This window comes from Teichococcus vastitatis, assembly GCF_003604215.1.
Lineage (GTDB): Bacteria > Pseudomonadota > Alphaproteobacteria > Acetobacterales > Acetobacteraceae > Pseudoroseomonas > Pseudoroseomonas vastitatis.
This window is the reverse complement of the sequence record NZ_QXGS01000005.1, coordinates 166,941-223,397: the sequence shown is the minus strand read 5'-3', so window position 1 is coordinate 223,397 and position 56,457 is coordinate 166,941. Positions and strand designations below refer to the sequence as shown.

General features: G+C 70.0%; 51 protein-coding genes (2 of these 51 running past the window's edge). 27 read left to right on the top strand and 24 right to left on the bottom strand.

From position 1 onward, the window contains the following. Window positions 1-2,776, top strand: the 3' portion of a protein-coding gene (gltB, locus tag D2K64_RS10615) for a glutamate synthase large subunit (protein WP_120008317.1). 1,760 nt of this gene lie to the left of the window's left edge; the window shows 2,776 of its 4,536 coding nt (coding positions 1,761-4,536); its start codon lies off the left edge, out of view; its stop codon occupies window positions 2,774-2,776. A 130-nt stretch (window positions 2,777-2,906) separates the two neighbouring features. Then, the gene (gene fzlA, locus D2K64_RS10610) at window positions 2,907-3,575 is read left to right on the top strand and encodes an FtsZ-binding protein FzlA (RefSeq protein WP_120008316.1); all 669 of its coding nucleotides are present in this window, start codon (window positions 2,907-2,909) and stop codon (window positions 3,573-3,575) included. A gap of 31 nt (window positions 3,576-3,606) precedes the next feature. Here the strand turns inward: fzlA and D2K64_RS10605 are convergent, their stop codons facing one another. Further along, window positions 3,607-4,506 (bottom strand): polysaccharide deacetylase family protein, encoded by a 900-nt coding sequence (locus D2K64_RS10605; protein WP_120008315.1) that lies wholly within the window; start codon window positions 4,504-4,506, stop codon window positions 3,607-3,609. A 114-nt stretch (window positions 4,507-4,620) separates the two neighbouring features. On the opposite strand from D2K64_RS10605, the gene cydD reads away from it, so the two are divergent. From cydD to D2K64_RS10590, 3 genes are all read left to right on the top strand, one after another. After that, window positions 4,621-6,300, top strand: a complete 1,680-nt coding sequence (gene cydD, locus D2K64_RS10600; protein ID WP_120008314.1) for a thiol reductant ABC exporter subunit CydD — start codon at window positions 4,621-4,623, stop codon at window positions 6,298-6,300. After that, the gene (cydC, locus tag D2K64_RS10595; protein ID WP_238384122.1) at window positions 6,297-7,961 is read left to right on the top strand and encodes a thiol reductant ABC exporter subunit CydC; all 1,665 of its coding nucleotides are present in this window, start codon (window positions 6,297-6,299) and stop codon (window positions 7,959-7,961) included. Before cydD ends, cydC begins: the two co-directional genes overlap by 4 nt. 83 nt (window positions 7,962-8,044) lie before the next feature. After that, window positions 8,045-8,884, top strand: coding sequence for a YidB family protein (locus D2K64_RS10590; protein WP_120008313.1), 840 nt, complete (start codon window positions 8,045-8,047; stop codon window positions 8,882-8,884). 18 nt (window positions 8,885-8,902) lie between these two features. Here D2K64_RS10590 and D2K64_RS10585 read toward each other — a convergent pair whose 3' ends face one another. The 3 genes from D2K64_RS10585 to D2K64_RS10575 are packed head-to-tail and all read right to left on the bottom strand — an operon-like array spanning window position 8,903 to window position 11,917. Beyond that, window positions 8,903-9,700: a tetratricopeptide repeat protein gene (locus tag D2K64_RS10585; RefSeq protein WP_120008312.1), complete on the bottom strand. Its 798-nt coding sequence runs from the start codon at window positions 9,698-9,700 to the stop codon at window positions 8,903-8,905. Window positions 9,701-9,755: 55 nt separating this feature from the next. Continuing rightward, window positions 9,756-10,697: a hydroxymethylglutaryl-CoA lyase gene (locus tag D2K64_RS10580; protein WP_120008311.1), complete on the bottom strand. Its 942-nt coding sequence runs from the start codon at window positions 10,695-10,697 to the stop codon at window positions 9,756-9,758. Beyond that, a complete protein-coding gene (locus tag D2K64_RS10575; protein WP_120008310.1) occupies window positions 10,694-11,917 on the bottom strand; it encodes a CaiB/BaiF CoA transferase family protein in 1,224 nt (407 codons plus the stop codon). Before D2K64_RS10575 ends, D2K64_RS10580 begins: the two co-directional genes overlap by 4 nt. A gap of 55 nt (window positions 11,918-11,972) precedes the next feature. Here D2K64_RS10575 and D2K64_RS10570 point away from each other — a divergent pair, with 55 nt between their 5' ends. The 3 genes from D2K64_RS10570 (at window position 11,973) to D2K64_RS10565 (ending at window position 14,031) form a co-directional block, all read left to right on the top strand. After that, on the top strand, window positions 11,973-12,638 hold the full coding sequence (locus tag D2K64_RS10570) for an IclR family transcriptional regulator (RefSeq protein WP_162306176.1): 666 nt from the start codon (window positions 11,973-11,975) through the stop codon (window positions 12,636-12,638). A gap of 294 nt (window positions 12,639-12,932) precedes the next feature. After that, the gene (locus tag D2K64_RS24355; RefSeq protein WP_157985803.1) at window positions 12,933-13,091 is read left to right on the top strand and encodes a hypothetical protein; all 159 of its coding nucleotides are present in this window, start codon (window positions 12,933-12,935) and stop codon (window positions 13,089-13,091) included. A gap of 61 nt (window positions 13,092-13,152) precedes the next feature. Next, complete coding sequence (locus D2K64_RS10565; protein ID WP_238384121.1) at window positions 13,153-14,031, top strand: isocitrate lyase/PEP mutase family protein; 879 nt, start codon at window positions 13,153-13,155, stop codon at window positions 14,029-14,031. A gap of 15 nt (window positions 14,032-14,046) precedes the next feature. On the opposite strand, the gene D2K64_RS10560 is transcribed toward D2K64_RS10565, so the two are convergent. The 4 genes from D2K64_RS10560 to D2K64_RS10545 all read right to left on the bottom strand — a co-directional run bounded on the left by D2K64_RS10560 (window position 14,047) and on the right by D2K64_RS10545 (window position 18,455). Then, window positions 14,047-14,874 carry an ABC transporter permease gene (locus D2K64_RS10560; RefSeq protein ID WP_120008308.1) on the bottom strand — a complete coding sequence of 276 codons (828 nt, stop codon included), beginning with the start codon at window positions 14,872-14,874 and terminating at the stop codon, window positions 14,047-14,049. Then, window positions 14,871-15,827, bottom strand: coding sequence for an ABC transporter permease (locus D2K64_RS10555; RefSeq protein WP_238384120.1), 957 nt, complete (start codon window positions 15,825-15,827; stop codon window positions 14,871-14,873). The genes D2K64_RS10560 and D2K64_RS10555 overlap by 4 nt, the downstream gene beginning before the upstream one ends. After that, on the bottom strand, window positions 15,800-17,458 hold the full coding sequence (locus tag D2K64_RS10550; protein WP_120008306.1) for a peptide ABC transporter substrate-binding protein: 1,659 nt from the start codon (window positions 17,456-17,458) through the stop codon (window positions 15,800-15,802). The genes D2K64_RS10555 and D2K64_RS10550 overlap by 28 nt, the downstream gene beginning before the upstream one ends. Before the next feature lie 67 nt (window positions 17,459-17,525). Further along, the gene (locus D2K64_RS10545) at window positions 17,526-18,455 is read right to left on the bottom strand and encodes an AraC family transcriptional regulator (protein ID WP_120008305.1); all 930 of its coding nucleotides are present in this window, start codon (window positions 18,453-18,455) and stop codon (window positions 17,526-17,528) included. A 153-nt stretch (window positions 18,456-18,608) separates the two neighbouring features. Here D2K64_RS10545 and D2K64_RS10540 point away from each other — a divergent pair, with 153 nt between their 5' ends. After that, window positions 18,609-19,664 carry an aldo/keto reductase gene (locus D2K64_RS10540; RefSeq protein WP_120008304.1) on the top strand — a complete coding sequence of 352 codons (1,056 nt, stop codon included), beginning with the start codon at window positions 18,609-18,611 and terminating at the stop codon, window positions 19,662-19,664. Window positions 19,665-19,688: 24 nt separating this feature from the next. Here D2K64_RS10540 and D2K64_RS10535 read toward each other — a convergent pair whose 3' ends face one another. The 4 genes from D2K64_RS10535 to D2K64_RS10520 form a co-directional block, all read right to left on the bottom strand. Next, entirely contained in the window at window positions 19,689-22,745 is a 3,057-nt protein-coding gene (locus D2K64_RS10535) for an acetoacetate--CoA ligase (RefSeq protein WP_162306175.1), read from the bottom strand. A gap of 119 nt (window positions 22,746-22,864) precedes the next feature. Next, window positions 22,865-23,563: a 4'-phosphopantetheinyl transferase family protein gene (locus tag D2K64_RS10530; RefSeq protein ID WP_157985801.1), complete on the bottom strand. Its 699-nt coding sequence runs from the start codon at window positions 23,561-23,563 to the stop codon at window positions 22,865-22,867. A gap of 68 nt (window positions 23,564-23,631) precedes the next feature. Then, window positions 23,632-25,011 carry an Nramp family divalent metal transporter gene (locus tag D2K64_RS10525; protein WP_370764703.1) on the bottom strand — a complete coding sequence of 460 codons (1,380 nt, stop codon included), beginning with the start codon at window positions 25,009-25,011 and terminating at the stop codon, window positions 23,632-23,634. Window positions 25,012-25,157: 146 nt separating this feature from the next. Continuing rightward, complete coding sequence (locus D2K64_RS10520; RefSeq protein WP_120008300.1) at window positions 25,158-25,898, bottom strand: orotate phosphoribosyltransferase; 741 nt, start codon at window positions 25,896-25,898, stop codon at window positions 25,158-25,160. A 51-nt stretch (window positions 25,899-25,949) separates the two neighbouring features. On the opposite strand from D2K64_RS10520, the gene D2K64_RS10515 reads away from it, so the two are divergent. From D2K64_RS10515 to D2K64_RS10495, 5 genes are all read left to right on the top strand, one after another. Further along, window positions 25,950-26,909 carry a mitochondrial fission ELM1 family protein gene (locus D2K64_RS10515; RefSeq protein ID WP_238384119.1) on the top strand — a complete coding sequence of 320 codons (960 nt, stop codon included), beginning with the start codon at window positions 25,950-25,952 and terminating at the stop codon, window positions 26,907-26,909. Between the two features lie 145 nt (window positions 26,910-27,054). After that, window positions 27,055-28,125 carry a tartrate dehydrogenase gene (locus D2K64_RS10510; RefSeq protein WP_120008299.1) on the top strand — a complete coding sequence of 357 codons (1,071 nt, stop codon included), beginning with the start codon at window positions 27,055-27,057 and terminating at the stop codon, window positions 28,123-28,125. Between the two features lie 121 nt (window positions 28,126-28,246). Then, on the top strand, window positions 28,247-28,486 hold the full coding sequence (locus D2K64_RS10505; protein ID WP_120008298.1) for a hypothetical protein: 240 nt from the start codon (window positions 28,247-28,249) through the stop codon (window positions 28,484-28,486). Between the two features lie 244 nt (window positions 28,487-28,730). Then, on the top strand, window positions 28,731-29,201 hold the full coding sequence (locus D2K64_RS10500) for a PepSY domain-containing protein (protein WP_202910620.1): 471 nt from the start codon (window positions 28,731-28,733) through the stop codon (window positions 29,199-29,201). A 48-nt stretch (window positions 29,202-29,249) separates the two neighbouring features. Next, entirely contained in the window at window positions 29,250-29,900 is a 651-nt protein-coding gene (locus D2K64_RS10495) for a general stress protein (protein WP_120008297.1), read from the top strand. Window positions 29,901-29,975: 75 nt separating this feature from the next. Here the strand turns inward: D2K64_RS10495 and ggt are convergent, their stop codons facing one another. Next, window positions 29,976-31,664: a gamma-glutamyltransferase gene (gene ggt, locus D2K64_RS10490; protein ID WP_367617022.1), complete on the bottom strand. Its 1,689-nt coding sequence runs from the start codon at window positions 31,662-31,664 to the stop codon at window positions 29,976-29,978. A 508-nt stretch (window positions 31,665-32,172) separates the two neighbouring features. Between ggt and D2K64_RS10480 the strand changes: the two genes are divergently transcribed. Then, the gene (locus D2K64_RS10480; RefSeq protein ID WP_120008295.1) at window positions 32,173-32,718 is read left to right on the top strand and encodes an ankyrin repeat domain-containing protein; all 546 of its coding nucleotides are present in this window, start codon (window positions 32,173-32,175) and stop codon (window positions 32,716-32,718) included. 42 nt (window positions 32,719-32,760) lie between these two features. Here the strand turns inward: D2K64_RS10480 and cuyB are convergent, their stop codons facing one another. Together cuyB and D2K64_RS10470 are read right to left on the bottom strand one after the other, a co-directional pair. Beyond that, the gene (cuyB, locus tag D2K64_RS10475) at window positions 32,761-33,471 is read right to left on the bottom strand and encodes a cysteate racemase (RefSeq protein ID WP_120008339.1); all 711 of its coding nucleotides are present in this window, start codon (window positions 33,469-33,471) and stop codon (window positions 32,761-32,763) included. Window positions 33,472-33,479: 8 nt separating this feature from the next. Then, window positions 33,480-34,265, bottom strand: a complete 786-nt coding sequence (locus tag D2K64_RS10470; RefSeq protein ID WP_120008294.1) for a sulfite exporter TauE/SafE family protein — start codon at window positions 34,263-34,265, stop codon at window positions 33,480-33,482. A gap of 74 nt (window positions 34,266-34,339) precedes the next feature. Here D2K64_RS10470 and D2K64_RS10465 point away from each other — a divergent pair, with 74 nt between their 5' ends. Further along, a complete protein-coding gene (locus tag D2K64_RS10465) occupies window positions 34,340-35,170 on the top strand; it encodes a sulfite exporter TauE/SafE family protein (RefSeq protein WP_120008293.1) in 831 nt (276 codons plus the stop codon). 133 nt (window positions 35,171-35,303) lie between these two features. Here the strand turns inward: D2K64_RS10465 and D2K64_RS10460 are convergent, their stop codons facing one another. The 5 genes from D2K64_RS10460 to D2K64_RS10440 all read right to left on the bottom strand — a co-directional run bounded on the left by D2K64_RS10460 (window position 35,304) and on the right by D2K64_RS10440 (window position 40,376). Next, window positions 35,304-37,829 (bottom strand): glycosyltransferase family 4 protein, encoded by a 2,526-nt coding sequence (locus D2K64_RS10460; RefSeq protein WP_157985800.1) that lies wholly within the window; start codon window positions 37,827-37,829, stop codon window positions 35,304-35,306. 53 nt (window positions 37,830-37,882) lie between these two features. Continuing rightward, window positions 37,883-39,322, bottom strand: coding sequence for an FkbM family methyltransferase (locus tag D2K64_RS10455; RefSeq protein WP_120008291.1), 1,440 nt, complete (start codon window positions 39,320-39,322; stop codon window positions 37,883-37,885). A gap of 215 nt (window positions 39,323-39,537) precedes the next feature. Beyond that, the gene (locus D2K64_RS10450; protein WP_120008290.1) at window positions 39,538-39,771 is read right to left on the bottom strand and encodes a hypothetical protein; all 234 of its coding nucleotides are present in this window, start codon (window positions 39,769-39,771) and stop codon (window positions 39,538-39,540) included. A 27-nt stretch (window positions 39,772-39,798) separates the two neighbouring features. Further along, window positions 39,799-39,990 carry a hypothetical protein gene (locus D2K64_RS10445; RefSeq protein WP_120008289.1) on the bottom strand — a complete coding sequence of 64 codons (192 nt, stop codon included), beginning with the start codon at window positions 39,988-39,990 and terminating at the stop codon, window positions 39,799-39,801. Beyond that, window positions 39,957-40,376: an ABC transporter substrate-binding protein gene (locus D2K64_RS10440; RefSeq protein WP_120008288.1), complete on the bottom strand. Its 420-nt coding sequence runs from the start codon at window positions 40,374-40,376 to the stop codon at window positions 39,957-39,959. The genes D2K64_RS10445 and D2K64_RS10440 overlap by 34 nt, the downstream gene beginning before the upstream one ends. 276 nt (window positions 40,377-40,652) lie before the next feature. On the opposite strand from D2K64_RS10440, the gene D2K64_RS10435 reads away from it, so the two are divergent. From D2K64_RS10435 to D2K64_RS10385, 11 genes are all read left to right on the top strand, one after another. Then, entirely contained in the window at window positions 40,653-41,594 is a 942-nt protein-coding gene (locus tag D2K64_RS10435; RefSeq protein WP_120008287.1) for a 2-hydroxyacid dehydrogenase, read from the top strand. Beyond that, window positions 41,595-42,365, top strand: a complete 771-nt coding sequence (locus D2K64_RS10430; RefSeq protein ID WP_120008286.1) for a class II aldolase/adducin family protein — start codon at window positions 41,595-41,597, stop codon at window positions 42,363-42,365. Between the two features lie 3 nt (window positions 42,366-42,368). Further along, a complete protein-coding gene (locus D2K64_RS10425; RefSeq protein WP_120008285.1) occupies window positions 42,369-43,454 on the top strand; it encodes an ABC transporter ATP-binding protein in 1,086 nt (361 codons plus the stop codon). Window positions 43,455-43,603: 149 nt separating this feature from the next. Then, a complete protein-coding gene (locus D2K64_RS10420; RefSeq protein ID WP_120008284.1) occupies window positions 43,604-44,380 on the top strand; it encodes a class II aldolase/adducin family protein in 777 nt (258 codons plus the stop codon). Then, window positions 44,377-46,038, top strand: a complete 1,662-nt coding sequence (locus D2K64_RS10415; RefSeq protein ID WP_120008283.1) for an amidohydrolase — start codon at window positions 44,377-44,379, stop codon at window positions 46,036-46,038. The genes D2K64_RS10420 and D2K64_RS10415 overlap by 4 nt, the downstream gene beginning before the upstream one ends. A 4-nt stretch (window positions 46,039-46,042) precedes the next feature. Continuing rightward, window positions 46,043-46,984, top strand: a complete 942-nt coding sequence (locus D2K64_RS10410; RefSeq protein WP_120008282.1) for an ABC transporter permease — start codon at window positions 46,043-46,045, stop codon at window positions 46,982-46,984. Window position 46,985: 1 nt separating this feature from the next. Further along, window positions 46,986-47,879 (top strand): ABC transporter permease, encoded by an 894-nt coding sequence (locus tag D2K64_RS10405; protein ID WP_120008281.1) that lies wholly within the window; start codon window positions 46,986-46,988, stop codon window positions 47,877-47,879. Between the two features lie 31 nt (window positions 47,880-47,910). Beyond that, window positions 47,911-49,512, top strand: coding sequence for an ABC transporter substrate-binding protein (locus D2K64_RS10400; protein ID WP_238384118.1), 1,602 nt, complete (start codon window positions 47,911-47,913; stop codon window positions 49,510-49,512). Window positions 49,513-49,529: 17 nt separating this feature from the next. Continuing rightward, entirely contained in the window at window positions 49,530-50,963 is a 1,434-nt protein-coding gene (locus tag D2K64_RS10395; protein WP_120008280.1) for an amidohydrolase family protein, read from the top strand. Continuing rightward, window positions 50,963-51,967 carry an ABC transporter ATP-binding protein gene (locus D2K64_RS10390; protein WP_120008337.1) on the top strand — a complete coding sequence of 335 codons (1,005 nt, stop codon included), beginning with the start codon at window positions 50,963-50,965 and terminating at the stop codon, window positions 51,965-51,967. The genes D2K64_RS10395 and D2K64_RS10390 overlap by 1 nt, the downstream gene beginning before the upstream one ends. After that, a complete protein-coding gene (locus tag D2K64_RS10385) occupies window positions 51,964-53,028 on the top strand; it encodes an ABC transporter ATP-binding protein (RefSeq protein ID WP_120008279.1) in 1,065 nt (354 codons plus the stop codon). The genes D2K64_RS10390 and D2K64_RS10385 overlap by 4 nt, the downstream gene beginning before the upstream one ends. 20 nt (window positions 53,029-53,048) lie before the next feature. Here the strand turns inward: D2K64_RS10385 and D2K64_RS10380 are convergent, their stop codons facing one another. The 4 genes from D2K64_RS10380 to D2K64_RS10365 all read right to left on the bottom strand — a co-directional run. Further along, window positions 53,049-53,426: a response regulator gene (locus tag D2K64_RS10380; protein WP_120008278.1), complete on the bottom strand. Its 378-nt coding sequence runs from the start codon at window positions 53,424-53,426 to the stop codon at window positions 53,049-53,051. 33 nt (window positions 53,427-53,459) lie between these two features. Then, a complete protein-coding gene (locus tag D2K64_RS10375) occupies window positions 53,460-54,902 on the bottom strand; it encodes an RAD55 family ATPase (RefSeq protein ID WP_202910619.1) in 1,443 nt (480 codons plus the stop codon). Between the two features lie 123 nt (window positions 54,903-55,025). Beyond that, window positions 55,026-56,210 (bottom strand): lipid-A-disaccharide synthase, encoded by a 1,185-nt coding sequence (gene lpxB, locus D2K64_RS10370; protein ID WP_120008277.1) that lies wholly within the window; start codon window positions 56,208-56,210, stop codon window positions 55,026-55,028. Beyond that, window positions 56,207-56,457, bottom strand: the end of a protein-coding gene (locus tag D2K64_RS10365; protein WP_120008276.1) for a carbon-nitrogen hydrolase family protein. Its footprint extends 637 nt past the window's final position; only the last 251 of its 888 coding nucleotides appear in the window; its start codon lies off the right edge, out of view; the stop codon is at window positions 56,207-56,209. The genes lpxB and D2K64_RS10365 overlap by 4 nt, the downstream gene beginning before the upstream one ends.

Genomic DNA, 56,457 nt, shown 5'->3' with positions numbered 1-56,457 from the left:
CGCGGCGATGCGCAGCTACATGGGCGACACCGCCTGCGTGGTGGACGCCACCTTTCCGGTCGCGGAAGGCGAGGCGGGCCTGCGCCGCGCCTTCGAACGGATCCGGCGCGAAGCGGAGGAGGGGGTCCGTTCCGGCTGCGCCCATGTGATCCTGACGGATGAGGCGATGGGACCCGAGCGCGCCGCCATTCCGATGATTCTGGCGACCGGCGCGGTGCACACCCACCTGGTCCGGCATTCGCTGCGCACCTTCACCAGCCTGAACCTGCGCGCCGCCGAATGCGTCGACGTGCACTACTTCGCCGTGCTGATCGGCGCCGGCGCCACCACGGTGAATGCCTACCTCGCGCAGGAAAGCATCGCCGACCGGCACCGCCGGGGGCTGTTCGCCGGAAAGTCGCTGAAGGATTGCGTGGCGTCCTACCGCAAGGCGGTGGACAAGGGCCTGCTGAAGATCATGGCGAAGATGGGCATCTCGGTGCTCTCCTCCTATCGCGGCGGCATGAACTTCGAGGCCATCGGGTTGAGCCGCGCCCTGGTGGCCGAGTTCTTCCCCGGCACGCCGTCGCGCATCTCGGGGATCGGCCTGTCCGGCATCGCGCGCCGGGTGTTGGCCATGCACAAGCAGGCCTGGGGCATTTCCGCCGCCGTGCTGCCGGTGGGCGGGCTGTACAAGCTGCGTCGCCGCGGCGAGGCGCACGCCTTCGACGGCAGCCTGATCCACTTGCTGCAGAACGCGGTGGAGAGCGACAGCTATCAGACCTTCAAGCGCTACTCGGAAGCCGTGCGCAAGCTGGCGCCGGTCGCTCTGCGCGACCTGCTCGACTTCCGCGTCGAGCGGGCCAGGCCGGTGCCGGTGGATGAGGTCGAGAGCATCACCGAGATCCGCAAGCGGCTGATCGCGCCCGGCATCTCCCTCGGCGCCCTCAGCCCCGAGGCGCACGAGACGCTGTCCATCGCCATGAACCGCATCGGCGCACGTTCCGATAGTGGCGAGGGCGGCGAGGACCCGGCGCGCGCCAGGCCAAGGGCCAATGGCGACAATGCCAATTCGTCGATCAAGCAGATCGCCTCGGGCCGCTTCGGCGTCACCGCCGAGTACCTGAACAACTGCAAGGAGATCGAGATCAAGGTGGCGCAGGGCGCCAAGCCGGGCGAGGGCGGCCAGCTGCCGGGCTTCAAGGTGTCCGGCATCATCGCCCGCCTGCGCCACGCGACGCCGGGCGTGACCCTGATCTCGCCGCCGCCGCACCATGACATCTACTCGATCGAGGATCTGGCGCAGCTCATCTACGACCTGAAGCAGATCAACCCCGAGGCCTCTGTCTGCGTGAAGCTGGTGTCGCGGTCCGGCATCGGCACCATCGCCGCCGGCGTGGCCAAGGCCAAGGCGGATGCGATCCTGGTGTCCGGCCATTCGGGCGGCACCGGTGCCTCGCCCGTGTCCTCGATCAAGTATGCCGGCCTGCCCTGGGAGATGGGGCTGTCCGAGACGCACCAGGTGCTGCTGCTGAACCGGCTGCGCCACCGCATCAAGCTGCGCACCGATGGCGGCCTCAAGACCGGGCGCGACGTGGTGATTGCCGCCATGCTGGGTGCCGAGGAGTTCGGCATCGGCACCGCCTCGCTCGTCGCGATGGGCTGCATCATGGTGCGGCAGTGCCACTCCAACACCTGCCCGGTCGGCGTCTGCACCCAGGACGAGGAACTGCGCAAGAAGTTCGAGGGCTCGCCGGAGAAGGTGATCGCGCTGTTCTCCTTCATCGCCGAAGAGATTCGCGAGATCCTGGCCTCGCTCGGCTTCCGAAAGCTGGAGGATGTGATCGGCCGCACCGACCTGCTGAAGCAGGTGTCGCGCGGCGCCGAGGACCTCGACGACCTCGACCTCAACCCGCTGCTGGTGCAGGCCGATGCCGGCCCCTATCCACGCCACTGCACGCTGGAAGGCCGCAACGAGGTACCTGAGACGCTGGACGCCGACATGATCCGAGACGCCGCGGCGCTGTTCGAGCGGGGCGAGAAGATGCAGCTCGCCTACAACATCCGCAACACGCACCGCGCCATCGGCACCAAGATCTCTTCCAAGATCGTGCGCAAATTCGGCATGGAGGGGCTGCAGCCCGGCCACCTGACGGTGCGGCTGCGCGGCTCCGCCGGGCAGTCGCTCGGCGCCTTCGCGGTGCGCGGGCTGAAGCTCGAAGTGCTGGGCGACGCCAATGACTATGTCGGCAAGGGGCTGTCGGGCGGCACCATCGTGCTGCGCCCGGCGCCGTCCTCCTCGCTGGTGTGGAACGAGAACGCCATCATTGGCAACACTGTGCTGTACGGCGCAACCTCCGGCGAGTTGTTCGCCGCCGGCCAGGCCGGGGAGCGCTTCGCTGTGCGCAACTCCGGCGCCACGGCGGTGGTGGAGGGCGTCGGCGCCAATGGCTGCGAATACATGACCGGCGGTACGGTGGTGATCCTCGGCGCCGTGGGCGACAATTTCGGCGCCGGCTTCACTGGTGGCCATGCGTTCATCTATGATGCCGATGGCACCTTCGAGCAGCGGCTCAACCCGGACACGCTGCTGTGGCGCCGCCTGTCCTCGGCCCACTGGGAAGAACACCTGCAGGAACTGGTGCGGAGGCATGCGGCCGAGACCGGATCGCGCCTCGCGGCCCGGTTGCTGAACGACTGGGCGGTGGAGCGCGGCAGCTTCTGGCATGTGGTGCCGAAGGAATATGCCCGTTACCTGCCGCAGCCGATGGAGGCGGTGGCCCTCGCCGCCGAATGAACGCGGGCGGGAGGCGGGGCCAACCGCTTCCCGCTGCGAAACATCTGGCAACCTTCCGTGATCACGGCTGGCCCTGGCCGGAGCCCCATGCCATAAGCGCGCTTCTGCTGTTTGGTCCGGCCTGTCCTGAATGCGAATTCTCTACCAACTGCCTTTGTCTCCCGCCTCGCGGAAGGTGCGTCTGGTGCTTGGCGAGAAGCGCATCCCCTTCGAGTTGCGCGCCGAACGGGTGTGGGAAAGGCGGGAAGAGTTCCTGGCCCTGAACCCGGCCGGAACCGTGCCCGTTCTGGCCGAGGAGAACGGGCTGGTGCTGGCGGATAGCTACGCCATCTGCGAATACCTTGACGAGGCGTACCCGGAGGTCCAGTTGCTCGGCCGCACGCTGGGTGAACGCGCCGAGGTGCGCCGGCTGGTGGCCTGGTTTGACGGCAAGTTTGCCCGTGAAGTGACCGAGAACCTGCTGTACGAGAAGCAGATGAAGCGGTTGCTGGGGCGCGGCAATCCGGATGCCGGGGCGATCCGCGCTGGCTACGCCAACCTCAAGCCGCATCTCGACTATCTCGGCTGGCTGGCCGAGACGCGCATCTGGCTCGCCGGCAACACCTTGTCGCTGGCCGATCTGGCGGCGGCGGCCCATCTCTCGGCGCTGGATTACATTGGCGACATTGATTGGGCCCTGAATGACGCGGCCAAGGACTGGTACGCGCGCGTCAAGTCGCGCCCGGCTTTTCGCCCTCTGCTGGCTGACCGCGTCAGCGGCAGCAATCCGCCGCCGCACTACGCCGACCTCGATTTCTGAGCCGCGCCCCGGCATCGCCGGGGTGGCTGGTTCAGGGCAGCATGCCCGGCAGCCGCGCGACGTGGCTCGCGATCTGGCCGGCCGTGGTGAGCCAGACCAGCCCCTGGCGCGCGGTGATGTGTTCCAGCGCACCGCGCAGCGCCCGCAGCCGGTAGGGCTGGCCGATCAGGTGCGGATGCAGGGCGATCCCCATGACCTGCGGCTTGCCGTCACGGATCTGCAGCAGCCTTTCCTCGAAATCCGCCACGATCATGGCGGCGAATTGTTCGGCCGAATCCTTGCGCGCCACGATGGAGGGCATGTCGTTGACCTCCTGCGGGTAGGGCACCGCCAGCAGCGGCCCGGTGCGGGTGGCCAGATGGATGGGCTGGTCGTCGGCGCACCAGTTCAGCGTGTAGCTGTAGCCGGCTTCCGCCAGCAGGTCCGGCGTCACGCGGCTTTCCGCGATCCAGGGCGACAGCCAGCCCCGGGGCGGGGCGCCCTCGGCCTCGGTGATCACCGTGGTGGCGGCGCGGATCATGGCCCGCTCGGCCGCCTCGTCCATGGTGCTCTGCCGCTCGCTGTTGGTGCGGCCATGCGCCGCGATCTCGTCGCCGCGCGCGCGGTGCGCCGCGATCAGGGACGGGGCGTAGCCATACATGGCGCTGTTGACCAGCACGGTGGCCGGCAGCCGCAGCGCCTCCAGCAGCTCGATCAGCCGCCACGCGCCGACGCGGTTGCCGTAGTCGCGCCAGGCGTAGTTCAGCACGTCCGGCTGCGGGCCCCCGCCGCCATTCGGACCCGGCGCCAGCTCGGCCCCCAGCCCTTCGCCAAAGGCGAAGTGTTCCAGGTTGATGCCCAGATAGACCGCCAGCTTGGCACCACTGGGCCAGGAGTAGACCGGGCGCTCGGGCCAGGGATGGTAGCTGTAGCGTCCGTGGCTGGGCAGCATGCGTGCGGCATCTCCAGGGGTGGGCGGTCGAAGGATCAGGTGCGGGACTAGCAATGCGCAGGCCAACCCTGCCGCATGGTTTCCGTATGGCAAAATCCCGGCTAGAAAGCGCTCATGTCTCAGCCCCTGTCGGCCGAGGCAGCCCGGGCGCGCGCCCTGCTTTCCGCCACCGCCCGCCAGGGCCGGGGGAAGATGGCGCGCCCGGTCCTGCTTGGCCTTGCCTCGATTGCCTGCGGCCTGGCCCAGGCGTGGTTCATGGCGCATCTGTTGGCCACCCTGCTGGGCCATGGCGCTTCCGGCTGGCCGGACCTGATGGCCGCCGCAGCCCTGGCGCTGCTCGGCATCGGGCTTGGCGTGGCGCAGGAACGTGCGCAGGCCGATGCGGGCGCCGCCGCGCGCGCCGGGTTGCGGCGCCGGGCCTTCGCCCGCCTGCTGGCGCTCGGCCCCGCCGATCCGCGCCCGGCCGGCGAGCGGGCGGCGTTGGTGGTGGACCGCATTGAAGCGCTGGACGGTTATTTTGCCCGCTGGCTGCCCGCCGCCATCCTGGCCGCCGCCGGCCCCCTGCTGATCGCGGTGGCCGTCGCCTCGGAGGACCCGCTGAGCGGGGTGATCCTGTTCGCCGCCGGCGCGCTGGTTCCCGTGGGCATGGCGATCACCGGCATCGGCGCAGCCCTGGCCAGCCGGCGGCAGTTCGACGCGCTGCAGGCGCTGTCGGGTCGCTTCCTCGATCGCATGCGCGGCCTGCCGCAGATCGTGCTGTTCGGCCGCCAGGACAGCGAGGCCCGGGCGCTTGGCGCCGCCGCCGATGAGCTGCGCGGGCGCACCATGCGGGTGCTTCGCGTGGCGTTTCTGTCTGGCCTCAGCCTGGAGGTGATCGCCGCCGCCGTGCTGGGCTGCCTGGCTTGGCGGCACGGCAACCTGCTGGTCGGCGGCCATCCGGACCCGCAGGCGGCGCTGTTCTGCCTGCTGATGGTGCCTGGCTTCTTCGCTCCGCTGCGCGCCTTTTCCGCCGCCTATCACGAGCGCATGGCGGCGAACGGCGCCGCCGCCGCCCTGGCGCCGCTGCTGGCGGAGGAGAATGCCGAAACCGGGCTGCTGCTGGCCGAGATGCCGCCCAGCGTGGTGGTCACCTTCGAGCATGTCGGCCTGACCTATGACCCGTCGCGCGGTCCGGCGCTGCGCGACCTGAGCTTCCGCGTGCTGCCGGGCGAGGCGCTGGTGCTGGCCGGGGCCTCGGGCGCCGGCAAATCCTCGGTGCTGCGGCTGCTGATGGGCTTTGCCCGGCCCGACAGCGGCCGCATCGCCTTCAACGGCCGCGACGCCACCAGCCTGCGTCCGTCCGAGCTGCGCCGCCTGTCAGCTTATGTGGGGCAGAAGGCGCATCTGTTCCGCGACAGCATCCGCAACAACATCGCGCTGGCCCGCCCCGAGGCGACGGACGCCGAGATCCTGGCCGCCGCCCGCGCCGCGCATGTCACCGATTTCGCCGACGCCCTGCCGCAGGGCCTCGACACCCAGGTGGGCGAGGGCGGCTATGGCCTGTCCGGCGGCCAGGCACAGCGCGTCGCCATGGCGCGCGCCTTTCTGCGCAACGCCCCGCTGGTGCTGCTCGACGAACCCACCGCGCATCTCGATCCCGGCACCGAGGCCGAACTGCTGGACAGCCTGCGCCGCCTGTGCGCCGGGCGCACCGCAATCATTGCCACGCATTCCCCGGCGCTGCGCGCCCGCTTCAGCCGGGTGCTGGAGATGGCGGATGGCCGGGCCAGCGTGGCGCGGATGGCCGGCGAATGAGCGCCATGCTGCGCCTGTTGCTGCGCGTGCTCGGCCTGTGGCGGGCACGGCGCGGCTGGCTTCTGGCCGGCGCGGTGGTGGCCGGACTGGCGGCCCTGGCCGGGATCGCCTTGTTGGCCCTGGCAGGGCGCGGCGTTTCGGAAGGGCTGCAGAATTCCGCCCTGACGGCGGGCGCGGTGGGCTCGCTGCTGCTGTTGCGGCCGCTGATCCTGGTGCGGCCGCTGGCCCGCTACCTCGAGCGGCTGGTCACCCATTCCGCCACCTTCCGCGCCCTGACCGATACCCGGATCTGGTTCTTCCGCCGCTTGGCCGAAAGACTGCCGGCCGGCCTTGGCCTGCGCGGCGCGGGGGACCTGCTGGGCCGCATCGTGTCCGACGTGGAAGCGCTGGATGGGCTGTACCTGCGCGCGCTGGTACCGGGCGCCGCCGCGGTGGCCGTGGTGCTGGCGCTGGCAGTGATGCTGGGTGCGGCCGGCCCGGGCCTCGCCGCCGTGGTGGCGCTGCCCCTGGCGGCGGCGCTGCTGCTGCCGCCTCTGCTGGCACCGGCCGCGGGGCGGGCCGCCGCGCGGGTGGCGGAGGCGCAGGGACAACTCCGCGTTGCCGCGGTGGACCCGCTGCTGGGCCTGGAGGACACGCTGGCTGCCAATGGCGAGGCGCGGGCCACGGACCGGCTGATGCGGGCCGGTGACGCGCTGGCGCAGCAGCAGAAAGCCCTGGCCCGACGCGCCGCCTGGAGCGGCGCGAGCGGCCTGGTGCTCAGCCAGGCGGCGCTGTTCGGCGCGCTTGGCTATGGCTTGGCCGGCGGCGAGGGCGCGGTGGCGGGTTCGGTGCTGGGGCTGTTCCTGGCGCTGGGAGCGGGCGAGGTGCTGGCCGCTGTGCCGCGTGCCGGCACCGCGCTAGCCGCCGCATCCGCCGGGGCCCGGCGCCTGTTCGAGGCGGCCGACACCGCGCCGCCGGTGCCCGAGCCGGCGGTGCCGGTCGCGCCACCCACCGGCCATGCGGTGCGGGTCGAAGGCGTCCATTTCTCCTGGGCGCCCGATCGCGCGCCGGTGTTCAACGGCCTCAGCCTCGAATTGCCCGAGGGCGGGCGGCTGGCCCTGCTCGGCCCGTCCGGTTCCGGCAAGTCCACATTGGCGACGCTGCTGCTGAAGCTGGCTGCCCCTCAGGAAGGCCGCATCACCCTGGGCGGCACCGATCTCGCCAGCCTGAGCGGCGCCGCTGTGCGCAGCCGCATCGCCTGCCTGACGCAGGATGCGCGGCTGTTTGACGACAGCATCGCCGCCAATCTGCGCCTGGCCGATCCGGCCGCCACCGACGCGGCGCTCTGGCAGGCGTTGGAGCGCGCAGGCGTGGCCGAGGTCGTGCGGGCCCTGCCGGAGGGTCTGCAGACCGGCTGCGGTGAAGGCGGCGCGCGGTTTTCCGGCGGACAGGGACGGCGCCTGGCGCTGGCCCGGGCGCTGCTGGCGCCGGCCGCCCTGCTGATCCTCGATGAACCGGCCGGGGGCCTCGATCCGCTGGCGGAGCGCGCCTTTCTGGAAACCCTTGAAAGCGCTACGCAGGGCCGCAGCGTGATCCTCATCACGCACCGGTTGCTCGGGGTCGAGAAACCGACGCGCATCCTGCGCCTCGTCGGGGGTCGTGCCATTCCGGCCATGGGCTGATCGCGGAGGATTGACCGGCGGCTCCTGCCGCCTCGGTGATCGCAGCCCATTGTTGCAGCAGGCAGCAATCGGAGCGAACGATCATGAGCGATTTCTTCTCGGGCCAGCGCGGCGGTGGATTGGCCGGCAGCATGTCGGGCGGCATGAAGATGGCGGCGATGGCGCTGCTGCTGCATCAACTGATGAAGCATTCGCGCAGCCAGCAGCAGGGGCACCCATCCGGCCAGGATACTGGCGACGCGGCCACGGGGGGCCAGGGCGGCGGCATCGGCGACGTGCTGGGCGGATTGCTGCGGGGCAACACCTCGCCCGCCGACGCCACCGGCAGCATGGCCGGCGCGGATCCCCGCGGGGCGGGTCACACGGGATCGGGCCAGCAGCCGGGCTATGGGCAGGGCGGTGGCATCGGTGACGTGCTGGGCGGGTTGCTGCGCGGCGGCGGCACCGGCGGCATGACCGGCGGAGCGGGCGGTGGGCTCGGCGGAATCCTGGGCGGGCTGCTCGGCGGCGGCGGCCAGGGTGGCGGCCTCGGCGGCGGCATGGGGGGCGGCCTGGGCGGCAATGCGGGGCTCGGCGGATTGCTGGGCGGCCTCGCCGGGATGCTCGGCGGCATGCGGCGGCAGGGCTTCGCCGACGAGGTGGATTCCTGGGTTGCGCCCGGCAGCAACCGGGAAGCGCCGCGCAAGGCCGTGGAACAGCAATTCGACCCGCAGGAACTGGACGCGGCGGCGCAGCAACTCGGCACCGACCGTGAGACCCTGATCGAGGAACTGCGCCGGACCATGCCGGAACTGGTGGACCGGCTGACGCCGCATGGCCGCATCCCGGAACGGGAAGAAGAGCTGGGCCAGGGCGGCGTCGGCGAAAGGCTCGGCAGCATGTTGCGGCCGGTGGGCTCGCCGGGTGGTCCCCCGCGGAACTGACGGAGGGAACCGACGCGCCTAGGTCGGGCAGCCGGGCGCGTCGGGCCAGGACAGGCGCGGATCGGCCGCGAGCGCCTCGCCGAGGCTTCTCAGCGCGGCTTCAGGCCGCTCCCGCAGCTTGGCCGCCATGGTTCTGAGAAAGCCCGGGGTTCCGGTTCTGGCAGCCTGGGAAAACCATTGCTCGGCATCATCGAGGCGGCCCTCGGCGAGGGCCAGCGTACCCATGTTGAACTGGGCCCGGCAATCGCCCGCCGCAGCGGCGCGGGCGTAGAGCTGATGGGCCGCCCCGGCATCGGCCGGGCCGCCGACACCGTCTTCCAGCATCCGGCCCAGCACCGTCATGGACCTCGCATGGCCCTGGGCGGCGGCGCGGTTGAACCAGCGGATCGCCTCCGGCAGATCCGGCTCCGCTCCGATGCCACGCGCCAGCAGGGTGGCCAGGTTGTACTGCGCCCAGGCATGCCCCGCCTCGGCGGCTTGGCGGTACACGGACACCGCGCGGGATGGGTCCTGCTGCGTGCCCCAGCCCAGTTCATGGCAGCGGCCCACCATGTTCAGGGCTTCGAGGTTCCCGGCGCCGGCGGCCACCTGGAACCACCGCAGGGCTGCCGCCCGGTCCTCCCGGACGCCGCGGCCCTGGAGCAGGCTCTGGCCGTACAGCACCTGGGCCTGCGTCATGCCGGCACGGGCCGCCGCCGCAAGCCAGCGGGCGGCTTCGTCCGGCGGCCCGGCGAAGGCTGCGGCCAGCGTGTCGGGCTCGGCCTCGCGGATGGTGGCCAGGGGCAGGGGCGGTGGCGGGGCTGGGGGGCGAGGCATGGCGCAGCTTGACCGTGTTGCGAGGAATTCGCAACAAGCCGTAACAATGATTTTCTCAGGCGTTGGCCATCAGCAGCCCGGCCTGCTTCACCCGTCCTGGCAGGGGATGGCCCACCACCTCCTCGGCCAGACGTCCGGCCGCCATCAGTCTCTCCAGCTGAAGTCCCGTCTCGATGCCACTTTCGGCACAGAGCAGCGCCAGGTCCTCGGTGCAGATGTTGCCGGCGGCGCCCGCATGCCTGGCGAAGGGGCAGCCGCCCAGACCGGCGATGGCGGCGTCGAAGCGTGCCACGCCCATTTGCAGCCCGGCCCAGGCATTGGCCATGGCCATGCCACGCGTGTCATGCAGGTGCAGCGACACCTCCAGGTCCGGCCATTTCTCCCGCACCGCCCCCACCACGCGCTGGATGGCCGGCGGCGTGGCCCAGGCCATGGTGTCGGCCAGGGAAACGTAGGGACGCTCCAGCCCCGCCCCGCCGGCCAGGGCGAGCAGCGCCTCGATCCGGTCCAGCACGGCGCCGATCGGCACCTCGCCCTGAAAATTGCAGCCGAAGGCCGCCATGATGGTGATCCGCGCCAGGGGCACACGGTGCTGGGCGTACAGGGCCATCAGGGCGGCCGCGGCGGCGAGATCCTGTTCCCGATCGCGGTTCTGGTTGCGGCGGCCGAACACCTCGGACGCCGAAACGGATACGCTGCCTTCCAGCGCGATGTTCGGCGCCACCAGCGCTCGCAGGAAGCCCTTCGGGTTCAGCCACAGCGCATTGTAGGTGACGCCGGGGTGCGGCGTCAGCCCGGCACACACCGCCTCGGCATCCGCCATGCCGGGCACGCGGCGGGGATCGACGAAGGACACGGTCTGGATGTGGCGCAGCCCGGTCTGCGCCAGGGCCTCGATCAATTCGAGCTTGCGGGCGGTCGCGATCTCGCCCTTCTCGAACTGGAAGCCCTCGCGCGGGCCTTCCTCGCGGATCTCGATGCGGCGGGGCAGCGTCATGCGGCGGTCTCCTCGGCGGGCAGGGTCAGCACATGGTCGCGGGCCAGGATGGCCTGCTGCTCCGGCGTGATGCCGAGTTCGGCCAGGATCGCGGCACTGCCCTCGCCGAGCTTCGGCGGCTGGTGGCGTAGCGTTACCCGGCTATCGCCCAGATGCACCGGGGTCATCGGGATCGGCGCGGAAAGATGCTCGGTCAGCGCTGTCTCGCCCATGATGCCGCTGGCCAGCAGGTGCGGATCGGTGAACAGATCCTCGGGGTGGGCGACGGGGGCGCAGGGGATCAAGGCCGCGCGGCAGCGGCGCAGCACCTCCTCCACCGGCCATGCGGCGATCAGCGCTTCCAGCACGGGCATGATGCGCTCCCGTGCGGCGACGCGCTGGGCGTTGCTGGCCAGTGCCGGGTCCGCGCCCATTTCGTCGAGGTCGAGATGCTGGCAGAGACGCTGCCAGTGCTGGTCGCTGGTGACGCCGACGAAGACCTGCCCATCCTGCGCCTGGAACACGTCATAGATCGCCCAGGTGATGCGGCGCGCGGTCATCGGCGGCACCCGCTCCCCGGCGATGGCGCCGGCCGCCATGTGCTGGCCGACCATGAAGGCGACGCTTTCGAACAGCGAGGCCTGCACCTTCTGGCCTTCGCCGGTCTGCTCGCGCTGGCGCAGCGCCGCCAGGATGCCGACCACGCCGAACACGCCGCCCATGATGTCCACCACCGAGGTGCCGGCGCGCATCGGCCGCCCCGGCAGCCCGGTCATGTGCGCCAGCCCGCCCTGCATCTGCACCACCTCATCCAGCGCCGGCAGCGCCTCGTAGGGACCTGGTAGGTAGCCCTTCAGCGCGCAGTAGACGAGGCGCGGGTTCAAGGCGCGCAGCGCCTCGCAGCCGAGGCCCAGCCGCTCCATGGTGCCGGGGGCGAAATTCTCCACCAGCACGTCGGCGGTCAGCACCAGGCGGCGGAGGATCTCGGCGCCGCGCTGGTCCTTCAGGTCCAGCGCCAGCGAGCGCTTGTTGCGGTTGTAGGTGGCGAAGAAGCCGGTGCCGAAGCCGCCCAGCCGACGGGTGCGGTCGCCGTCCGGCGGCTCGATGCGGATCACCTCGGCGCCCAAGTCAGCCAGCACCACGCCGCAGGTGGGACCCATCACGGTGTGGCCGAAATCCAGCACGCGCAGGCCGGCGAGGGGACCAATAGGAGAAGGAGGCTTGGCCGCTTCGCTTGACATGACGTATGTTCCGTTAGACAGAATAGCGTTCTGTTTTAGCATGGATGGTGTCGGCATGGCGGTCAAGCCGCAAGCGCCGGAGGAGGGTGTCGGCGCGGTGGACCGGGCGCTTTCGGTGCTGTTCGCCTTCGAGGCCGGGGAGGAAGCCCTCCCGCTGGCCGAGCTGGCGCGACGAACAGGGCTGTACAAAAGCACGCTGCTCCGGCTGATCGCGTCGCTGGAGCGGGCGCGGATGCTGTTGCGGGACGGGGAGGCGGCGCGCTGGCGGCTGGGTCCGGCACTAATGGTGCTGGGGCTGCGGGCCGAGCCGGCGCCGCTGCGGGTGGTGGTGCCGCCGGCGCTGCGCCGCCTCGCCGACGAGACCGGCGAGAACGCCAGCTTCTATGTGCGCCAGGGCGAGGCGCGGCTCTGCCTGCTACGCGAGGAGGGCCGCCATGCCGTGCGCGACAGGCTGGTGCCCGGCAGCCTGCTGCCGCTGGACCGCGGCGCCGCCGGCCATGTGCTGCGCGAAGCACCGGAAGGCGTGGTGGTGTCTCTGGGCGAGCGCGACCCGGAAATGGCGGCCGTGGCGGCGGCGGTGCGCGGCGCCGGCGGCGCGCTGCTCGGCGCACTCTGCCTGTCGGGGACGGTGACGCGGCTGCAGGACCCCGCCCGCCGCGCGCCCATGGAAGCGGCCCTGCTGCGCGAGGCTGCGGCACTGCGTCGCACCCTGGGTGGCTGAGCTGCCGCAGGCGGAGGGTTTGGCGCCCCAACCGGCACGCCCCTGGGCGCTGTCTCGCCGGGCGCGCCGGGCGGTTGTCGGTTGATCGGCCATCGGCATGACGCTTCAACCGTTGTCGCCGTGGGGCCGGCGCAACGGATGCCGGATGAGCTTTTCCCTCGGGACACGACGTATCGGATCTTCGATACTGGGACGAGGCAACGGCGATGCCGGGATGCTGATCGCGGCCTTTCTGCGCGGTTGGTGTGGCCGTCCGGGCGGAGGCATTCGATGATGTCGCGACGGCGGATGGAAATGCCACGATCGCTCCCGGCCTTTGTCGAGGAATGGCTGCGTGCCGCTCTGGTCAACGCCTGCTGGATCTTCGGGCAGGCCCAGATCGGGCGCTGCGGCCTGTGCCTCGCCGTCAGTCGCGCGCTTCGGCGCGAAGCGCTGAACCCGGCGCCGCCATGACCGGACCGGCCCAGTTCTCGGGCGGGTCGGAAGACAACAAGCCAGAAGGCAGGAGCGTCCCTTGAGCCACAGCAACTCGTTTCATCCCGCCACCGCGCTGCGCGACGCCATGGGGCGCGGCATCGTCATGGCGCCGGGCGCGCCGGATTCGCTCACCGCGCGGCTGGTGGAGCGGGCCGGCTTCCCTGCCGTGTACATGACCGGCCTGGGCGCCACCGCGGCGCGCCTGGGGCAGCCCGACCTCGGGCTGCTCACCGGCACCGAGATGGCGGAGCACGCCCGCAGCATGGCGCGGGCCGTCGGCATCCCGGTGGTCGCCGATGCCGATACCGGCTATGGGGGCGTGCTGAACATCCGCCGCACCGTGCGGGACTACGCGCAGGCCGGCGTCGCCGCGCTGCATCTGGAGGACCAGATGGCGCCCAAGCGCTGCGGGCAACTGAGCGGCATCCGGCTGATGGAGGCCGAGGAAAGCGCCGAGCGGCTGCGGGCGGCGGTGGCGGCGCGCGGCATGGATGACATGCTGATCATCGGCCGCACCGACGCCCTGGCCGCCGCCGGTATCGACGCGGCGCTGGAACGCGCCCGGCGCTACCAGGACACCGGCATCGACCTCGTCTTCGTCGACGGCATCAAGACGATTGCCGAAACCGAAGCGGTGGCGCGCGCCATCCAGGGGCCCAAGGTGATGACGGTGGTGGACGGCACCGAAACCGTCGGGCTGACCGCGGATGTGCTGCAGCAGATGGGCTTCAGCATCGTCTTCTACGCCGTCAGCACGTTGTTCACCGCGATGCGTGCCGTGTCGGAGACACTGTCCGCCCTGAAGCGGGACGGCACGCCGCGGGCCCGTGCCGGGGCCATGGTGAGCTACGGCGAGTTTGCCGAGGTGGTCGGGCTGCACGGGCAGCAGGAATGGGCCACCCGCTTCGGCGGGTGAGGGCAAGCGGCGCGGTCAGCGGCCGCGCCGCGCCACGCCGTCCGCCACCAGCGCGCATCCCGCGACCGCCAGCAGGATCGCCAGTCCCGGCCACAGCGCGGCCAGCGGCGCCTCGAACACCGCTTCCTGCGCGTTGGCCAGCATGTTGCCCCAGGACGGGCTGGGCGGCTGGATACCGAGGCCGAGGAAACTCAGCACGCTTTCGGTCAGGATGGCTCCGGCCACGGCGAGGGCGCAGGCCACCGCCACCGGTGCGGCCAGGCCCGGCAACACGTGCCGCCACAGCAGCCGCGCCTCGGTGACGCCCAGCGCCCGCGCCGCGCGGATGTAATCGGTGGCCAGCAGCGACAGCGCGCCTGCGCGCGCCAGCCGCGCCACGCCGACCCAGCCGAAGATCACCAGAATGGCCACGATGCGCAGCATGTCGGTGGCGGCCTCGCCGCGCGGCAGGCCGAGCTTCGCCGGGTCCATCGCGGCCAGCAGCACCAGAATCGGCAATGCGGGCAGCGCCAGCAGTCCGTCCGCCAACCGCATCAGCACCGCGTCCACCCAGCCGCCGCGCCAAGCCGCCAGCAGACCGAGCGCGGTGCCCAGCACGCTGGCCGCCAGCGCCGCCGCCAGCCCGACACCGAGCGAAACCTGGGCGCCGTAGAGCAGCCGCAGCAGCAGGTCGCGGCCCAACTCGTCGGCGCCGAGGGGATGATCCGGTGACGGCCCGGCATAGCGGGCGAACAGGTCGGGCGCGAAGGGATCGGTCCCGAGCCAAGCTTGCGCCCAGGGTGCCGCCACCGCGGCCAGCAGCAGCAGCAGCAGCAGGGCGAGGCCCAGATGCAGGCGCGTCATCGCTCACCGATCCGGGGATCGATCCAGCGCTGCGCCAGATCCGCCAGCAGCGTCGCTAGCATGGTCACCAGTGCGACCAGCAGCAGCGCCAGCAGCGCCAAGTTGTAGTCATTGCCCATCACCGCGTCGTAGAGCAGCTTGCCCATGCCGGGGCGGGCGAACACGGTTTCTGTCACCAGCGCGCCCGACACCAGCGCCCCGGCATCGAGGGCCAGCAGCGTCAGCAGCGGCACGGCGGCGTTGGGCAAGGCATGGTGCCAGAGCAGGCGCCGTTCCCCGGCGCCGCGGGCGCGGGCGCTGGTGATGTGCGGGCGGGACAATTCGGCGGACAACGCCGCGGCGGCGTGACGCGCATAGCCCGCCATCTGGCCGAAGGCGATGGTGGCCACCGGCAGCACCAGGAAAGGCAGGGCGGAATGGCCCGCATCCGGCGCGCCGCCCGCCGGCAGCCAGCCAAGCCGCACCGCGAACAGGATGATCAGCAGGATGCCGAGCCAGAAGGAGGGCACCGCCTGCGCCAGCAGCGCCAAGCCGTCGACCACCGGTGCGGCGCGCGGCCGGAGGGCCGCCAGCGCCCCCAATGCGATGCCGAGCCCGGCTGCCAGCAGCACCGCCGTGCCGACCAGCGCCAGGGTGGAGAGCAGCGCCGGCCACAGCACCCGCCACACCGGCTGGGCGAACAGGCGCGAATAACCGAACTCCCCCCGCAGCACGCCGCCGGCCCAGGCGAGATAGCGGGCGATCAGAGACTGGTCGAGGCCGTGCAGCGCGCGCAGCCGCTCGATGTCGGCGGGCGTGAGCCGCGGGTCGGAGATCATCGCCAGCGACACCGGATCGCCCGGCATCAGCCCGATGGAAAACCAGGCGGCCAGCGACAACAGCACCAACGTGATGGCCATCTGCGGCATCCGCCACAGCAGCAGGTTCAGCGCACCCGCCATTGCGTCACCCATAAGGAGGAATAGTTCTGGTGGCCGGTGGGCGTCACGCCGTCCAGCCATTGCGGCCAGACATGCGCGTCCGAGCGGTGCCACAGCGGAAGGGAAGGCAGATCGGTGGCGACGCGCCGCTGCAACCCGGCCCAGAGCGGGCGGCGCTTGTTTGCGTCCAGTTCCAGCGGCAGCGCCTCGATCAGCCGGTCCACCTCGGCATCCTTGTATCCGGTGTAGTTCTGGCCGGACCAGTTGCGGGCGGCGGTGGCGATCTCATCCGAATGCAGGATGGTGCGCGGCACGTTCTCTGGGCTGCTGACCCAGGCGAACATCGCCGCGCCGCCGTAGCGCCGCTTCGACACGGTTTCGGCAAAGAACACGCGCGGTGGCTCGTTGCGGATGCGCGCATCGACGCCGATGGTTTTCCACATGCCCGCCAGGATCTGCTGCACCTGTTCGCGCGTGCGGTTGCCGGCGGTGGTCATGAAGTCGAAGGACAGTGTTTCGCCTGCGGCGTTGCGGCGCAGGCCGCCGGCACCGGACGTCCAGCCGGCCTCGTCCAGCAGGGCGCGGGCGCGCGCCGGATCGAAGGGATATTGCGGAATGCCGGGATCGAAGCCGGCGTCGCGCGGGTGCACGCCGCCATGCGCCACCTCCTGTTGTCCGCCGAATAGCCGCGCCACGATCTGCGCCCGGTCAGCGGCGTGCAGCAGCGCCTGCCGCACGCGGCGATCGGCCAGCACCGGGTTCTCCAGGTTGAGGTCGATGTGCTCGTAGGTGAGGCCGGGATTGTAGTGGAAGCGGAAGCGCCCGCCGGTGCGGCGCTGCAGGGCCGTCGCCTGCTCCAGCGGCAGGCCGAGTTCGCCGGCAACCATGTCGATCTGGCCGGCGAGCAGCTGTGCCTCCAGCGCCGCGTTGTTTTCCACTGTGCGCAGCTGGATGCGGTTGAAGGCGGGAGCCGGGCCGCCCCAATGCGGGTTGCGCTCCAGCGTCACGCCGGCGCCCGGCTGCACCGCGGCGATGCGGTACGGACCGTTATACAAGGCGGCGTTGGTGGTGTCGGTCTCATAGGCGGAGCGGGTGCGGTAATTCGCGCGGTCCGCTTCCCAGATCGGCCGCTCGATGCGCGCCGGCAGCGGTTGGAACTGGCCGAGCCCGGCATAGTCGAAGGTTACCTTGTCGAAATGCAGGGTGATGCTGTGCGGGCCGGCGCTCTCGAAGCGGTAGGCCGAACGATAGAACTCGGCCGGACCGAGGCCGGTCTCGAAGGCGCGGCCGGCCTCCCAGGCGAAGCGGAAATCCTCCGGCGTGACGGGCGTGCCGTCGCCCCACTTCCAGTCCGGCCGCAGCTGCCAGGTGACGCGGATGCCCGGCTTGCCGTCCGGCGTGGTTTCCAGCACCGCGTCGCCATTCTCCAGGCTCGGCAGCCGCGTGCAGGCGATGCAGCTCTGCTTCCATTCCGCGTCGTAGGCGGTCACCGGATGCAGGGCGAAGCCGAGGATGTACGCCTTGGCCGCCATGTTCTCGATGTTGGGGTGGAAGTTCGACGGGTACTGGCTGAGGCCGATCACCAGGCTGTCGCGCGGTGCCTGGGCGGCGGCCGGCAGGGTGAACAGGAGGAGGGCCAGAAGCACGGCAAGGAGATGTCGCATCGCCGGATGATGCAGAAGGATGCCGCGCCGCGGTAGCGCAAACAGGACGGCGTGGCGCCTGCGCGGTTCAGCCCTGCTGCACCGCCGCCAGCGCGGCCGGGTCTGCGGTGGTGCCGGCGGGACCCAGCGCCGCGCGCAGCGCCGCGCCGTCGCGGCCCGGCGGCTCGCCGAACAGGCGGCGGTATTCGCGGCTGAACTGCGACGGGCTCTCATAGCCGAGGGCGAAGCCGACCGAGGCGATCTCCGCCTCGCCGGCGAGCAGGCGGCGGCGCGCCTCCTGAAGCCGCAGCTGCTTCTGGAACTGCAGCGGCGTCAGCGCCGTCACCGCCCTGAAGTGGCGATGGAAGGTGGAGGGGCTCATATGCGCCAGCCGCGCCAGCGCCTCGATGCGCAGCGGCGCGTCGTAATGTTCACGGATCCAGCCGATGGCACGGGCGATGCGCGCCGTCGGGCTGCCGGCCAACGCCAGCTGCCGCAGCATGCCGCGCTGCGGACCCTGCAGGAGCCGGTACAGGATCTCCCGGCTGAGCAGCGGCAGCAGCGCCGGAATGTCGCGCGGCCGGTCAAGCAGCCGCAGCAGGCGCAGCAGCGGCTCGGCCAGCTCCGCCTCCAGCGTGCAGATGGCTAGGCCGGGTGCGGGCGGCGCCGCGGTGTCGGCCTCGTTCTCCAGCAGCAGGGCGGAGAGGCTGGCGGCATCGATGGACAATGCCATGGCCAGGTAGGGCTGCCGCGGCGACGCCTCGATGATGCGGCCGGTGACGGGAAGATCGACCGACGCGACGAGGTACTTGCCGGCATCGTAGCGGAAGCTCCTGCTGCCGAGGCTGGTGCGCTTGGCGCCTTGCAGCACCACGCAGAGCGAGGGGCCGTACAGGCCGCCCACCGGCCCGGTGGTGCCGTCGGCGCGCATCAGCAACAGGCCGGGCGCCGGGCTGGTGCGGCCGCATTCCGGCGCATGCCGCAGCGCCAGGGCGGCCATCTCCGCCAGCAGGGTCATGCAAGGCTCCGCCTTCGTGTGTGCCGCCAGATGGGCCGGGTGAGAGGATCGTGCAAGAGGATGCCAGGATCGGGATTGGTCCCAGCAGCTGCCGGAGCCACCTCACGGGTCAGGCGTGGGGCGAGCCCCTGCGCGTGGAACGGAGCAGATCGCATGCAATATAAGCCACTCGGCCGCACCGGCCTGTTCGTCTCCGAGTTGTGCCTGGGCACCATGACCTTTGGCGGTGGCGAGGGGATGTGGCGGCAGATCGGCGCCCTGCAGCAGCGGGAGGCGGATGCGCTGGTGCGCGCCGCGCTGGAAGCCGGCGTCAATCTCATCGACACCGCAAACGTTTATGCTGAAGGCCTGTCGGAGCGGATCCTTGGCCAATCGCTGCGCAACCTGGGCGTGGCGCGGGAGGAGGTGGTGATCGCCACCAAGGTGCTCGGCCGGATGGGGCCGGGGCCGAACAACGCGGGCGCCGGGCGCGGCCACATCCTGGACCAGGCCAAGGCCAGCCTGCGGCGGCTGCAGCTGGACCATATCGACCTTTACCAGATCCACGGCTTCGACCCAGCAGTGCCGGTCGAGGAAACGCTGGGCGCGCTGGACCAGCTCGTGCGGCAGGGGCTCGTGCGCTACGTCGGCCTGTCCAACTGGGCCGCGTGGCAGGTGGCCAAGGCGGCCGGGATCGCGGAGCGCCGCGGCTTCGCGCCCGTGGCCTCGCTGCAGGCCTACTACACCCTCGCGGGACGTGACCTGGAGCGGGAGGTGATCCCCATGCTGAAATCGGAAGGAGTCGGGCTGATGGTCTGGAGCCCGCTGGCCGGAGGCTTTCTGTCCGGCAAGTACGATCGTGCCGCCCAGGCGGCACCGGATGGCCGCCGCGCCAGCTTCAATTTCCCGCCCGTGGATCCGGAGCGAGGCCATGCCGTGATCGACGTGCTGCGCGAGGTTGCGGCCCGTCACGCCGCGACGATGGCGCAGGTGGCGCTTGCCTGGCTGCTGCACCAGGAAGCGGTGACCAGCGTCATCATCGGCGCCAAGCGGCCCGAGCAGCTGGCGGAGAATCTCGGCGCCACAGACCTGCGGCTGAGCGGCGAGGATCTGGCGGCGCTGGAGGCCGTCAGCCAGCTGCCGCCGGAATACCCCGGCTGGATGCTGGAGCGGCAGGCGACCTATCGCGACGGCCCGCGGGGCCTGCGGACGCCGAAGACGGCGCGCTGAGGCCCTGCGGAACCCCCTGGCGGCTCAAGCCGCCAGGGACGCATCCAGCGCCGCGGCCAGGGACGCGACCTCGGCCGGCAGGATCATGGTGAAGTGGTCGCCCTGCACCGCCCGCACCGTCAGCCCGCCGCGCGCCAGCTTGCGCCACAGCCGCAGCATGTTCTGGTTACCCTGCTGCTCCGGATGGATCAGCGTCATCATTCCCGCATAGGGCTGGGGACGGTAGTTGCGCGCGGCGGTCAGCATGCCGCCGCGCACCCGGCGCAGATCATCCGGCAGGTGGGCTTCCTCCACCAGGTTGCCCACCAGGTCGAGACGCCGCGCGGGCTGGCCGAGCTTCACCCGCACCCGGTCGGTGGCCACGATCAGCTTCTTGGCGATCCAGTCCAGCCGCTGCCCGGGCGGCGCGCTGAGCAGCGCCCGGAGATCGCGCCCCGGCCGCGTCAGCAGATGGCTGAGGCGCTGCGGCGCCGGCAGCCGCGCCGGATGCACCATGGCGTCCATGATGATCAGCTGCTCCACCGTCTCCCCCGCGGCGCGCAGCTGCTGCGCCATCTCCAGCGCCACCAGCCCGCCAAAGGAATAGCCGCCGATGGTGTAGGGCCCTTGCGGCTGCTGCGTGCGCATCACCCGGATGTAGTCGGCGGCCATGTCGTGGACGCAGGATTGCGCAGCCATGCCGGATTCGAAGCCGCGCGCCTCGATGCCGAACACCGCGCGCGGCGTCGTCAGGGCGCGTTGCAGCGCCCAGAGTTCCAGCATGCGCCCGGCCATGCTGTGCACCAGGAACAAGGGCGGCTTCGTGCTGCCTGCTGCGGCACGCATCGCCACAAGGCGCTGCGTGCCGTCGCGCTGCGGCGCGTCGAGCACGGCGGCGAGCGCCGCGATGGTGGGCGCCCCGAACAGCGTGGCGATGGGCAGCCGCAGGCCGCGCCGCTGCTCGATCTCGCCGAACAGCCGCCCCGCCAGCAGGGAATGGCCGCCCAGTGCGAAGAAATCCTCGTCACGGCCGATCGGCGACACGCCCAGCAGTTCCTCCCACAGCGCGCGCAGGAAGCTTTCGGTGTCGGCCTCTGCCCGGTCGCCGAGGTCGATTGCATGGTTGCCGCGCAATCCGGGGTGGTTCGCCAGCGCATCGATGCAGCCGGGATTGGCCAGTGCGGCGATGTTGCGCACCGGCACGCCGTTCACCGCGTCGCGCATAGCTGCTTCGGATGGCTTGCCGGTATGGGTGACCGGCAGCGCATCCACCTGCATCACCACTTCCGGCACATGCGCGGCGGACGCCTCATGCACCAGGGCGCGGCGCAGCGCCGTAACCAGAGCAGGGGTCAGCCGCGTGCCCTGTTCCAGCACCAGGGCCAGCACCGCGCGATCGCCGTCGGGCTGGCGCTGCGCCACCACCATGGCGTCGCGCACTTCCGGAAAGCGGCAGACCACACGGTAGATTTCCGCGGGACCGATGCGGATGCCGCGGATCTTCATCACGCCGTCCGAGCGGCCATGCATGCGGATGCCGCCCTCGGGCGTGATCTCCGCCAGGTCGCCATGCGTCCACACACCGGGATTCTGGCTGAAATACGCCTCGTGGAAGCGCTCGCCGCCGGTGTCGCCGAAGAAGCCGAGCGGGCGCGAGGGGAAGGGATTGGCGCAGATCAGCTCACCCACCGCGCCGGGTACGTCATCGCCCTCGGCCGAGCGCATGCGCACGTCGAGCGCCAGGCTACGGCTCTGGATCTGGCCGGGAATCTCGGGGCGGTGCGGATGGCCGAGCACGAAGCAGCCGATGATGTCGGTGCCACCGGAGATGGATTGCACCGGCACCGGCTTCACGTGGCGATGCACCCAGAGGTGCTGCGCCTCCTCCAGCACGGAGCCGGTGGTGAGCACGCCGCGCAGCGCCGTGAGATCCAGGTCGCGGCCGGGCTCCAGCCCGGCGGCGGCGCTCATGCGCAAATAGGGCGGGCTGGTGCCGAACAGCGTCGCCTGCTGTTCCGCGACGATGCGCCAGAACCGGTCGGTCTCGGTGACGGCGCCACTGTAGAGAATGATCTCGGCGCCCGAGGCCAGGGCGGAAAGCTGCCAGTTCCACATCATCCAGCCGCAGCCGGTCTGGAAGAACAGCCGGTCGCCCGGGCGCAGGTCGCAGTGCAGCCGGTGCTCCTTGACATGTTCGATCAGGGTGCCGCCGGCGCCATGAACGATGCATTTCGGCCGGCCCGTGGTGCCGGAGGAGAACAACACGAAGAGCGGGTGGTTGAACGGCAATTGCGGCCACCCGGCAGCGTCCGCTTCCGGAGCGGTGTCGTAGAGTGCCGCGGCGCGCAGCACCGGCTGCCGCAGCCCGTCGGGTATCGGCGCGTCATCCAGCGCGACCAGCGTGGCGCAATCCTCCAGGGCGCCGGCAATGGCGGCGACGCGCTGGGCCAGCGCTTCGCCCTGGTCATGCGGCGCGGGTGCCAGATGCGCGAACAGCAGGCGCGGCCGCAGCGGCGCGAAGCGGTCGAGGATCGCCTCGCTGCCCATCTCGGGAGCGGCGGTGGCCAGGGTCGCGCCGATGGCGGTGGCGGCCAGTGCCGCAGTCACCGCCTCGGCATCGTTGCGCATCACGCCGACCACGTGGTCGCCGGGGCGGATGCCGAGCTGATGGAGCGCTGTTGCCAGGGCCGACACGCGGTGCCGCAGCGCGCCGCGGCTCAGCCGAACCGGACCCGTGGCCCCGCCCAGCGCCGTCACGGCGGGCAGATCATCGGACCAGCGGCGCGACAGCAGGCTGGCGGCGTAGTTCAACTGCACCGACGGAAAGAACAGCGCCGCCTCGGCCGTGTCGCTGGTGCAAACCTGCGCGACGCTGCCGCCATGTTCCAGCTGCGACCAGTGCAGGAACTCGCGCCAGAAGGCGCGGAAATGCCGCACCGACGCGGCATGGAAATCCTCGTGCTCCTGCGCCCATGCGGCGCCGCGCTCGGCCAGATGCAGGCGGAACGCCTGCATCTGCGAGATGTCGCTCCACATCGATTGCCGCTCGCTGACGCCGACGGCGTGCAGGAGGGAGTGATCGGCACCAGGCAGCCCGTCCATCATCGTCTCCAAGGAAGATCAGGCTGTGTTTTTCCGGGACCGACGAAAAAACACACTACACATCCCCGTGGAGATTACACTTATGCCGTGTGTTTGAAGAAAGCACAGAACGTTTGTGGTCAGGCTGACGCTTCTGTGATTCGCCAGCAGCAAATTCGCCTCGGAACACCCGCGACAGCCAGTGCCACGGCCGCCCCAGGCACCGGCGGAAGGCCGAGAATCCGCCACGCGCCGATCGGTCTGCCCGCGCGATTCGGATAACTGATGCCAAGGGAGGGATCGGCGTCCACGGTCACGTCGCGGGGGTCCATCCGCAACCCGGTGCCGCAGCCCTTCAGTAAAGCTTCCTTGCGGACCCAGACGGTGTGCAGCAGCAGGTTCTGCCGGCTCGGATCCGCTTCCCGCTCCAGCGCTTGCCGTTCCGCACCGGAGAATGCGGCGCTGGCCAGCGGGCCAGGCCATTGTTTCGCCAGAACCTCGATGTCCACGCCGATCTCGTGCCGGGCCGAGCAGGCGAGCAGGAACCAGGGCGCGCTGTGCGACAGGTTGAAGCGGAGCCAGTGATGCGGCGGCCGCAGCACCGGCTTGCCGCCGGGCGCCTCGGAGAACCGCAGCTCGCCCGGCGGATGGCCCAGGATCGCCGACAGGATCCGCTGCCGCGCGGCATGCGCGGCGATGAAGTGGCCGCGCAGGATGGCCGTCCGGAAACCGTCGGCGCGACGCCGTTCGTTCTGCGTCAGCCGGCTGACATCCCCGGGCGTCGGGATGCCGTCGCTGCGGCCGAGAAACACCGCCACATCGGCGTCGCGCCGGCGCATCAGGCCCCGGCGCATGCCCAGTGGTGGAAGCGGATCGGGGCAGGGGTCCCAGTGCAACACCCGGCCGGTCAGTCCAACAGTGCCTGGCTCAGCATCAGAACGTTCAGCCCGACGATCAACGCCGCCGAGGCCCAGCCCAGCGCCATCTGCCAGCGCGGCGTGGCCAGGACGCCGAGCCGGCGGCGGTCGCCGGCGAACATCATCAGCGGTATCACCGCGAAGGGCAGTTGCAGCGACAGGATCACCTGCGACAGCACCAGCAGCCGGGCCGTGCCGCTCTCGCCGTACAGCCAGGTCACCACCACGGCGGGGATGATGGCGATCATGCGGGTGATCAGGCGGCGCAGGGCCGGCGGCAGGCGGATGCGCAGGAAGCCTTCCATTACGACCTGACCGGCAATCGTGGCGGTCACGGTGGAGTTGAGGCCGCAGGCCAGCAGCGCGATGGCGAACAAGGTCGGCGCGGCGGCGCCCAGCAGCGGCGCCAGCAGCGCATGCGCCTCGCCGATTTCTGCAACACCGGTCTGCCCGCGGGTGTGGAAGGCCGAGGCTGCCAGGATCAGGATGGAGGAATTGATCAGCAGCGCGATCACCAGCGCCACCGTGCTGTCGATGCCGGCGAAGCGGATCGCCTCGCGCTGGCCTTCAACATCCTGCTTCGCGGCGCGGGACTGCACCAGCGCGGTGTGCAGGTACAGGTTGTGCGGCATCACCGTGGCGCCAAGGATGCCGAGCGCCAGGTAGAGCTGCGTGCGGTCGCCCACTACCGAGCTGGAAGGAAGATAACCGCGCAGCACGTCGCCCCAGACCGGGTCGGCCATCACGAGCTGCACGATGAAACAGCCGGCGATCAGCGCGATCATGCCGATAATGAACGCTTCCAGCCAGCGCACGCCCTTGTGTTGCAGCCACAGGATCAGCACGGTGTCCAGCACCGTCAGGAGCACGCCGTCCAGCAGCGGCAGGCCGAACAACAGCTGCAGCGCGATGGCGGTGCCGATCACCTCTGCCAGGTCGGTGGCGCAGATCGCCGTCTCGGCCAGCAGCCAGAGAGGATAGGCAACGGGCTTAGGAAACCGCTCGCGGCAGAGCTGCGCCAGGTCCCGGCCGGTGGCGATGCCGAGGCGGGCGCAGATCGCTTGCAGCAGCATCGCCATCAGCGAGGACAACAGCGCGATCCACAGCAGCGTATACCCGAAGGCCGAGCCGCCGGCGATCGCCGTGGCCCAGTTGCCGGGGTCCATATAGCCGACGGCCACCATGTAGCCGGGGCCGACAAAGGCCAGCAGGCGGCGGATCCAGCTGCCGGCCGCCGGCACGGACACGCTGCGGTGGATCTCGCTTAGGCTCGAAGGCAGGCGGACGGGCGGGCTGCCGGACGGGCCGCCGGCGTCCGGCTCCTGGCCAGTGGCATCTTGGCGCGCGGCGTCAGCCGAGGTCGTGTCCATGGGCATCCAGCTCCTGCCCCCTGCTGCAACTGTAGCCCCGGCTACATCCAGGAGAATTTCGGCGTAAGAACGCCGATGGCGCCGGCACGTTGCCGCGGCGCACCATCTCCCGCGCCAGGCCGCCTGCGCGGCACCGGCGGCAGGCTTCAGCCGGCCTTGGCCTTGTAGGCTTCCGCTTCCTCCAAGCTGCCGACGCCGCCGCGGGCCCGGCTCCAGCTGACCGGGTCCTCCAGGAATTTGCGCACTTCCTTGAGGGCGGGTTCGGAGAAGTAGGGGCGCTCGCGGCAGACCTCCAGCACGTCCCACCAGGTGCAAAGGTGCAGCAGCTTCAGGTTGATCTCCTTCAGCTTGTCCTGGCCGCCCGGGAACACGCCGTAGAAGAACACCACGAAGGTCTCGTCACAGATGGCGCCGGCGTCGCGCAGCGCCTGGGCGAAGCGGATCTTGCTGGCGCCATCGGTGGTCAGATCCTCGACCAGCAGCGTGCGCTTGCCATGCGGCACGTCACCCTCGATCTGCGCGTTCTTGCCGAAGCCCTTTGGCTTCTTGCGCACATAGGCCATGGGCGCACCCATGCGGTCGGCGATCCAGGCGGCGTAGGGGATGCCCGCGGTTTCGCCGCCGGCCACCGCCTCGATGGTCTCGTAGCCGATGTGGCGGTTGATCTTCTCCACCGCCAGATCGCAGATGCAGGTGCGGGCGCGGGGAAAATAGATGATCTTGCGGCAATCGATGTAGACCGGGCTCTTCCAGCCGCTGGTGAAGGTGTAGGGCTCCTCCGGCCGGAAGTTGACCGCCTTGATCTCCAGCAGGATACGGGCGGTGGTGAGCGCGGCGTCGCGGTCCCAGTCTGAGAGATGCGTGGCGGACAGGTGGGTCGAGGGCATGGCAGAAGCTCCTTTTGCGCCGGTTCGTAAAGCCCGCGGGGCACCGCGTCCATGACGGAGATGCGGCGGGCGGCCGATGCTTCCGCCGGCATCTGGGTGTTGGCTGATCCGCGCACCGGCACCGCCGCGCAGGCGCTGGGCATCGCGGAGCGGCTGCAGCGGCCATTCCGCACCGTGGCGCTGGATTGGGGCGAGCTGGCGCGGCTGCCCTGGCCCTGGCCGACCCTGGCAGGGCTGGCGCCGCCGGCCCGCGCGGACATCCTGGAAGCCGGGGCGGCGCCGGGACTGGTGATCTCCGCCGGGCGCCGCGCCGCGCCGGTGGCGCGCTGGCTGCGGCAGCGCGGCGCCCGCACGGTCCATGCGATGCGTCCCGGCTTCGGGGCAGGGGATTTCGACCTGCTGGTGATCGGCCGCCACGACGCGCAGCGCGAGAACCGGAAGGTCTTCCCCATCCTCGGCGCTGCGCACCGCATGAGCCGGGAGCGCCTGCTGGCGGCGCGCGGGGAATGGGCGCCGGTGCTCGAAGCGCTGCCAAGCCCTCGCGTGGCGCTGCTGATGGGTGGCGCGGTGCGAGGCGAGGGCCTGGAGCCGGCGCTCGCCGCCGGCCTGGCGCGGCAGGCGGCGGGGCTCGGCGGCAGCGTCATGGCCACCACCTCCCGGCGCAGCGGCGAGGCGGCGACGGCGGCGGTGGACGCCGTGCTGCGTGGCCTGCCGCACCGGCGGCATGGCTGGGGCGATCCCGGCGCCAACCCGTATGCCGGCTTCCTGGCCTGGGCCGACCTGGTGGTGGTGACCGGCGACTCGGTGTCCATGATCAGCGAGGCGCTGGCCACTGCGGCGCCGGTGTTTATCGCCGAAACCACGGAGGCGCCGCGCCACCGCAGGCTGTGGCGCAGCCTCTACGAGGCGGGCCAAGCCCGGCCGTTTCTTTCGCCGATGCCGTTTGCCCGCGCCCCGCTGGACGAGGCCGCCCGGGTGGCGGCTGAGATCCGGCACCGCGGCTGGGCCTGAGCGCCCGCCGGGGAGCCTCCGGCCCAGAGCGCCTCGGACACGGCAGGTCCGGGCGAGTGCGGGGCGCCGGCCGGCCGGAGGGGTCTTGCCGTGGGCGCGGCGCGGCTTCACCCTCCGCCTCCTGTTCCCGCCTCGGAGGAAGCGCATGTCCCGTTCCTATCGCATTGCCGTGGTGCCCGGCGACGGCATCGGCAAGGAAACCACGCCGGAAGGGCTGCGCGTGCTGGATGCCGCGGCGCGGCGCTTCGGCTTCGACCTGCAGCTGAAGCACTATGACTGGTCCTGCGAGACCTACAGCAGGACCGGCCGCATGATGCCGGAGGACGGCATCGATCAGCTGCGCGACAGCGACAGCGTGTTCCTCGGCGCGGTGGGCTGGCCCGGCGTGCCGGACCACGTGTCCCTGTGGGGCCTGCTGATCCCGATCCGGCGCGAGTTCGACCAGTATATCAGCCTGCGGCCCTGCAAGCTGATGCCCGGCGCCAAGACGCCGCTGGCCAATCGCACCCCGGCCGAGATCGATTTCTACGTTGTGCGCGAGAACACCGAGGGCGAGTATTCCTCCTCCGGCGGCCGGATGTTCGCCGGCACCGAGCGCGAATTCGTCACCCAGGACGCGGTGTTCACCCGCAAGGGCGTCGACCGGGTGATGAAGTACGCCTTTGAGCTGGCCCGCACCCGGCCGCGCAAGAAGGTGACCAGCGCCACCAAATCCAACGGCATCACCTTCACCATGCCGTACTGGGACGAGCGCTTCGCCGAGATGGCCAAGGCCTACCCGGACATCACCACCGACCAGTTCCACATAGACATCCTGTGCGCCCATTTCGTGCAGCACCCGGACTGGTTCGATGTGGTGGTGGGTTCCAACCTGTTCGGGGATATCCTGTCCGATCTGGGCCCGGCGGTGGCCGGCTCCATCGGCATCGCGCCGTCGGCCAACATCAATCCGGAGAAAACCGCCCCGTCGATGTTCGAGCCCGTGCATGGTTCGGCGCCCGACATCGCCGGCCGGTACATCTGCAATCCGGTCGGGCAGATCTGGTCGGGCGCCATGATGCTGGAGCATCTGGGCGAAAAGGAAGCGGCCGACTGCATCGTCCGCTGCATCGAGAAGATGCTGGCGGAAGGCGGGCCGCGCACCCGCGACATGGGCGGGCAGGCGGCGACGCAGGATGTCGGCAAGGCCCTGGCGGAGGCGGTGGCGGCGGCGTGATGGCGCTGCGGCCCCGCCGAACGATAGACGGCCTTGAAGGTGACCATCGAGTGAGCCTATAAAAGGTACGGGATGAGTTGCGATCGATTCTCATTTTGGTTGCAACTTCAGGAGGGTACTTATGGGTCAGGATGTGAGCCACATCACGCGTCGCTGCGAGCGCGCGGTGGTGACGGCGTACCGGGAGCTGCGGGAGACGGGCAATGACGACCTGTCCTCCTTCCGCGCCTGCACCGCCCTGTACCGGATCCATCACCCGGAAGCGTCCGTGAGCGAGGCACGTCGGCTGGTCTCGGAATGGATCGACCACCACGTGGTACGCGGCGACAACGGCCCGACGGATGGCTGCGCCTGCCCCTGAGGGGGGTCTGGGATAGCTGGGCGGACAGCACCCGTGCCTGTGAAGCCGCTCCTCCGGGAGCGGCTTTTTTGTTGCCTTCCTGAACCAGGAGGTGGTGAGCCGCGTCGCCAAAACCGAGACGGGTTTCATCCAGAATAATCATTTATGTTTTCGGAGCCTCGCGGCAAACGTTTGGCCCTAGCCGTCGTTATCCCTGCACAAGACGGCCTCGGAGCCGTCGGACACAGAACAGGGGAAGCCGATCATGCGCATGAAGACCACAGCCCTTGCGCTCGCCGCCAGCCTGCTGGCCTCGCCCGCCCTGATGGCGCAGACCACCAACACGCCAACGCAGAACAACGAATCCGGCATCGCCGGTTCGCCAATGGCGCCGCGCGGCGGCGGCACCACCATGCAGCAGGGCACGCCCGGCACCACCAACACGCCTGGCACCGCCAATACGCCGTCTGCCACTGCGCCCTCCGCCACTGATGGCACGGCGCGGCCCGGCACCAACAATCCCCCCACCACCACCACGCCGGCTGCGGGTGCCAACAGCTTCACCGAGGGGCAGGCGCGCGCCCGCATCGAGGCGGCGGGATATTCCGACGTGCAGGACCTGCGGAAGGATGATCAGGGCGTCTGGCGCGCCCGCGCCATGCGCAACGGCACCCAGACCGATGTTGGCCTGGACTTCCAGGGCCAGGTGGTCACCGGCAGCGGGACCCCGCGCTGATCGGCAGACCGTCCGACCTCAAGACCTGCAACAGAAAGGCACCGTCCCATGGCTCGTAAAACCCTGACCCGCCTGTTTGACACCCGCGAGCACGCCCTCGCCGCGGTGCGTGACCTGGAAGCCGCCGGCTTCTCGCACGACGATGTCGGCATCGTCGCCAGCAACGGCGACAATCAGCACGCCTCCACCCATCAGAACACCGGGGAGTCGACCAGCTCCGGAGCCGGCATCGGTGCCACGCTCGGAACACTGGTTGGCGGCGGTGCCGGCCTCGCCGCGGGGCTCGGCGCTCTGGCCATCCCGGGCATCGGCCCAGTCGTCGCGGCCGGTGCGTTGGTGGCGGCGCTGACCGGCGCGGGCGCCGGCGCCGCCGCGGGCGGCCTGGTCGGCAGCCTGACCGGGGCCGGCGTCAGCGAGGCCGAGGCACCCGTCTATGCTGAGGGCATGCGCCGCGGCGGCAGCATGGTCACCGTGCAGACCGATGACGCCCGCGAAGCCGAAGCGATGGAGATCCTGAACCGGCACAATCCGGTCAACATCACCGAGCGCGAGGCTAGCCTGCGGTCCAGCGGCTGGAAGGGCTATGAGGAAGAGCGGATCGGCAGCGATCCGGCCCGCCCCGCGGCCACCGGTGCTCCGGGCGGCGTCGGCGACGTGACCGGCGCTCCTGGCACGCTGCCTTCCGACCGCCGCATCTGAAAAGCCGATCCGGCGGCCATGCCGCCGGATCCTTGGTGCAGGCCGCCTGTTGATCCCGACGGGCGGCCTGTTGCGTCAGCGGCCGCCCACTTCGGGGTTGAAGCGGACGTCAGGCCGTGCCGGCCCGCCCGAGATGCCGACGGGCGTGCCATCGGCACGCCAGCAGGCGGCGCCTTCCAGCATCCCGTCCGCGTGGAACCGCACCGCGCCCATGCCACCGCCGATATGCTTCACGCGCTGCACCCGGTGGCCGAGAGCCGCGAGCCTCGCATCCACCTCCGCCGCCACGGTCGGCTCCAACTCCAGCGTGTGGCCCTGGGTCCAGATCCGCGGCGCTTCCACCGCATCCTGCAAATCCATGCCGTGATCGATCAGGTTGATCACCGCCTGCATGGCCGAGCCGAAGATCCGCAGTCCGCCCGGCAGCCCGAGCGCGAAGACGGGCTTGCCATCCTTGCGGACGATGGTGGGTGCCATCGAGGTGAAGACCCGCTTTCCCGGCGCCACGGACAATGCCTGGCCCGGATGCGGATCGAAATTGAACATGTAGTTGTTGGCGATCAGCCCGGTGCCGGGGATCGAGAAGCGGGCGCCGAACAGGCTGTTGATGGTTTGCGTGGTGGCCGCGATGTTGCCGGCCGAGTCCGCCACGGTGACGTGGGTGGTATTCGCGCTCTCGGCCTGCGGGATGCCGGGTGCCCAGTCCTGTGCCCGATCCGGCCGCATCAGGAGGCGGCGTTCCACGGCATAATCCTTGGAGGTCAGACGCTCCACCGGCACCTTGACGAAGGCCGGATCCGCAGTTGCGACGGCACGGTCGGCGAAGCCCATCTTCAGGGCCTCCGCCAACAGGTGGATGGTGTCGGCGCTGCCGGAACCCGAAGCGGCCAGGTCGTAGCCCTCCAGGAGGTTCAGCATCTGCGTCATGTGCACGCCGGAGGAGGAGGGCGGCGGCGGCGCCAGAACCTCGAAGCCGCGATAGTGGCCGATCACTGGCTTCCGCTCCGCGACGCTGTAGGCCTCCAGGTCGGCGATGGTGATCAGCCCGCCGCTGGCGGCCATGTGCGCCGCCAGGGCCCGGCCGATCTCGCCGCCATAGAGCGCCCGCGGCCCCTCGGCGGCGATCAGCCGCAGCGATTCGGCGAGGGCAGGCTGGCGCAGCAGGGCTCCGGCGTCCGGCGCGGCGCCGCCGGGCAGAAAGGTGGCGGCGAGGCCGGGATCGCGGGCCAGGTCCCCGGCTGCGTCAAGGATGGCGCCGCGCAGGTAGTGCGTGACGCGGAAGCCTTCGGCGGCGGCGCGGATCGCCGGCCGCAACACCTCGGCCAGCGGCAGGGTGCCGTGCTCGCCCAACGCCTTGCACCAGCCGGCCAGCGCCCCGGGAACGCCCATGGCGAGCGGCCCGACCTTGTTCTCCAGCTCCTCGGTTTCCTGGTAGTCGGGCAGACTGCCGGAGACGGGGCGGTACATGTCCGGCCGTGCCGCTGCCGGAGCGGTGGACAGCCCGTCCAGCACCAGGTGGCGCCCGTCGGCGAGGCGCAGATGGGCGACGCCGCCGCCGAGCGGTCCGACCATCATCGGTTCCACCACCGTCAGCGTGAACAGGGCGGCGATGGCGGCATCGATGGCGTTGCCGCCCGAGAGCAGCATCTCCGCCCCCGCAGACGAGGCCACCGGATGGTTGGTGACCACCATGCCCTTGCTGGCCAGGGCCGGCTGCTTCTCCCGCATGAACGGGGAGCCGGCGCGGTGCTGCCAGCCGCTCACGATGCCACGTCCTGGCCGGCTTCGCCGGGTGGGGAGACCGGGCATGGTCGTGCGGCCTGGAACCCGGCGGCGCGCGCCATCAGCGTGAGAGCGGCAAGAGGGAGGCGATGCGGGTGGACTGACCTCACGGGATTTCCTTTCGTCCGGCCATCATGCGCAGCACATCCGCGATGAGGGCGAAGTGGGAGCGGCCATGGCGAACCTGCTGGCAGCAACGGCCATGTTCACGGGCTGCGAGGCGGCGAAACACCGACAGCATCGCCGGGCAGGGCGGCTCGATGGCGGAATGGCTGTACGCCGGAGGGAAGCGCAAGGCTGCCATGGGGCCGGACAGGTGGCGGTCGAGGCAAGGCGGCGAACTCCGGCAGCGGCGCGGCAGGGCCGCGGATCGGCCGGCCCACCCGAAAGGGCAAGCCTCGCGCCGAGTGTCGGGCTTGTCCAGGCTGGCTCTCCGCGGGGCCACGCTGCTAGTTGGTGCCGGAACCCTGGACCAGCCCGGAGCCATGCCATGCCCGAACCCTTGATCCCTGGACCCGCAGAGGATGGGCCGTCGCGGGAGGAGGTGATCGCCTTCGCCGGCCGCGTCTTCGATGCGGCCCGCGCCGGCGATGCCGCGGCCCTGGCGGAGTGGCTGGATCAGGGATTGCCGCCCAACATGAGCAACGACAAGGGCGACACGCTGGTCATGCTGGCCGCCTATCACGGGCGAGCCGCGGCGGTGTGCGTGCTGCTGGAGCGCGGCGCCGATCCGAATCGGCTGAACGATCGCGGCCAGACGCCGCTGGCCGCCGCCGCCTTCAAGGGCGAATTGCCGGTGGTGGAGCTGCTGCTGCAGCATGGCGCGTTGGTGGATGGCACCGGTGCCGACGGCCGCACTGCCTTCATGACGGCCGCCATGTTCGACCGCGTGGACATCATGCAGTTACTGCTGACGCGCGGCGCCAATGCCTGGCTGCGCGACGCGCGTGGCATCACGGCGCTGGATGCGGCGCGCACCATGGGCGCGGCGGCGGCGGTGGCGCTGCTGGAAGGCGCGGCGTCGTCCCCGTCCTAGACGGGTCCACCCCCACGCGAGGCGCCACCGTCCGGGAGCGGTTCAGCGTCCCGCCCAGCGCAGCGCCGCCAGCGCCAAGGCGTCGATGGTATCCACCAGCGGCAGCCCGATGGCCGTCGCGGCCGGGCCGGCCTGGATGCCCAGCGGGATTTCGGTGCAGCCCAGCACCACCGCCGCGGCGCCGCGGTTCTTGAGGTTGCGGGCGGCCTCGGCCAGCAGCGGAAACGACTCGGCCACGCGGTTGGATTTCACCAGGGCGATGCCGGGCGATACCAGCGCCTGCATCTCCGCCTCCTCGGGCACGATGCACTGATAGCCGCGATGCTCCAGCCGCTGCTGGTAGAGCCGCATGGCCAGCGTGCCGGCGGTGCCCATCACCCCGATGCAGCCGCCGGGAATACCCTGCCGCGCCAGCTCCTCGGCCGCGGCGTCAACGATGTGCAGGATTGGCAGCCGGGTTGCCTCCGCCATGCCCTCGTACCAGCCATGGGCGGTGTTGCAGGGGATGGCGATGGCGCCGCAGCCGGCCGCTTCCAGCCCGCGGATGCCGCGCAGCAGCCAGGGCAGCGGGTCTTCGCCGCCGGACAGACGGGCGGCGGTGCGGTCGGGCACGCGCGGGTCGGACCAGAGCAGGGCGGGCAGGTGATCCTGGTCGCGCTCAGCCGGGGTCAGCAGGGTCAAGCGCAGCATGAACTGCGCGCTGGCCAGCGGACCCATGCCGCCGAGAACGCCGAGAAAGGGTGCATAGGACATGGTGATGCTCACGAGCCGAGGCCATCGGCCACCAGCTTCAGGCCGGTGGTGCCGAGAAGGATATAGACCGTCCGGTAGAACAGCCGGTCGGAGATGCGCCTTTGCAGCCAAACGCCGATCCACACGCCGATCGGAGCCAGGGGCAGCAGCACCAGGCTGGTCAGCAGGTTCTGCAGGCTGAGCTGTCCGAGCAACGCGTAGGGCACCAGCTTCACGTAGTTCATCACACCGAAGAACACCACCGTGGTGGCGGCGAGTTGCGCCCGCTCCAGCCGCAACGGGTAGAGATAGACGGCGAGTGGCGGCCCGCCGGCATGGGCGATGGTGGAGGTGAAGCCGGACAACGCGGACCAGAAGCCGCCGCGCGCCGCGCTGTGCGCGGCCGGCGGCGGCGCCGAGCCGTGGCGGCCGAGCCAGAGGGAGCGCGCGAGGAAGGCCAGCGCGATACCGCCCACTATCAGCTTGGTGGCGCGGTCGGTCATCAGCCCGAAGGCGAAGGCGCCGACCAGGATGCCAAGCAGCCCGCCCGGAAGGATCACCCGCATCTCCCGCTTGTTCCAGCGGCCCCACCACGCCCGCAGCCCCGCGAGGTCTATGGCGCACAGGATCGGCAGCGAGATGGCGGCCGCCTGCGGCGCGGGGATCAGCAGCGCCATCGCTGGCACCGAAAGGTTGCCGCCGCCGGACGCGAAGCCGCCCTTGCTGATGCCGGTGATCAGCAGCGCCGGAACAGCCAGCAGGTAAAACAGCGGATCGGTGATGAGGTAGTCGGACCAGGCGGGAACAGGGGGCACGGGCTGACGGGACCTCGGGGGCGGTGTAAGCACGATGCTCCCTTCGTCCAAGAACGCCAAGGTTTACGCTCCGCATGGAACATATGTCCGATCCCTACTGGCTCGCGGGGCTCGCCTTCGCCATGGCCGTCACCGGCTTGCTGTCGGGCACGCTTGCCGGGCTGCTGGGCGTCGGTGGCGGCATCGTCATCGTCCCCGTGCTGTTCAACGTGTTTCCGCTGCTCGGCATCCCCGAGGCGGTGCAGATGAAGCTGGCGGTGGGCACGAGCCTCGCCACCATCATCCCGACCTCCATCGTGTCGGCCCGCAAGCACCACGCCAAGGGCGCCATCGATACCGGGCTGCTGCGGGCGATCTGGCCTTCCATGATCCTCGGGGTGGTGCTCGGCACCGTGCTGGCGATCTGGCTGCACGGCGACGCGTTGTCGGCTGTATTCGCCGCCATCGCGCTGCTGGTGGCGCTCAACATGGGCCTGACCGGCGTGGATTTCCGGCTGCGCGAACAGACACCGCGCGGCCCGGGCTTGTGGGGCATCGGCGGCTTCATCGGCACGGTGTCGGCCATGATGGGAATCGGCGGCGGCACGGTGGGCGTGCCGATCCTGTCGATGTTCGGCACACCGATCCGCTCGGCGGTGGCGACCGCATCGGTGTTCGGGCTGATCATCTCGATCCCGGCAACAATCGGCTTTCTTTGGGGCGGATGGGGCGACCCGATGCTGCCGCCCTTCTCCGTAGGCTACATCAACCTGGTCGGCTTCGCGCTGATCGTGCCCAGCTCGATCCTGGCGACGCCCTGGGGGGTGCATCTCGCGCACACCATTCCGCCACTGATGCTGAAGCGGGCCTTCGCCGTGTTCCTGGCGATCACTGCGGTGCGCATGATCTACGCGCTGCTGTCGTAGCACCAGGCTGCTCCGGCCGCGCCCCGATGGATTGCGGCCGGCGGCGGCGATGGCCGGGCCGCCGTGGGGTCCCGGCTTGCCCTGCCGCTGACCGGCTAGAAGGCCCTGGGGCGCCGCAGGGCCGACCCGGTCTTCAGTCCAGGCGGCGGTACCAGTCGCCCTCGTAGAGAACCTCGCGGATGCGCAGCGCGGCGTCCGCCCAGGAGTTTCGCGACACCTTGGTCGGATCGGCCGGCCGTTCGCCGTCCAGCCACCGCCGAAGCGTGCCCGCCAGCGCAGCGGCATCGCCGACGGGGAAATACACCGCGCCGGCGCCGCCCACTTCACGGAACACCGGAATGTCGCTGCAGATCACCGGGCGCTCCATCCGGGCCGCCTCGGCGATCGGCAGGCCGAAGCCTTCGGCGAGGGAGGTACAGAGCACCGCCTCAGCGTGGTTGTAGGCGAACACCACGTCGGCATCGCGCGCATCGTTCAGCCAGTGCAGCCGCTTGCCATGCTCCGGGTGCGAGCGGATGCGCGCCGCCAGGGCCTCGACCTTCCAGCCCAGCTTCCCGATCAAGCACAGGCTGGCATCGATCCCCTGGGCCCAGAGCTGCTCGAAGGCGTCGAGGGCCAGGTCCTGCGCCTTGCGCGGTTCCAGCGTGCCGACGCAGACAAACACCGGCTGTGGCCCGGCAAAGGCCTGAACCGTGGCCGGCTGAGCCGGCAGGGTTGTTCCCGCCCTCTGGATGTTGGAGCCGCAGTGAAACCAGCCGATGCGCAGCCCGGGCCGGTGAGACAGGGCATTGTTGCGGATATAGGCGATCAGCTCATCCGCCACGGCGCGCGAGATGCAGATCAGCCCGTGGCTGTGCCGAACGGCGTTGGCCAGCCAGCGGCCATGCACCTCCGGCATGTTCTCGGTGCACACCTCAGGATGCAGTTCGGGGATCAGGTCGTAGATGCAGGTGATGACCCGGCCGCCCTGCCGTTCGACCTCGGTGAACACCGGCGCAAAACTGGCATAGTGTTCCCAACTGGAGTCCAGCATGAACAGGTCGTCGCCGTCGCGGATCTCCACTTGGTACGGCAGGCCGGCCGGCGGGCGGTCCAGGGTGGCCGCCACGAAATCCGGCACCGAGAAGGCGGCCAGCGGTTCCAGCCGCACGGCAAGGGGAATGACGCCGTCCCGCAGCGGCTGCTCGTAGAAGGCGGCGGTGACCTGCCGCACGACGCGCTGGATGCCGCTCCACAGATCAGTTCCCTGCGTCATGCTGACGTCGATCAATAGCCGACGCGAGGCACCCTCCTGGAATCCGGGCACGCTGAACAGCAGGTCGTCGACCACCGCGCCGATCCGCTCATCGAGGGCCGGGGCGCCCGCCAGGATGCCGCCGAACTCTGTTCGGGCGTTGTCGAGATCGAGCAGTTCGCAGGGTATGGCGTGGAAGGGCGGGGGTTCGGCGAGCCGTTCGCGCATCGCGTCGAGGGCGGTCCGGGCGGAGCGTTGCCAGGTGAATGACGCCGCCCGGCGAATGCCCCAGTCGGAGATCTCACGTCGCAATGCCGCGTCGCCGAGCAGCCGTGCCAGACCGGCCGCGGCTCCAGAATTGTCGCCGGCGTCGAACAACAGGTCGCCGCGATCGATGATCTCGGGGATGCTGGAGGTGTTCGCGGCCAGCACGGGCGTGCCGCACTGCATCGCCTCCAGGACGGGGAGCCCGAAGCCTTCGTACAGAGACGGAAACAGGAAAACGGTGGCCAGGTTCATCAGCCGGACCAGGGCCTCATCGTCGAGGCCGGAGGTCAGCACTAGTTGCTGCGGCGGCAGGCCGAGCGCCTCCGCCTTCTGGCGGAACTCCGCTTCGCCGGCTCCCAGATTGGTGACCAGCAGCAACTGGTGCGATTGCCGGAGCGGATCGGGAAGGGCGGCGAAGGCGGCCACCGCGCCGGACAGGTTTTTGCGCGGATCGGCACCGCTGACATACATCACGAACGGGCGCTCGAGGCCGAGCCGCGCCAGCAGGGGTTGGGCCTGATCGGACGAGAGCTGAAGGGGGCCGAACCGGCCATCCGCCGCGCCGGAGATATTCACCACCCTGCCGGGATCCAGGTCGAGCAGCCGGATGGCGTCGCGCCTGGCCGATTCCGAGATGGCCAGCAGAAGGTGCGTCTGCGCCAGCGACGCGGCGGTGGCGCGGTAGCTCAGTTCCGCCACCGGATTGTTCAGGTACAAATCCCTGAACAGCAGCGGGACCAGGTCATACAGGATGCAGGCGGACAACCGCGCTGGATAGCGCGACAGGTCGAGCGGGCTGAAATCCGCCGCGGCGGGTTCGAACAGGCTGGTGGCCATCATCACGTCGGGCTGCAGCCCGGCGATGTGCCGCCGCACGATGGCATCGCCCAGCCGCCGCTCCGGCGCCGCGGGCGGAAGATGAAGATCCGAGCCCACCGGCACCCGGTAGCGGGAGATCGCGTCGCGCGGCAGCAGCGGAGCATATTCCGCCGCCACTGCTTCCGCCGCCGCCGCATGGTTGGCATTGAGAACCAGCCGGAGATCGTCGTCACCGCGCTGCTGCACCATGGCGTGCACCAGCTGGCTGGTGTAGCGGCCGATGCCGCGCGGCCGCGAACCCGCCGTCAGCGCCCCCTGCATATCAATGGCAATTCGCATGCGTCGTCGTTCCTCGGCGCCGGTCGGCAATTCGTTGTACGGGAGAGGCGCGGTCAGAGACTGCTGAGAAAGCGCCGCTGGCGCTCCGCTTCGCCTCGAAAGGCCGCCACCAGCCTGTCGCGGTGCGACAACCGCTCATAGCCGGCCGGCATCTGCGGCAGTGCGGTGGGGGCTGCCACGGAATCCGGGTCCGGCGCTGGCGCGGGCAGGGCGGGCTGGCGCGGCTGGAGCCGGAGATTGCGGCTGAGCAACGGCACGAACAGGCCGGGATCCCGCCGCAGCACGTGCAGTGCGGTGCGCACCTTGCGCAGCGGCCGCGTCACCTGCCAGGAGGTCGAGGACAGCAGGTTATCGCGGTGCAGGATCACCTCAGCCTGCTGCTGGTGCAGCAGGGCGATGCGGTGGGCCTGTTCGGCCAGGTGCCGGCGCAACAGCGCCACGGTGTCGCTGGTCGGCACTTCGCTCTGGGCCGTTCCGCTGGCAACGATCTGGCTGATCTCGTCCAGCACCTCTCCCTGCCGCCGGAGCCGCAGCGTGGCGTCGCGAAGCTGCCGGGCCTGCTCCGCCGATTTACGCTCCGACTGCGCCAGGGCGCGCACGGCTGTCTCCAGCTTGCTCTGCTGCGCCGCCATCTCGGCCGCGTGCGCGGCGGCCATGGCCGCCCGCTCGCTATCCGCCTGGCTGGCGGCCTGCTCCCCCTCCCGCAGACGGTCCTGTGCCTGTTCCAGCTGCGTCCGCATCTGCTCAAGCGCGGCTTGCCGCTCGGCAAGCCGCGCCTCCAGCTGCGATGCGCGCTCCTCAGACCGGACAGCGTTGATGGAGCGGAAGTTATCCAGGGTGCAGGCGCCAGAGGTGAGGTGCTGGGCGAGTTCCTGGTGTTCTTCCGCCACGAAGTAGAGGTTCAGGCCGTCGAACAAGACACGATGGTACCCGGCCTGCAGCAGGATTGGTTCCCATTCGCTGTCGCTGCGTTCCCGGCTGTTGGGCAGAGTGGCCTCGACCACAACGATCCAGGGCCGGAAGCGATTGAAATCGGCGCCCTGCAGCACGGCCAACTCGCCGCCCTCGACATCGATTTTGAGGAAGTGGATCTCCGGCGGGCTGAAGCTGGCGCACACATCCTTCAGGGTCAGCGCCGGCACGTCGCGGGACTGGACGGCCCAGCCCCGGGCGGCTGCGGCGGCGGCGGAAGCCTCAACGGTGGAGGACAGGCCGGTCTCATTGACGTTCATGAACCGCACAACCCCCGGGACCGCGCCGAGGGCCACGTTGAGGTTGATGTCGCGCGAGCGCTGCTGCACGCACCGCTCGTAATACTCGCGTGACGGCTCGATGTTGATGCCGCTCCAGCCGCGCTCATAGAAGGCGTGCGTCACCGAGTCATCCAGCGGGTCCCAAGCCCCGACATCGATGTAGAAGCCGTTCTCCACATGCTGCAGCGCCCGCCACAGGATGACGTCCTCACCGTTCTGCGCGTAGGAGATAAAGGTCATCGGATCCCTTCGGGGCCGTTTGTGTCGGGCGCAGCATCCGGGCCGGCAGGTCGGCTGGACCGGGCGGAACCATGCCCGTCCGCCGGAGAGCGGGCCTCGGCACCGGCGCCGCCAGTGTAACCGATCGTGCGGCGCCTGCCCAGCGATCCGGCCGCCGGCCGGGTCTTACCCCTTGCGAAGACGGGTGAACATCGGCGCGCCGCGCAACATGCCGGTCAGGTTGCGGCGGTAGGCAACCGGCTGGGTGAAGAGCCCAGGGGAACGTAGGGCACCTTTCGCTCCGCCTCCGCTTGGAGCTGCCGCGCCAGGTCCTGCTGGGTAGCGAGGTCCGCCGCGCCCAGCCACCGGGCCCACAATTCCTTGATCCGCGGGCGGGCCGGCCAGCCGGTGGTCGCCTGGGCGCCGTTGCCGCGCAGAAAGGCATGGGTGGCCGGGCTCCAGTGATCCATGCCGGAACAGTAGGTGCAGTAACAGTTCTAGCCGCCCTTGTCGGTGGCCTGCCGGTTGGTGATGCGGCTGATTACCGTGCCCCGGTCCGCCGCCACGTAATTCAGCGCGAATCCGATCTCGGTCATCACGCCCCGCACCACCTCGCAGGCCGCGTTGATGCGCGGCACGTCGGCGCCCACCAGCATCACGACGCGCTCGCCCGCGTAGCCGGCCGCCAATCGGACTGGATGATGGCATCCAGCAGCACCCGCCGCATGGCGGCCCTGTTGAGCGGCGGTAGCAGGTGGTTGAAGCGCAGACAGTTGATCGTGCCGGTCGCGTCTTTTACCTTGACCACGAAGTCGCATATCCGGCGGAACATCGGCAGCAGATCGATTAGCGGCTGCATCACCCAATCCGCCGCCCCCGACATCAGCGCCGATACGGCGGTCGAAGCATCGGGAATGACGTTGAACACGACGCAGGCGAAATGCGCCACCCGGGGACCGGCGGTGAAGGACGGCACGCCCTCCGCACGCGGCAGGTAGCCCTCGTGCCGCGCATAGACCAGCCGGGCACCGCGGTTCCGCTCGTCCGCCAGGAAGCGGAAGGGGCCTCTGCCGATTCAAGGAACCGGCGGCGGCGCATGTCAGATCTTTCGGCTGTGGTTGCCGGCCGCGGGAAGCAAGTTCCATGCCCACGCGGGCCGGACTCCGCCCGGCGGGAGTGACATCGGCATGACATTTTCCTGCCCATCCCTTGCGCAGCCTGCGCGATCGGCTAGCTCCGCCAACGTGATGTGGCCCCGCCTGCTGTTCAGTGGGGCAGGCAAGGTGCTGGACGAAGCCGGGCTGGCGGGAGAGGCTAGGCGTCTTCCAATGACCAAGGGATCGGCGACAAGGTGGTGAAGGTTCTGGTGAAGTCGGGTGGGCCCGGCGCCGCGGCGGATTGGCAGGAATGCTTCTGGGCGGTGGATCCACGCATTTGCGTGAGCTGGTGGGAAGACCCGACGGTGGCGCCCGAGGAGGTGGATTACGTGGTGGTGTGGGAGCCGCGTGCCGGCTGGCTGGCCTCCCTGCCCAATCTGAAGGTGGTGTTCTCCTCCGGCGCTGGCGTGGACCACATCACCTGCGACCCGGCCTGGCCGCGTCACGTGCCGCTGGTGCGGATGGGCGGCCCGGAGACGGCGCAGCGCATGGGCGAGTACATTGTCTGGGCCTGCCTGTCCCTGCTGCGGGAAACCCGGCATTTCGCGCTGGGGCAAGCGGCCGGCGAATGGTGGCACAAGGAGTGCCGTTTCTCCGCCGCCGGGCGGCGGGTCGGGATCATGGGCCTCGGCAATCTCGGCACCCGGGCGGCGGCGATGCTGCAGGGGGTGGGCTTTCCGGTGCAGGGCTGGTCTCGCACCCGCAAGGAGCTGCCCGGGGTCGTGAGCCATGCCGGCGCCGCGGAACTGCCGAAGTTCCTGGCCAGCACCGACATCCTGGTGTGCCTGCTGCCTTCGACGCCCGAAACCGCCGGCTTGATCGATGCCCGGCTGTTGGCCCGGCTGCCCCGCGGCGCGGAACTGGTGAATGCCGGCCGCGGCTCGCACCTCGTGATGCCGGATTTGCTGGCGGCGCTCGATTCGGGGCATCTTGGCGGAGCCGTGCTGGACGTGTTCGAGGAAGAGCCGCTCCCGTCCGGCAGCCCGCTCTGGTCGCACCCGAAGGTGACGGTGACGCCGCACATCGCTTCCATGGCCAGCCGGCCGGAGCGGGCGCGCTACATCGCCGGTGTGATCGCCGATTTCGAGGCCGCCCGCCCGCTGCCGAACCGATACGACCCGCTCCGAGGTTACTGAATGACGCTGCCCCCGCCCCCCATCCGCCCGGACCCGGATCACCGGCCGACCGAGCAGGAACTGCGCGAGGACCTCGCCTGCGCCTATCGCTTGCTGGCGCATTTCGGCATGACGGACCTGGTCTATACCCACCTGTCGGTGCGGGTTCCGGGCGACGGGCACCGCTTCCTGGTCAATCCCTATGGGCTGTTGTTCGAGGAAATCACCGCCTCGTCGCTGGTGGCGGTGGATGCCGAAGGCGAGCCGCTGCAGCAGACCGCCTGGCCGGTGAACCCGGCCGGCTTCGTGATCCATTCCGCCGTGCACCGCGCGGTGGAGCGGGCACAATGCGTGATGCACACCCACACCCTGGCCGGCATGACGGTGGCGGCGCAGGCGGGAGGGCTGCTGCCGCTGAACCAGATGAACATGGAGCTGCACGGCCGCGTCTCCGTGCACGACTATGAGGGTGTGGCGGCGGACGACAATCTGTCGGAGCGGGAGCGCATCGTTGCCGATCTCGGCGACAAGCCCTGCCTGATCCTGCGCAACCACGGGCTGTTGACCATCGGCCGCACGGTGGCCGAGGCGTTCTACTGGATGTACTACCTGGAGCAATCCTGCCGCATCCAGGTGGCGGCGCAATCCACCGGCGCGACGCTGTCGATGCCACCGCCGGAGGTGGTGGAGCGTACCCGCGCCCAGGCCGGCGACAGCCCGGTAAAAGGCTGGCTGCCCTGGCAGGCTTTGAAGCGCAAGATGAACCGCGAGCAGCCGGACTACCGGAGCTGATCCATGCAGAGCGTGATTGGACATGCGCTGGATCTCGCGGGCGTGGCCAAGCGCTATGACGGTGTCACCGCGGTGGAGGGCATCGACCTCGCGGTAGAACGGGGATCCTTTCTGACGCTGCTCGGGCCTTCCGGCTCGGGCAAGACCACGCTGCTGATGATCATCGCGGGCTTCATCGAGCCTTCCGCGGGCGCGGTGCTGCTGGATGGGCGCGACATCACCGCGCTGCCGCCGGAGAAGCGGCATTTCGGCATGGTGTTCCAAGGCTATGCGCTGTTTCCGCACATGACGGTGGCGGAGAATGTCGCCTTTCCGCTGCGCGTACGGCGCATGAACCGTGCCGGGCAGCAGCAGAAGGTCCGCACCGCGCTGGATCTGGTGCAGCTCTCGGCCTTCGCCGACCGGCGACCCGCGCAGCTGTCCGGCGGCCAGCAGCAGCGCGTGGCGCTGGCCCGTGCGCTGGTGTTCGATCCCGCGCTGCTGTTGCTGGACGAGCCGCTCTCCGCGCTCGACAAGAAGCTGCGCGCCGAGCTGCAGGAGGAGCTGAAGGCGCTGCACCGTCGCATCGGCCGCACCTTTGTCAACGTCACCCATGATCAGGAGGAAGCGCTGAGCCTGTCCGACCGGATCGCCATCCTCAATGGCGGGCGGCTGATCCAGCAGGGCGCTCCTTCCGAATTGTACGAGGCCCCGCGCACCCGCTTCGTCGCCGACTTCCTGGGCGCCTCGAACTTCCTGCGCGGCATCGCGGCGGTGGAGGGCAGGGTGCAGGCGGGCGGCACGGCCCTGCGGGTGGCGGCGCCGCTGGCGGCGGAACAGGCGGTGCTGTTGTCGCTGCGGCCGGAAAAGATCCGATTGCTGCCGGAGGGCGAGGCCGCGGCGAACCGTGTCCCCGGGCTGGTCAGCGGCTGGTCCTACGTCGGCGCCGCGTTCACCCTGACGGTGGACACGCGGGATCTCGGGCCGATGCGGGTCACCATGCCGGCCTGGAACGCGCCGCTGCGACCGCAACAGGGACTGGCCGTCACCTTGGGATGGGACGCGGACGCCGCGGTGCCGGTGGCGGAGGACCTGCCGGCCGCGGCCTGACCACTGCCTGATCCGTCGGCGCTTGCCGCGCCACCTGCCCTGATCATCGGCAAAGTGGTGTCATGCTGCACTGCATAATGCATTCGGCGGATTGACGCGGTGCGCCACGGCTGATGACATCCCCGCCATATTTTCGGGGAGTTCCGGCCATGAATGTGGCGACCACACCACCGCGCCTTGAATGTTCCGACGAGGAATGGCGCGTCCGCTGTGACCTCGCGGCGCTGTACCGGCTGGTCGCGCATTTCCGCATGACCGACTTCATCTACACCCACATCAGCGCCCGGGTGCCGGGGCCGGAGCATCATTTCCTGATCAACAGGTACGGCGTGCTGTTCGACCGGATGCGGGCCAGCGATCTGGTGAAGATCGACCTGCATGGCAACGTCGTCGAGGATGGTGCGGAGTCGAAGCAGGTCAATGCTGCCGGCTTCACCATCCATTCCGCGCTGCACGTGGCGCGCGAGGATGCCTTCTGCGTGGTGCACACCCACACCGCGGCCGGCATCGCCGTTTCGGCGCAGAAGCACGGATTGCTGCCGATCAGCCAGCATGCGCTGAAATTCTACGACCACCTGGCCTATCACGGCTATGAAGGCGTCGCGCTCGACCTCGACGAGCGGGACCGGCTGGTGGCCGATCTCGGCCAGCACCGCGCCATGATACTGCGCAACCACGGCCTGCTGGTGGCCGGTCGCTCCGTCCCCGAAGCGTTCAACCTGATCTACTACCTGGAGCGCGCCTGCCAGGCGCAGGTCGCGGCGCTGGCCGGTGGCGCAGAGCTGGTGCTGCCGCCGGAGGAGGTGCGGCGCAAGACCGCCGCGCAGTTCAACGGCGATCCGGAAAAGTCGCTGGCGCACAGCGAATGGGCCTGGGCCTCGGCGCTGCAGCTGATCGAGAACAGCAAGCCGGACTGGCGCGCGTGAGCGCCGACCTGCTGATCGCCGGCGGCCGCGTCTTCCGCGGCCTGCGGGCGGGCTTCGCCGAAGCGGTTGCCGTCAAGGATGGCCGCATCCTGGCGGTCGGCAGCGAGGCGGAGGTGGCCGAGGCCGCCGGCCCGGCGACCCGGCGCATCGAGCTGGGCGGGCGGGTGGCCATGCCGGCGCTGAACGAGGCGCACATGCACCTGCTCTCCTACGGGCTGGGGCTGACGCAGGTGAACCTCCGCGCCGAGGAGGTGCGGACGCTGGACGAGGTGCTGCGACGGCTGAAATCCGCCGCCTCGGCCACGCCGAAGGGCCAGTGGATTCTCGGCCGCGGCTACGACCATGGCGAGCTGGACATCCGCCGCCACCCGCTGGCCAGCGAGATTGACGCCGCGGTGCCGGATCACCCGGTGCTGATCGTGCGCACCTGCGGCCACGTGGCGGTGGCCAACAGCGCAGCGATGATCCTGGCGGGGGTCGGCCACAACACCCCCGATCCCGAGGGCGGCGCGATTGAGCGCCGGAATGGCCGGCTGACCGGCCTGTTCCAGGAGCGCGCCATGCGCCTCCTGAAGGACGTCATCCCGCCGCCTTCCGAGGCGCAGATGGTGGACGCCATCGAGGCAGCCGGCCGCAACCTCGCCGCGCTGGGCTTCGCCTCGGCGAGCGACATGAATGTCGGCATGACCGCGGGCCTGGCCGAGATCAGTGCCTATCGCCGTGCCGCCGCCGAGGGGCGTCTGCAACAGCGCATGTGGCAGGTTCTGGCCGGCAACCCCGAGGGCATCGCCGCCGAGGCGTGGGAAGCCGGGCTGCGCCCCAACCTCGCGCGCGGCGCCGCGGCGGAGGAGATGCTGGCCTGGGGCGCGGTGAAGACCTTTGCCGACGGATCGGCCGGCGGGCTCACCGCCGCCTTCTTCGATCCCTATCTGGAATCCGCCGGCGGCGGCACCGGCATCTTCTGTTTTCCCGATGCGGCGCAGCACGAGATGCTGGCCCGCTACCATGCGCAGGGATGGCAGCTCGACATCCACGCCATTGGCGACGCCGCCATCGAGCAGGTGCTGAGCGGCATGGAGCGGGCGGACAGCGCCGAACATCCGATCCAGGGGCGGCGCCACCGCATCGAGCATTGCGGCTTCCTGACGGCGGGGCAGCGCGCGCGCATGCTGAAGCACGGCATCCTTCCTGTTCCGCAGCCATCCTTCATCTGGGAATTCGGCGACCTCTACGTCACCAATCTCGGACGCGAGCGGGCCGAGGCATCCTACCCGATGCGAACCTGGCTGCATGAGGGGCACCATCCGGCCGCCTCCACCGACAGCCCGGTCTGTTCCGTGGACCCGTTCCCCAACCTGTACACCATGGTGACGCGCCGGACCTCGAAGGGCACCGTGCTGGGCGCCGACCAGACGCTGACGGCCGAGGAAGCCGTGCATTGCTACACCTGGTGCGGCGCCTATTCGCAATTCGCGGAAGCGCATCGCGGCACGCTGGAGGCGGGCATGCTGGCCGACATCACGGTCATGTCGACGGACCTTTTCGCCGCCGCGCCGGAGGAGATCCTAAAGACCCGGGCCGATCTGACCTTCCGCGCCGGCCGCGCCATCTTCGACCGGCATGGCGAGGCCGCGGCCCTGGCCGGGGCGGCGGACTGACGCCATGCTGCGCCACGTCGTGCAGCGTCTGCTGCTGACCCTTCCCGTGATGCTCGGCGTGCTGCTGATCGGTTTCCTGCTGATGCAGGTGGTGCCGAACGATCCGGCCATTGTCCGCGCCGGTCCCAGCGCCACCCCCGACGTGGTGGAGGCGCTCCGCCGCGACCTCGGCCTCGACCAGCCGCTCTGGGTGCAGTTCGGCACCTATCTCTGGCGCCTGCTGCAGGGCGACCTCGGGGTTTCGATCATCAACAACGTCGCGGTGACGCAGGAACTCGGCGCCACCATCGGGCCGACGCTGGAGCTGATGTTCGCCTCGCTGTTCTGGTCGATCCCGATCGGCATCGCGCTGGGAACGGTTGCGGCGTATTTCCGCGGCTCCGTGCTGGATCGCTTCGTCACGGCGCTGTCGGTGGCGGGCGGATCGGTGCCGGTGTTCTTCCTCGGATTGATGCTGATCTGGTTCGTCGGCTTCCAGTGGCAGCTGCTGCCCTTCACCGGCCGCGGCGGTCCGCTCTGGACCGTGGAGGGCTGGCAGGCGGTCGCGCTGCCGGCCCTGACCCTGGGCGGCACCTTCATCGCGCCGGTGGCGCGCATGACCCGCACCGCGGTTCTGGAGGTTCTGGGCGCCGAGCATGTGCGAACTGCCCGCGCCAAGGGCCTGAGCGAGCGCGCCGTGGTGCTGCGCCATGCCCTGCGCAACGCAATGATCCCCGTGGTCACGCTGATCGGCCTGCAGATCGGATTTTTGCTGGGTGGCGCGGTGGTGACGGAGACGGTGTTCTCCTGGCCGGGCGTCGGGCGGCTGGCGGTGGGCGCCATCCTGTCCTCCGACTTTCCCATGGCCCAGGGCACCATCATCGTGCTGTCGCTGGGCTTCATCCTGATCAACCTGGTGGTCGACGTGCTGTATGTCGCGCTCGACCCGCGCATGCGGGGAGCGTGAGATGGCCAGCCTGAACTCGGCCGCCGCGGCGGCAGCCACGCCGGTGGCGCCCTCTGCCCCGCGCCGGCCCGGCACGCTGCGGCGGCTGCTGCGCGAGCCGGTGGCGGCCGGTGCCTTCGCCGTCGCCGTGCTGCTGGTGCTGGCGGCGCTGCTCGCCCCCTGGATGGCGCCGACCGATCCGCTCGACAACAATCTCGCCGCCGCCATGTCGGTGCCGGGGACCGAGGGCCTGCCGCTCGGCGCCGACAGCCAGGGACGGGACATGGTGACGCGCATGCTGTTCGGTCTGCGGGTGACGCTGGTGATGGGCCTGTTGTCCGTGCTGCTGGGCGGCGCGGCGGGGGCCGCCATCGGCTTCGCCGCCGCCTTCTACCGCCGCGCCGATGGGCTGCTGATGCGACTGATGGACGTGCTGCTGTCCTTCCCGGCGATCCTGTTCGGGCTGGCCATCGCCGCTATCTTCGGGCCGGGGATCCCGGCCGTGGTGCTGGCGCTGTCCGTGGCGACGGTGCCGCTGATGGCGCGCATCGTGCGCGGCGCGGCGCTGGTGGTGATGCGCATGGACTACATCGAGGCGGCGCGCGCCACCGGCATGAGCGATGCGCGGCTGATCGCCCGACACGTGGCGCCGAACTGCCTGTCGCCGATCTTCGTCTTCGCCACGCTGCGCTTCGGCCAAGTGATCCTGCTGGGCTCCGCGCTGTCCTTTCTCGGCCTCGGCGCGCAGCCGCCGGTGGCGGAGTTGGGCGCGATGGCGGCGGATGGCCGCAACTTCCTGTTCTTCGCACCCCACATCGCCGTGCTGCCCTGCCTGGCGATCTTCGTGGTGGTACTGACCTTCAACCTGCTGGGCGATGCGCTGCGCGATGCGCTGGACCCCCGGCTTCGCGTTTGACCTGCTCGGGAAAGGGCCAAGGATGTTCGAGATGATGAAGCTGCGCCGCCGCACCGCCGCGCTGCTCGCCGGCACCGCGCTGACCCTGGCAGGGCTGCCGGCCGCCGCCCAGATGGCACCGCGCGACACCCTGGTGGTGCTGCGCGAGATCGATGCCGATCGTTATGACCCCGCGCGCACCTCGGCCACGGCGGCGGGCGAGGCGCTGTTCCTGCTGACCGACACGCTGGTGTCGATGGATTGGGACCAGAAGACCGTTCGTCCCGGCCTGGCGGAAAGCTGGACCGTCAGCGAGGATGGGAAGCTCTACACCTTCAAGTTGAAGCAAGGCGTCAAGTTCTGCGACGGCAAGCCGATGACGGCGAAGGATGTGGTCTACACGCTGAACCGCTTCATCGACCCGGCGCTGCGCGGCCCGGTGCGCTGGCGCGCCGGCAAGGTGAAGGAGATCCGCGCCGCCGACGACTTCACCGTGGAATATGAGCTGCAGGAACCGTTCAGCGAATTGCTGACGCAGCTGGCGCAGTATTTCACCGGAATCGTCGACCAGGCGACGGTGGAGAAGCTCGGCGACAATTTCGGGGTACAGGGCTTCAACGGCGTCGGGCCCTATTGCTGGCAGAGCTGGCAGCCGCGGCAGGACATGGTTCTGACCAAGAACCCCGCCTATAACTGGGGCTCCCCGATCTACCAGAACCCGTCGCCACAGGTCGGCCGCATCATCCTGCGCGTGATCCCGGAAGCCAATACGCGGCTCGCCGCCGTGCAGTCCGGCCAGGGTGACGTGACGCAGTGGATCCCGTATTTCGCGCTGGAAGGCCTGAAGCGCATTCCCACCGTGAAGCTGCAGCAGCAGCCGAACTACTTCTACGACAACTTCATGGGCTTCAGGGTGGACAAGCCCGTGATGAACGATCCGGCGGTGCGCCGCGCCATCAACATGGCCGTGGACAAGGCGGCCATCAACAAGGCCGTCTGGTTCGGCGCCGGTGAGGTCGCCGACAGCTACGTCAATCCCAAGGCGCTCGACTACAGTGCCGAGGCGGCGGCGAAGATGCCGAAGCTGGATGTCGAGGGCGCCCGCAAGCTGCTGGACGAGGCCGGCTGGACCATGGGCGGCGACGGCGTGCGCGCGAAGGACGGGCAGCGTGCCAGCTTCCTCGCCTATGCCATCCAGCAGCAATACAACAACGGCATGATGCAAGCGATCCAGGCCGACCTGCGCCGCATCGGCATCGAGATGCGGGTGCAGCTCTGGGACGCCACGGTGGCCTGGGGCAAGCTGGCGACGCAGGAATTCGATGCCTTCATCATCTCCTATCCCTATGCCTCGGCCACTGATGCGCTGGCACTGTACTTCCCCAGCGCCAACCGCCCGACGCCGAACCGCATGAACTGGAACAATCCGGACACTGACCGGCTGATCGACGCCGCCAAGGCCGCCATCGACCCGGCCACCCGCGCCAAGGCGATCGGGGAGGCGCAGATGATCCTGACGGAGCAGAGCCCCTGGCTGCCGCTGATCCGCCAGCCGCTCTGGGTGATGTCCGGCCAGCGGGTCGAGGGGGTCCGGCCCCACGGCATCTATGGCGTCGCGCTCTACAAGGGCCTCGACATCCGTTTGACGCGCTGAGAGAGGGGCAGAACAGCATGGCCACCACCGTGATCCGCGATGCCGACTTGGTCATCGCCTGGGACGCGTCGGCGAAGCAGCACACCTACCTGACGGATGCGGTGCTGGCCTATGAGGATGGGCGCATCACCTTTGTCGGCCGGTCCTATGACGGGCCGGCCGACGAGGTGATCGACGGCAAGGGGCTGATGGTGATGCCCGGCCTCGTCAACATCCACTGCCACCCGTCGTCGGAGCCGATGAACAAGGGGTTGCTCGACGAGATCGGCTCGCCGGGGCTCTATAATTCCTCGCTCTACGAATACATGCCGATCTTCCGCGCCGACGCCGAGGCGGTGCCGCACTGCGTCCGGGTGGCGCTGTCGGAATTGCTGCTGTCCGGCGTCACCACCGTAGCCGACCTGTCCATGGCGCATCCCGGCTGGCTCGACCTGCTGGCCGAGAGCGGGCTGCGCGTCTGCGTCGCGCCCATGTTCCGCTCGGCCCGCTGGTTCACCAAGAACGGCCATGTGGTCGAGTATGAGTGGGACGAGGCGGCCGGCGAGAAGGCGATGGCCGAAGCGCTCAGCCTGATCGAGCGGGCCGAGCAGCATCCTTCCGGCCGGCTGTTCGGCATGGTGGTGCCGGCGCAGATCGACACCTGCTCCGAAACGCTGCTGCGGGACAGCTTCCAGGAAGCCAAGGCGCGCGGGCTGTCGTGGCAGATCCACGCGGCGCAATCCATGGTGGAATTCCACGAGATCACCCGCCGTCACGGCCTGACGCCGATCGGCTGGCTGGACAGTCAGGGACTGCTGTCCGAGCGCTCGATCATCGGTCACGGCATCTTCCTCGACGACCATCCCAGCACGCATTGGCACACGGAGAACGACCTGGATCGCCTGGCGGACACCGGCACCACCGTCGCGCACTGCCCCACCGTGTTCGCGCGGCGCGGCATCTCGATGCGGCATTTCGGCCGCTACCGGAAGCGCGGGGTCAATATGGGCATCGGCACCGACACCTATCCGCACAACATGCTCGATGAACTGCGCCTGGTGTCCTACATCGCGCGCACCCAGTCGGAAGACCCGCGCAGCCTGACCTCGACCGACCTGTTCGACTCCGCCACGGTGGGCGGCGCCCAGGCGCTGGGCCGCGACGACATCGGCCGGCTCGCGCCCGGCTGCCGCGCCGACTTCGTGCTGGTGGACGTGACGCATCCGATGATGCGCCCCTCCCGCGATCCGATGCGATCGCTGCTTTATGCCGCCGGCGACCGCGCCATCCGCGCCGTCCACGTGGAGGGCGAGGCGGTGGTGCGCGACGGCCGCGTGCTGACCATGGATTACCCGGCCGCCGCGGCGGCGCTGGACGAGGCGCAGAAGCGCGTCCTCGACCGCGCACCGCGGCAGGACTGGGCGCATCGCCCGGTGGAGAAAATCGCGCCGCCGACCTTCCGGTGGGCCTGATGAACGATTCAGAATTGCTGCGGATCGAGGGGCTGCGCACCACCTTCCAGACCTCCGCCGGGCTGGTGCGGGCGGTGGACGGCATCGATCTCTCGGTGAAGCGCGGCCGGACGCTGGGCATCGTTGGCGAGAGCGGCTGCGGCAAGTCGATGCTGTCGCTGTCCATCATGCGGCTGGTGCCGCCGCCCGGCCGCATCAGCGATGGCCGCGTGCTGCTGGAAGGGCGTGACCTGCTGACGCTGTCCAATGCCGAGATGCGGCAGGTGCGCGGCGGCCAGATCGCCATGATCTTCCAGGAGCCGATGACCTCGCTCAACCCCGTGCACACGGTGGGCAAGCAGATCACCGAGGCGATGCGGGTGCATTCCCCGAAATCCAGCCCGTCCCAACTGCGCGACGAGGCCATCGCCGCGCTGAAGCGGGTCCGCATCCCCGCGCCGGAGCGGCGCTTCGACGAGTATCCGCACCAGCTTTCCGGCGGAATGCGGCAGCGGGTGATGATCGCCATGGCGCTGGCCTGCCGACCGCGCCTGCTGATCGCCGACGAGCCGACCACGGCGCTCGACGTCACCGTGCAGGCGCAGATCCTCGACCTGCTGCGGGAGCTGCAGGCCGAGACGGGCATGTCGATCATCCTGATCACCCACGATCTCGGCGTGGTGGCCGAGATGGCGGACGAGGTCGCGGTGCTCTACGCCGGCAAGGTCGCGGAACGGGCTCCGGCCCGCGCCCTGTTCGAGGACCCGCAGCATCCCTACACGCTGGGCCTGCTCGGCTCCGTGCCGCGCCTTGACGAGGAGCGGGACCGGCTGCTGGCGATCGATGGCACGGTGCCCCCGCCCTTCGCCTTTCCGGCTGGCTGCCGCTTCCACCCGCGCTGCCCCTTCAGCATCGGTCCCTGCACCAGCGGCCAGCCGCCGCTGCGCGAGCTGGCGCCCGGCCACGAGGCGGCATGCATCCGCGCCCCCGTTGAAGCCTCCCTGGCGCTGGAGGACGCCGCATGAGCGCCCTGCTGGAAGTGAACGGATTGGCGCGGCACTATCCGGTGAAGAAGGGCGTTCTGCTGCAGAAGCAGGTCGGCACGGTGCGTGCCGTGGACGGCGTGTCCTTCGCCGTGAACCGTGGCGAAACGCTGGCACTGGTCGGGGAGTCCGGCTGCGGCAAATCCACCACCGCGCGGCTGGTGCTGCGGCTGATCGAGCCCTCGGCCGGAAGCATCCGGTTCGACGGGCAGGATGTCACGCGGGTGGACGGCGCCGCGATGCGCAGCCTGCGCCGGCGCATCCAGATCGTGTTCCAGGACCCCTATGCCAGCCTCAATCCCCGGCTGACGGTAGGCGACGCCATCGCCGAGCCGATGCAGGTGCACAACATCGGCAACGCGGCCTCGCGCCGCGCCAAGGTGCAGGAATTGCTGCGCCTGGTCGGTTTGGCGCCATTCCATGCGGAGCGTTACCCGCATGAATTCTCCGGCGGGCAGCGGCAGCGCATCGGCATCGCCCGTGCCCTGTCGGTGGAACCGGATCTCGTGGTCTGCGATGAGCCGGTTTCCGCGCTCGACGTTTCGATCCAGGCCCAGGTGGTGAACCTGATGAAGGATCTGCAGGCGCGGCTCGGCCTGTCCTACCTGTTCATCGCGCACGACCTCGCCGTGGTGAAGCACATGGCCGATCGCGTGGCGGTGATGTATCTGGGCCGCATCATGGAGATCGGCGACAAGCGCTCGCTGTTCCGCGACCCGCGCCATCCCTACACGCGGGCCCTGCTGTCGGCGATCCCGCATCCCGACCCGTCGCGCCGCGGCAAGGTGGTGCCGCTCGGCGGAGACGTGCCGAGCCCGATGAACATCCCGCCCGGCTGCCGCTTCCACACGCGCTGTCCCTTCGCGCAGGAGCGGTGCCGGCAGGAAGAGCCGGCCCTGCGCGACATCGTGCCAAGCCATGCCGCCGCCTGCCATTTCGCGGAAAGCCTGCCGGATCCCGGCCTCAACTACGCGGGCGGTCTCAGCGAGGCCGCGTCGCGCCGGTTGGCGCTGTTTGCCTCGGCGCGGCAACGCGCCGCCTGAGGCGCCTCAGGCGGCGCGCCTCAGGGCGGCGGATCGTCCGGCGGCCCTGCCAAGTCCTGGATGCGGGCGAGGAGCTGCCGCACGGGGAAGGGCTTGTCGAACACCTCGTTGAACAGGCTGGGGTGTTCCCGGGCGATCGAGCCCTGGGCTCCGCTCAGCAGGATGATCGGCAGGTGCTGCCAGTGGGCATTGCCGCGGATCGCCCTGGCAAGCTCCAGGCCGTTCATCAGCGGCATCATGAAATCGGTGACCACCAGCGCAGGGGTTTCCTGCGCCAGGACTTCCAGCGCCTTGCGACCATGATAGGCCTGGGTGACGCGGTAGCCCTGATCTTCCAGCGCATTGGCCAGAAGGTCCGATATCAGGAACTCGTCGTCGACCACCAGGATTGTTGTCATTTGGCGCCGTGCCTTCCCTTGTCCTGTTCTGTTTCAAACAGGATCGTCGTTCGGCACGGAAAAGGATGGCGTGAAGGCCCTGCCCAGCAACCGGTTATAGATGCGGATGCCGTGATCCGTGATCTCGAAATCATGCAGCACCGGGTCGAAGGCGCTGTCGCGCACCTTCACCACCGAGAAGACGCGATGGATGCGGCCATCACGCTCCACCAGGCGCATCAGCACGATGTTGTCGGCGATGCTGAGGGTGTCCGGGCTCGACAGGTGGGGTGTCGTATCGAACAGGTCGCCCATCTCCAGCGTTGCCAAGGTGGTAACGCCCCGCGCCCGCAACTCGTTGAACAGCACCGACAGGAAAGCACCGAAGCGGCGCGGGGTGGTGATGCTGTTCTCAAGGGCCTGGAGCCCGTCGAGGAAGAGGCGCTTGATGCCACGCTTCTCCACAATGGCCAGCAGGTCGATGGCAACTGCGTCCACCAGCCGCTCCACCGGGGACCGCCATTCGATCCACAACGAGCCCTGGGCCCGCAGGCCGCTCAGGTCCCGCCCCAGGGCGGAGGCCTTGAGCTGCAGCCGCTGCGGCGATTCGTAGAAGCCAAAATGCAGCGCGGGTTCGGGCGAGTCTGGCGTCAGGTAATGCAGCCCCCAGGACGTCTTGCCGACGCCGGAGGGGCCGATCAGCAGCGTGGTCGATCCGCTCGGCAGCCCGCCTCCCAGCAGGCGATCGACCTCCGCGATGCCGCTGCTGGTGCGCTCGGACGTCGGATCGTCCGCCGGATACGTGGCGCCGGAGACGGATTCGAGGCGCGGATAGGTCACCAGGCCAGCCTGCCGGATCTCGTATTGGTGCAGGCCGGACAAGGCCGAGCTGCCGCGGGACTTGCGCACCCGCAGCCGGCGGATGCTGCGCACGCCGAGCTCTTCTTCCCGCAGCTCGATGATGCCATCCACCATGGTGTATTCGGGGCTGCTCTCCTCGAAGCGCGCGCTGGTCAGCAGCAGGGCGGTGCAATTGGTGAAAACCGCGTTGCTCTGCAGTTCGGCAATGAATTTCTTCATGTCGAACGCCGACGCGGCCTTTTCCCGGGCGTTCAGCAGGCCGTCGAGCACCAGCAGGGTGGCTCCCTGCCGGGGAATCTCCCGGCGCAGCAGGCGGATCACGCCGTCGAGGCCTTCATTGTCCATGATGCTGAAGGCGCTGACATAGTTGATCCGCTGGCCGAGCCGCGGCGGATCAAAGAAATTCAGCGTGGAGAGAAAGGCGAAAAGCCGCTCATGGGATTCTGCCAGCAGCGTGACATACAGAACAGTGTCGCCCTGGCTCGCCCGGTGAAAGGCGATCTGGTTGCCCAGGATGGTCTTCCCCGACCCCGGATGACCATGGATGATATAGGTGCTGTCAGCCACAAAGCCGCCGCCCATGATCTGGTCCAGGCCTTCAATGCCGCTGGTGAAGCGTTGCAAGGTCTGAGGCACGGCTCTCCTTTGCTCCCGGCTGATCCGGGATGGTCGGTCGCGGAACTGGAGGCGCCAGCGGCGCTTACAGCACCGATAGATCAAACCACACGGGAGGTGAACGTGGCCCGCTGTTGAAACCCGTCACGCGACGTTCCGTTGCGATCCCTCCTCATCGGCATCCAGCATGGACAGCACGGCCGCGGCGGCGGCCTCGCTGGGCAGCAGGCCATCCGGCCGCAGGCGCTGCATCACCGCCGCGAAGCCGGCGCGCTGGCGGGCACTGGCCTCGTGGTCGGTCAGCAGGCGCACCAGCTCGGCCGACAGCGCCTCCGGCGTGCAGCGCTCCTGCAGGTATTCCGGGATCACGGCGGCATCGGCCAGAAGGTTGACGATGCTGACGAACCGGACCTGGATCAGCCGCCGCGCAATGGCGGCGGAGATGGGGTTGACCTTGTAGCCGACCACCATCGGCACGCCGGCCAGCGCAACTTCCAGGGAGGATGTGCCAGATTTAATCAGCCCCGCGCCGTGGCTTTCGCGTGCCGCGGCGAAGGCGTCGTATTTCTCGGCCACATCCCGCACCAGGATCGGCGCGGGATGCCAGCTTGCGGCCATGGCACGCACGCTGTCCTCCACCGGGCCGGCCAGCGGCAGCACCGGGCGCAGGCCAGGCAGCTGCGCCTCCGCCCGGCGCAGCGCCTCGCCGAAGGCGGGCAACAATCGGCCGACCTCGCTGCGGCGGCTGCCCGGCATCACCAGCACCACGCGCTCCCCCGACGTCAGGCCGTGCCGGGCGCGGAAGCGCGCGGCGTTTCCCTGGTCCGCGCCGGATTCCAGGATGGAATGCCCGACAAAGCTGACCGGAATGCCCGCCCGCTCGAAGAACGGGGCCTCGAATGGCAGCAGGGCCAGGATGCGGTCGGCCTGGCGAGCGATTTTGCGGGCCCGGCCGGGGCGCCAGGCCCAGACCTGCGGCGCCACGTAATGCACCACGCGGAAGCCCTGCGCCTTGGCGCGTGCCGCCACCCGCAGGGTGAAACCAGGGCTGTCGATCGTCACCACCAGCGCCGGCTGGCGGGCAGCGATGTCGGCGCCGGTCTCGTTCAGCCGGCCTGCCAGGCGGCGGAGGTTGGGCAGCACTTCCAGGAAGCCCATCAACGCCAGCTCGCGCATCGGGAACAGGCTGCGGAAACCCTGCTCGGCCATGCGGTCGCCACCCACGCCGGCGAAACGCAGGTCAGGACGGCGGCGGCGCAGCGCGGCGATCAGCCGGGCGCCCAGCATGTCGCCGGACGCCTCGCCGGCGACGAGATACAACAGCGTCATGCGAAGCGGGCCGGAGCGGCGGCGGGAAAGGGGATACGCGGCCAGTCGCGGTGGTTGAACACGGCCGGATCGCGGCGCACGGCCTCGATGCGGGCCGGATCCAGGTCGGCCAGCAGCCAGTCCGGCGCGTCCATGGCGCCCCGGGCGATCACGCCATCATCCGGAAAGCCGCGATCCACCGGGCCGAACACGGCGGCATGGCCGCGGTTGCGGTCCAGCGCGGCGGACCAGTCGGCGTCGCCCACGG

Bases quoted from the DNA above. Each gene is read 5' to 3' on its own strand.
- fzlA (WP_120008316.1), top strand. From the start codon at position 2,907: ATGCGAATTCTCTACCAACTGCCTTTGTCTCCCGCCTCGCGGAAGGTG.
- D2K64_RS10605 (WP_120008315.1), bottom strand. From the start codon at position 4,506: ATGCTGCCCAGCCACGGACGCTACAGCTACCATCCCTGGCCCGAGCGC.
- cydD (WP_120008314.1), top strand. From the start codon at position 4,621: ATGTCTCAGCCCCTGTCGGCCGAGGCAGCCCGGGCGCGCGCCCTGCTT.
- cydC (WP_238384122.1), top strand. From the start codon at position 6,297: ATGAGCGCCATGCTGCGCCTGTTGCTGCGCGTGCTCGGCCTGTGGCGG.
- D2K64_RS10590 (WP_120008313.1), top strand. From the start codon at position 8,045: ATGAGCGATTTCTTCTCGGGCCAGCGCGGCGGTGGATTGGCCGGCAGC.
- D2K64_RS10585 (WP_120008312.1), bottom strand. From the start codon at position 9,700: ATGCCTCGCCCCCCAGCCCCGCCACCGCCCCTGCCCCTGGCCACCATC.
- D2K64_RS10580 (WP_120008311.1), bottom strand. From the start codon at position 10,697: ATGACGCTGCCCCGCCGCATCGAGATCCGCGAGGAAGGCCCGCGCGAG.
- D2K64_RS10575 (WP_120008310.1), bottom strand. From the start codon at position 11,917: ATGTCAAGCGAAGCGGCCAAGCCTCCTTCTCCTATTGGTCCCCTCGCC.
- D2K64_RS10570 (WP_162306176.1), top strand. From the start codon at position 11,973: ATGGCGGTCAAGCCGCAAGCGCCGGAGGAGGGTGTCGGCGCGGTGGAC.
- D2K64_RS24355 (WP_157985803.1), top strand. From the start codon at position 12,933: ATGCCACGATCGCTCCCGGCCTTTGTCGAGGAATGGCTGCGTGCCGCT.
- D2K64_RS10560 (WP_120008308.1), bottom strand. From the start codon at position 14,874: ATGACGCGCCTGCATCTGGGCCTCGCCCTGCTGCTGCTGCTGCTGCTG.
- D2K64_RS10555 (WP_238384120.1), bottom strand. From the start codon at position 15,827: ATGGGTGACGCAATGGCGGGTGCGCTGAACCTGCTGCTGTGGCGGATG.
- D2K64_RS10550 (WP_120008306.1), bottom strand. From the start codon at position 17,458: ATGCGACATCTCCTTGCCGTGCTTCTGGCCCTCCTCCTGTTCACCCTG.
- D2K64_RS10545 (WP_120008305.1), bottom strand. From the start codon at position 18,455: ATGACCCTGCTGGCGGAGATGGCCGCCCTGGCGCTGCGGCATGCGCCG.
- D2K64_RS10540 (WP_120008304.1), top strand. From the start codon at position 18,609: ATGCAATATAAGCCACTCGGCCGCACCGGCCTGTTCGTCTCCGAGTTG.
- D2K64_RS10535 (WP_162306175.1), bottom strand. From the start codon at position 22,745: ATGGACGGGCTGCCTGGTGCCGATCACTCCCTCCTGCACGCCGTCGGC.
- D2K64_RS10530 (WP_157985801.1), bottom strand. From the start codon at position 23,563: ATGCGCCGGCGCGACGCCGATGTGGCGGTGTTTCTCGGCCGCAGCGAC.
- D2K64_RS10525 (WP_370764703.1), bottom strand. From the start codon at position 25,011: ATGGACACGACCTCGGCTGACGCCGCGCGCCAAGATGCCACTGGCCAG.
- D2K64_RS10520 (WP_120008300.1), bottom strand. From the start codon at position 25,898: ATGCCCTCGACCCACCTGTCCGCCACGCATCTCTCAGACTGGGACCGC.
- D2K64_RS10515 (WP_238384119.1), top strand. From the start codon at position 25,950: ATGACGGAGATGCGGCGGGCGGCCGATGCTTCCGCCGGCATCTGGGTG.
- D2K64_RS10510 (WP_120008299.1), top strand. From the start codon at position 27,055: ATGTCCCGTTCCTATCGCATTGCCGTGGTGCCCGGCGACGGCATCGGC.
- D2K64_RS10505 (WP_120008298.1), top strand. From the start codon at position 28,247: ATGGGTCAGGATGTGAGCCACATCACGCGTCGCTGCGAGCGCGCGGTG.
- D2K64_RS10500 (WP_202910620.1), top strand. From the start codon at position 28,731: ATGCGCATGAAGACCACAGCCCTTGCGCTCGCCGCCAGCCTGCTGGCC.
- D2K64_RS10495 (WP_120008297.1), top strand. From the start codon at position 29,250: ATGGCTCGTAAAACCCTGACCCGCCTGTTTGACACCCGCGAGCACGCC.
- D2K64_RS10480 (WP_120008295.1), top strand. From the start codon at position 32,173: ATGCCCGAACCCTTGATCCCTGGACCCGCAGAGGATGGGCCGTCGCGG.
- cuyB (WP_120008339.1), bottom strand. From the start codon at position 33,471: ATGTCCTATGCACCCTTTCTCGGCGTTCTCGGCGGCATGGGTCCGCTG.
- D2K64_RS10465 (WP_120008293.1), top strand. From the start codon at position 34,340: ATGGAACATATGTCCGATCCCTACTGGCTCGCGGGGCTCGCCTTCGCC.
- D2K64_RS10460 (WP_157985800.1), bottom strand. From the start codon at position 37,829: ATGCGAATTGCCATTGATATGCAGGGGGCGCTGACGGCGGGTTCGCGG.
- D2K64_RS10455 (WP_120008291.1), bottom strand. From the start codon at position 39,322: ATGACCTTTATCTCCTACGCGCAGAACGGTGAGGACGTCATCCTGTGG.
- D2K64_RS10450 (WP_120008290.1), bottom strand. From the start codon at position 39,771: ATGGATCACTGGAGCCCGGCCACCCATGCCTTTCTGCGCGGCAACGGC.
- D2K64_RS10430 (WP_120008286.1), top strand. From the start codon at position 41,595: ATGACGCTGCCCCCGCCCCCCATCCGCCCGGACCCGGATCACCGGCCG.
- D2K64_RS10425 (WP_120008285.1), top strand. From the start codon at position 42,369: ATGCAGAGCGTGATTGGACATGCGCTGGATCTCGCGGGCGTGGCCAAG.
- D2K64_RS10420 (WP_120008284.1), top strand. From the start codon at position 43,604: ATGAATGTGGCGACCACACCACCGCGCCTTGAATGTTCCGACGAGGAA.
- D2K64_RS10410 (WP_120008282.1), top strand. From the start codon at position 46,043: ATGCTGCGCCACGTCGTGCAGCGTCTGCTGCTGACCCTTCCCGTGATG.
- D2K64_RS10405 (WP_120008281.1), top strand. From the start codon at position 46,986: ATGGCCAGCCTGAACTCGGCCGCCGCGGCGGCAGCCACGCCGGTGGCG.
- D2K64_RS10400 (WP_238384118.1), top strand. From the start codon at position 47,911: ATGATGAAGCTGCGCCGCCGCACCGCCGCGCTGCTCGCCGGCACCGCG.
- D2K64_RS10395 (WP_120008280.1), top strand. From the start codon at position 49,530: ATGGCCACCACCGTGATCCGCGATGCCGACTTGGTCATCGCCTGGGAC.
- D2K64_RS10390 (WP_120008337.1), top strand. From the start codon at position 50,963: ATGAACGATTCAGAATTGCTGCGGATCGAGGGGCTGCGCACCACCTTC.
- D2K64_RS10385 (WP_120008279.1), top strand. From the start codon at position 51,964: ATGAGCGCCCTGCTGGAAGTGAACGGATTGGCGCGGCACTATCCGGTG.
- D2K64_RS10380 (WP_120008278.1), bottom strand. From the start codon at position 53,426: ATGACAACAATCCTGGTGGTCGACGACGAGTTCCTGATATCGGACCTT.
- lpxB (WP_120008277.1), bottom strand. From the start codon at position 56,210: ATGACGCTGTTGTATCTCGTCGCCGGCGAGGCGTCCGGCGACATGCTG.